Origin of the sequence: Rhodoferax sp., assembly GCF_044236835.1 — a bacterium.
In the GTDB taxonomy this organism is placed as follows: Bacteria; Pseudomonadota; Gammaproteobacteria; order Burkholderiales; family Burkholderiaceae_C; genus Allorhodoferax.
Map to the genome: position 1 here is coordinate 57,672 of NZ_JBIIGC010000003.1, position 54,776 is coordinate 112,447.

At 62.1% G+C, this 54,776-nt stretch carries 55 protein-coding genes, 1 other RNA gene and 1 pseudogene (2 of these 57 cut by a window edge); 18 read left to right on the forward strand and 39 right to left on the reverse strand.

The genetic code is table 11. The annotated features are described in order from the left end of the window. Together ACILRC_RS03250 and ACILRC_RS03255 are read left to right on the forward strand one after the other, a co-directional pair. On the forward strand, nt 1-351 hold the end of the coding sequence (locus tag ACILRC_RS03250) for an Acg family FMN-binding oxidoreductase (protein WP_395667913.1). 834 nt of this gene lie to the left of the window's left edge; only the last 351 of its 1,185 coding nucleotides appear in the window; its start codon lies off the left edge, out of view; its stop codon occupies nt 349-351. Nucleotides 352-550: 199 nt separating this feature from the next. Continuing rightward, nucleotides 551-1,594, forward strand: coding sequence for an NAD(P)H-dependent flavin oxidoreductase (locus ACILRC_RS03255; RefSeq protein ID WP_395667914.1), 1,044 nt, complete (start codon nt 551-553; stop codon nt 1,592-1,594). A 21-nt stretch (nt 1,595-1,615) separates the two neighbouring features. Here the strand turns inward: ACILRC_RS03255 and ACILRC_RS03260 are convergent, their stop codons facing one another. From ACILRC_RS03260 to ACILRC_RS03280, 5 genes are read right to left on the reverse strand one after another with little or no spacing between them, the layout of a single operon-like run. Next, entirely contained in the window at nt 1,616-2,641 is a 1,026-nt protein-coding gene (locus ACILRC_RS03260) for a pirin family protein (protein ID WP_395667915.1), read from the reverse strand. A gap of 34 nt (nt 2,642-2,675) precedes the next feature. Further along, a complete protein-coding gene (locus ACILRC_RS03265; RefSeq protein WP_395667916.1) occupies nt 2,676-3,644 on the reverse strand; it encodes a tyrosine recombinase XerC in 969 nt (322 codons plus the stop codon). Between the two features lie 5 nt (nt 3,645-3,649). Next, complete coding sequence (locus ACILRC_RS03270) at nt 3,650-4,348, reverse strand: DUF484 family protein (RefSeq protein WP_395667917.1); 699 nt, start codon at nt 4,346-4,348, stop codon at nt 3,650-3,652. Between the two features lie 5 nt (nt 4,349-4,353). Then, nucleotides 4,354-5,256 (reverse strand): diaminopimelate epimerase, encoded by a 903-nt coding sequence (gene dapF, locus ACILRC_RS03275; protein WP_395667918.1) that lies wholly within the window; start codon nt 5,254-5,256, stop codon nt 4,354-4,356. A gap of 32 nt (nt 5,257-5,288) precedes the next feature. Beyond that, on the reverse strand, nt 5,289-6,182 hold the full coding sequence (locus tag ACILRC_RS03280; RefSeq protein WP_395667919.1) for an amino acid ABC transporter substrate-binding protein: 894 nt from the start codon (nt 6,180-6,182) through the stop codon (nt 5,289-5,291). A 193-nt stretch (nt 6,183-6,375) separates the two neighbouring features. Here ACILRC_RS03280 and ACILRC_RS03285 point away from each other — a divergent pair. Together ACILRC_RS03285 and ACILRC_RS03290 are read left to right on the forward strand one after the other, a co-directional pair. Next, nucleotides 6,376-7,323, forward strand: a pseudogene (locus tag ACILRC_RS03285) (MBL fold metallo-hydrolase); the annotation flags it as partial. A gap of 119 nt (nt 7,324-7,442) precedes the next feature. Next, nucleotides 7,443-8,219, forward strand: a complete 777-nt coding sequence (locus tag ACILRC_RS03290; RefSeq protein WP_395667920.1) for an RNA pseudouridine synthase — start codon at nt 7,443-7,445, stop codon at nt 8,217-8,219. A 29-nt stretch (nt 8,220-8,248) separates the two neighbouring features. On the opposite strand, the gene ACILRC_RS03295 is transcribed toward ACILRC_RS03290, so the two are convergent. Then, nucleotides 8,249-8,677 (reverse strand): CBS domain-containing protein, encoded by a 429-nt coding sequence (locus ACILRC_RS03295; protein ID WP_395667921.1) that lies wholly within the window; start codon nt 8,675-8,677, stop codon nt 8,249-8,251. A gap of 66 nt (nt 8,678-8,743) precedes the next feature. Next, nucleotides 8,744-9,106, reverse strand: an RNA gene (rnpB, locus tag ACILRC_RS03300) — RNase P RNA component class A. Between the two features lie 133 nt (nt 9,107-9,239). Between rnpB and cysK the strand changes: the two genes are divergently transcribed. Continuing rightward, entirely contained in the window at nt 9,240-10,157 is a 918-nt protein-coding gene (gene cysK / locus ACILRC_RS03305) for a cysteine synthase A (RefSeq protein ID WP_395667922.1), read from the forward strand. An 18-nt stretch (nt 10,158-10,175) separates the two neighbouring features. Here cysK and ushA read toward each other — a convergent pair whose 3' ends face one another. Further along, nucleotides 10,176-11,810 carry a bifunctional UDP-sugar hydrolase/5'-nucleotidase UshA gene (gene ushA, locus ACILRC_RS03310; protein WP_395667923.1) on the reverse strand — a complete coding sequence of 545 codons (1,635 nt, stop codon included), beginning with the start codon at nt 11,808-11,810 and terminating at the stop codon, nt 10,176-10,178. A gap of 125 nt (nt 11,811-11,935) precedes the next feature. On the opposite strand from ushA, the gene ACILRC_RS03315 reads away from it, so the two are divergent. Beyond that, on the forward strand, nt 11,936-13,777 hold the full coding sequence (locus ACILRC_RS03315; protein ID WP_395667924.1) for an NAD(P)/FAD-dependent oxidoreductase: 1,842 nt from the start codon (nt 11,936-11,938) through the stop codon (nt 13,775-13,777). 173 nt (nt 13,778-13,950) lie between these two features. On the opposite strand, the gene htpX is transcribed toward ACILRC_RS03315, so the two are convergent. The 6 genes from htpX to ACILRC_RS03345 all read right to left on the reverse strand — a co-directional run bounded on the left by htpX (nt 13,951) and on the right by ACILRC_RS03345 (nt 19,966). Then, the gene (gene htpX / locus ACILRC_RS03320) at nt 13,951-14,826 is read right to left on the reverse strand and encodes a protease HtpX (RefSeq protein ID WP_395667925.1); all 876 of its coding nucleotides are present in this window, start codon (nt 14,824-14,826) and stop codon (nt 13,951-13,953) included. A 68-nt stretch (nt 14,827-14,894) separates the two neighbouring features. Beyond that, nucleotides 14,895-15,752 carry a DUF3025 domain-containing protein gene (locus ACILRC_RS03325; RefSeq protein ID WP_395667926.1) on the reverse strand — a complete coding sequence of 286 codons (858 nt, stop codon included), beginning with the start codon at nt 15,750-15,752 and terminating at the stop codon, nt 14,895-14,897. Continuing rightward, nucleotides 15,731-16,774 (reverse strand): dihydroorotase, encoded by a 1,044-nt coding sequence (gene pyrC / locus ACILRC_RS03330; protein ID WP_395667927.1) that lies wholly within the window; start codon nt 16,772-16,774, stop codon nt 15,731-15,733. The genes ACILRC_RS03325 and pyrC overlap by 22 nt, the downstream gene beginning before the upstream one ends. After that, nucleotides 16,771-17,736: a LysR substrate-binding domain-containing protein gene (locus ACILRC_RS03335; RefSeq protein WP_395667928.1), complete on the reverse strand. Its 966-nt coding sequence runs from the start codon at nt 17,734-17,736 to the stop codon at nt 16,771-16,773. Before ACILRC_RS03335 ends, pyrC begins: the two co-directional genes overlap by 4 nt. Before the next feature lie 42 nt (nt 17,737-17,778). Further along, nucleotides 17,779-18,054, reverse strand: a complete 276-nt coding sequence (locus ACILRC_RS03340) for a TfoX/Sxy family protein (RefSeq protein ID WP_395667929.1) — start codon at nt 18,052-18,054, stop codon at nt 17,779-17,781. Nucleotides 18,055-18,073: 19 nt separating this feature from the next. Then, nucleotides 18,074-19,966 (reverse strand): ABCB family ABC transporter ATP-binding protein/permease, encoded by a 1,893-nt coding sequence (locus ACILRC_RS03345; RefSeq protein ID WP_395667930.1) that lies wholly within the window; start codon nt 19,964-19,966, stop codon nt 18,074-18,076. A 39-nt stretch (nt 19,967-20,005) separates the two neighbouring features. On the opposite strand from ACILRC_RS03345, the gene ACILRC_RS03350 reads away from it, so the two are divergent. After that, on the forward strand, nt 20,006-20,479 hold the full coding sequence (locus tag ACILRC_RS03350) for an acyl-CoA thioesterase (protein ID WP_395667931.1): 474 nt from the start codon (nt 20,006-20,008) through the stop codon (nt 20,477-20,479). Between the two features lie 40 nt (nt 20,480-20,519). Here the strand turns inward: ACILRC_RS03350 and ACILRC_RS03355 are convergent, their stop codons facing one another. Further along, on the reverse strand, nt 20,520-20,993 hold the full coding sequence (locus tag ACILRC_RS03355) for a thioesterase family protein (protein WP_395667932.1): 474 nt from the start codon (nt 20,991-20,993) through the stop codon (nt 20,520-20,522). 7 nt (nt 20,994-21,000) lie between these two features. Further along, the gene (locus ACILRC_RS03360) at nt 21,001-21,153 is read right to left on the reverse strand and encodes a hypothetical protein (RefSeq protein WP_395667933.1); all 153 of its coding nucleotides are present in this window, start codon (nt 21,151-21,153) and stop codon (nt 21,001-21,003) included. Nucleotides 21,154-21,201: 48 nt separating this feature from the next. On the opposite strand from ACILRC_RS03360, the gene arfB reads away from it, so the two are divergent. After that, nucleotides 21,202-21,636 carry an alternative ribosome rescue aminoacyl-tRNA hydrolase ArfB gene (gene arfB, locus ACILRC_RS03365; protein WP_395667934.1) on the forward strand — a complete coding sequence of 145 codons (435 nt, stop codon included), beginning with the start codon at nt 21,202-21,204 and terminating at the stop codon, nt 21,634-21,636. A gap of 110 nt (nt 21,637-21,746) precedes the next feature. On the opposite strand, the gene ACILRC_RS03370 is transcribed toward arfB, so the two are convergent. The 12 genes from ACILRC_RS03370 to ACILRC_RS03425 form a co-directional block, all read right to left on the reverse strand. Beyond that, on the reverse strand, nt 21,747-22,319 hold the full coding sequence (locus tag ACILRC_RS03370) for a TMEM165/GDT1 family protein (protein WP_395667935.1): 573 nt from the start codon (nt 22,317-22,319) through the stop codon (nt 21,747-21,749). Between the two features lie 64 nt (nt 22,320-22,383). After that, the gene (locus ACILRC_RS03375) at nt 22,384-23,160 is read right to left on the reverse strand and encodes an enoyl-CoA hydratase (RefSeq protein WP_395667936.1); all 777 of its coding nucleotides are present in this window, start codon (nt 23,158-23,160) and stop codon (nt 22,384-22,386) included. An 11-nt stretch (nt 23,161-23,171) separates the two neighbouring features. After that, a complete protein-coding gene (locus ACILRC_RS03380; RefSeq protein ID WP_395667937.1) occupies nt 23,172-24,005 on the reverse strand; it encodes an acyl-CoA thioesterase in 834 nt (277 codons plus the stop codon). 45 nt (nt 24,006-24,050) lie between these two features. Further along, a complete protein-coding gene (locus ACILRC_RS03385; RefSeq protein WP_395667938.1) occupies nt 24,051-25,247 on the reverse strand; it encodes an acetyl-CoA C-acyltransferase in 1,197 nt (398 codons plus the stop codon). A 1-nt stretch (nt 25,248) separates the two neighbouring features. After that, a complete protein-coding gene (locus ACILRC_RS03390) occupies nt 25,249-27,675 on the reverse strand; it encodes a 3-hydroxyacyl-CoA dehydrogenase/enoyl-CoA hydratase family protein (protein WP_395667939.1) in 2,427 nt (808 codons plus the stop codon). A gap of 27 nt (nt 27,676-27,702) precedes the next feature. After that, complete coding sequence (locus ACILRC_RS03395; protein WP_395667940.1) at nt 27,703-28,143, reverse strand: DUF2147 domain-containing protein; 441 nt, start codon at nt 28,141-28,143, stop codon at nt 27,703-27,705. A gap of 46 nt (nt 28,144-28,189) precedes the next feature. Next, on the reverse strand, nt 28,190-29,986 hold the full coding sequence (locus ACILRC_RS03400; RefSeq protein WP_395667941.1) for an acyl-CoA dehydrogenase C-terminal domain-containing protein: 1,797 nt from the start codon (nt 29,984-29,986) through the stop codon (nt 28,190-28,192). A 32-nt stretch (nt 29,987-30,018) separates the two neighbouring features. After that, nucleotides 30,019-30,657 (reverse strand): TetR/AcrR family transcriptional regulator, encoded by a 639-nt coding sequence (locus ACILRC_RS03405; RefSeq protein WP_395667942.1) that lies wholly within the window; start codon nt 30,655-30,657, stop codon nt 30,019-30,021. Nucleotides 30,658-30,829: 172 nt separating this feature from the next. Beyond that, complete coding sequence (slmA, locus tag ACILRC_RS03410) at nt 30,830-31,471, reverse strand: nucleoid occlusion factor SlmA (protein ID WP_395667943.1); 642 nt, start codon at nt 31,469-31,471, stop codon at nt 30,830-30,832. A 2-nt stretch (nt 31,472-31,473) separates the two neighbouring features. Further along, nucleotides 31,474-32,391, reverse strand: a complete 918-nt coding sequence (argB, locus tag ACILRC_RS03415; protein ID WP_395667944.1) for an acetylglutamate kinase — start codon at nt 32,389-32,391, stop codon at nt 31,474-31,476. A 171-nt stretch (nt 32,392-32,562) separates the two neighbouring features. Next, on the reverse strand, nt 32,563-32,931 hold the full coding sequence (locus ACILRC_RS03420) for an H-NS family nucleoid-associated regulatory protein (RefSeq protein WP_395667945.1): 369 nt from the start codon (nt 32,929-32,931) through the stop codon (nt 32,563-32,565). Nucleotides 32,932-33,103: 172 nt separating this feature from the next. After that, on the reverse strand, nt 33,104-35,113 hold the full coding sequence (locus ACILRC_RS03425) for an SDR family oxidoreductase (protein WP_395667946.1): 2,010 nt from the start codon (nt 35,111-35,113) through the stop codon (nt 33,104-33,106). 251 nt (nt 35,114-35,364) lie between these two features. Between ACILRC_RS03425 and ACILRC_RS03430 the strand changes: the two genes are divergently transcribed. From ACILRC_RS03430 to ACILRC_RS03440, 3 genes are all read left to right on the forward strand, one after another. Further along, nucleotides 35,365-35,955 carry a phasin family protein gene (locus ACILRC_RS03430; RefSeq protein WP_395667947.1) on the forward strand — a complete coding sequence of 197 codons (591 nt, stop codon included), beginning with the start codon at nt 35,365-35,367 and terminating at the stop codon, nt 35,953-35,955. Nucleotides 35,956-36,051: 96 nt separating this feature from the next. After that, entirely contained in the window at nt 36,052-37,287 is a 1,236-nt protein-coding gene (locus ACILRC_RS03435) for a patatin-like phospholipase family protein (protein WP_395667948.1), read from the forward strand. A 2-nt stretch (nt 37,288-37,289) separates the two neighbouring features. After that, nucleotides 37,290-37,952, forward strand: a complete 663-nt coding sequence (locus ACILRC_RS03440) for a TetR/AcrR family transcriptional regulator (protein ID WP_395667949.1) — start codon at nt 37,290-37,292, stop codon at nt 37,950-37,952. 33 nt (nt 37,953-37,985) lie between these two features. On the opposite strand, the gene ACILRC_RS03445 is transcribed toward ACILRC_RS03440, so the two are convergent. Next, a complete protein-coding gene (locus tag ACILRC_RS03445; protein WP_395667950.1) occupies nt 37,986-39,506 on the reverse strand; it encodes a wax ester/triacylglycerol synthase family O-acyltransferase in 1,521 nt (506 codons plus the stop codon). 113 nt (nt 39,507-39,619) lie between these two features. Here ACILRC_RS03445 and ACILRC_RS03450 point away from each other — a divergent pair, with 113 nt between their 5' ends. Beyond that, complete coding sequence (locus ACILRC_RS03450) at nt 39,620-39,874, forward strand: acyl-CoA-binding protein (protein ID WP_395667951.1); 255 nt, start codon at nt 39,620-39,622, stop codon at nt 39,872-39,874. A gap of 30 nt (nt 39,875-39,904) precedes the next feature. Here the strand turns inward: ACILRC_RS03450 and ACILRC_RS03455 are convergent, their stop codons facing one another. After that, nucleotides 39,905-40,234 (reverse strand): polyhydroxyalkanoic acid system family protein, encoded by a 330-nt coding sequence (locus ACILRC_RS03455; RefSeq protein WP_395667952.1) that lies wholly within the window; start codon nt 40,232-40,234, stop codon nt 39,905-39,907. A gap of 20 nt (nt 40,235-40,254) precedes the next feature. On the opposite strand from ACILRC_RS03455, the gene ACILRC_RS03460 reads away from it, so the two are divergent. Next, nucleotides 40,255-40,584 (forward strand): DUF1840 domain-containing protein, encoded by a 330-nt coding sequence (locus ACILRC_RS03460; protein WP_395667953.1) that lies wholly within the window; start codon nt 40,255-40,257, stop codon nt 40,582-40,584. Between the two features lie 35 nt (nt 40,585-40,619). Here ACILRC_RS03460 and ACILRC_RS03465 read toward each other — a convergent pair whose 3' ends face one another. The 8 genes from ACILRC_RS03465 to ACILRC_RS03500 all read right to left on the reverse strand — a co-directional run bounded on the left by ACILRC_RS03465 (nt 40,620) and on the right by ACILRC_RS03500 (nt 50,157). After that, a complete protein-coding gene (locus ACILRC_RS03465; protein ID WP_395667954.1) occupies nt 40,620-41,591 on the reverse strand; it encodes a tripartite tricarboxylate transporter substrate-binding protein in 972 nt (323 codons plus the stop codon). A 123-nt stretch (nt 41,592-41,714) separates the two neighbouring features. Next, nucleotides 41,715-43,016: a phenylacetate--CoA ligase family protein gene (locus tag ACILRC_RS03470; protein ID WP_395667955.1), complete on the reverse strand. Its 1,302-nt coding sequence runs from the start codon at nt 43,014-43,016 to the stop codon at nt 41,715-41,717. Nucleotides 43,017-43,028: 12 nt separating this feature from the next. Further along, entirely contained in the window at nt 43,029-43,838 is an 810-nt protein-coding gene (locus ACILRC_RS03475; RefSeq protein ID WP_395667956.1) for an ABC transporter ATP-binding protein, read from the reverse strand. Between the two features lie 127 nt (nt 43,839-43,965). After that, nucleotides 43,966-45,300 (reverse strand): ABC transporter substrate-binding protein, encoded by a 1,335-nt coding sequence (locus tag ACILRC_RS03480; protein WP_395667957.1) that lies wholly within the window; start codon nt 45,298-45,300, stop codon nt 43,966-43,968. A 60-nt stretch (nt 45,301-45,360) separates the two neighbouring features. Next, on the reverse strand, nt 45,361-46,437 hold the full coding sequence (locus tag ACILRC_RS03485; RefSeq protein ID WP_395667958.1) for a branched-chain amino acid ABC transporter permease: 1,077 nt from the start codon (nt 46,435-46,437) through the stop codon (nt 45,361-45,363). Between the two features lie 10 nt (nt 46,438-46,447). Beyond that, nucleotides 46,448-47,377 (reverse strand): branched-chain amino acid ABC transporter permease, encoded by a 930-nt coding sequence (locus tag ACILRC_RS03490; RefSeq protein WP_395667959.1) that lies wholly within the window; start codon nt 47,375-47,377, stop codon nt 46,448-46,450. An 11-nt stretch (nt 47,378-47,388) separates the two neighbouring features. Further along, nucleotides 47,389-48,177 (reverse strand): ABC transporter ATP-binding protein, encoded by a 789-nt coding sequence (locus ACILRC_RS03495; RefSeq protein WP_395667960.1) that lies wholly within the window; start codon nt 48,175-48,177, stop codon nt 47,389-47,391. Nucleotides 48,178-48,210: 33 nt separating this feature from the next. Next, entirely contained in the window at nt 48,211-50,157 is a 1,947-nt protein-coding gene (locus tag ACILRC_RS03500) for an AMP-dependent synthetase/ligase (protein ID WP_395667961.1), read from the reverse strand. 232 nt (nt 50,158-50,389) lie between these two features. Here ACILRC_RS03500 and ACILRC_RS03505 point away from each other — a divergent pair, with 232 nt between their 5' ends. The 4 genes from ACILRC_RS03505 (at nt 50,390) to ACILRC_RS03520 (ending at nt 54,337) form a co-directional block, all read left to right on the forward strand. Beyond that, the gene (locus tag ACILRC_RS03505; protein ID WP_395667962.1) at nt 50,390-51,100 is read left to right on the forward strand and encodes a Crp/Fnr family transcriptional regulator; all 711 of its coding nucleotides are present in this window, start codon (nt 50,390-50,392) and stop codon (nt 51,098-51,100) included. Nucleotides 51,101-51,256: 156 nt separating this feature from the next. After that, the gene (locus ACILRC_RS03510) at nt 51,257-51,760 is read left to right on the forward strand and encodes a TIGR02281 family clan AA aspartic protease (RefSeq protein ID WP_395667963.1); all 504 of its coding nucleotides are present in this window, start codon (nt 51,257-51,259) and stop codon (nt 51,758-51,760) included. Nucleotides 51,761-52,051: 291 nt separating this feature from the next. Further along, nucleotides 52,052-52,987, forward strand: a complete 936-nt coding sequence (locus ACILRC_RS03515) for a pseudouridine synthase (RefSeq protein WP_395667964.1) — start codon at nt 52,052-52,054, stop codon at nt 52,985-52,987. Then, nucleotides 52,988-54,337, forward strand: coding sequence for an esterase/lipase family protein (locus ACILRC_RS03520; protein WP_395667965.1), 1,350 nt, complete (start codon nt 52,988-52,990; stop codon nt 54,335-54,337). It begins immediately after the preceding gene. Here ACILRC_RS03520 and ACILRC_RS03525 read toward each other — a convergent pair. Next, nucleotides 54,327-54,626, reverse strand: a complete 300-nt coding sequence (locus tag ACILRC_RS03525; RefSeq protein ID WP_395667966.1) for a hypothetical protein — start codon at nt 54,624-54,626, stop codon at nt 54,327-54,329. The genes ACILRC_RS03520 and ACILRC_RS03525 overlap by 11 nt on opposite strands. Before the next feature lie 107 nt (nt 54,627-54,733). On the opposite strand from ACILRC_RS03525, the gene htpG reads away from it, so the two are divergent. Further along, a protein-coding gene (htpG, locus tag ACILRC_RS03530; protein WP_395667967.1) for a molecular chaperone HtpG crosses the window boundary here: on the forward strand, nt 54,734-54,776 show its start. It continues 1,955 nt past the right edge of the window; only the first 43 of its 1,998 coding nucleotides appear in the window; it begins with the start codon at nt 54,734-54,736; its stop codon lies off the right edge, out of view.

Here is a 54,776-nt window from a genome sequence, read left to right on the forward strand (position 1 = left end):
GCCGACGCCTATGCCACCACCAGCCAGATCAGCAGTTTTGAGAACAACTTGGCCACCACACCCGGCTTTGTGTGGCTGACCAGCACAGGCAACGACCGCATCACCCAGGTGAACGCAGGCCGCGCCTACGTGCGCCTGCAACTGGCCGCCACCGCGCTGGGCCTGTCGATGCACCCGCTGTCCCAAGCATTGCAAGAGTACCCCGAGCAACGCCAGCCCTACGCCGACGCCCACGCCCTGCTCGGCGCCACGCGCCCGGCCGAGACGGTGCAAATGTGGACCCGCATCGGCTACGCGCAACCGGTGACACCGTCGCCCAGGCGGCGGTTAGGAAATTTCATTCAGGCCTGAAATGCGAGAGGAAAGTTGCGAAGCGAAATCGAGGGCGGCAGGTCGCGGGCTGCACGATGGCGATCACATGCACGCTGTGCAGCGCCAACGGTGGTCAGAGTTCAAGCGGCATGGCTGACACAAGGCGGAACGAGGCCCCAGGGCCAACTCTTTGCGCACTAGGTGGTATGGTTCCAACCGAGCCAACCGAGCCTAGCCCATGCACCCCAGCAACCCGTTCGAAACCCCGCTCCCCATCATCCAAGCGCCCATGGCCGGCGTGCAGGGCTCGGCTTTGGCGATTGCGGTAGCGCAGGCGGGGGGCTTGGGTTCCTTGCCTTGCGCCATGCTGTCGCCCGCCGCTTTAGAGGCCGAGCTGCAGGTCTTGCGGGTCCACCAGCAGGCGCGCTTCAACCTCAACTTTTTTTGCCATCTCCCAGCGCCACCCGACGCTGCGCGCGAGCAGTCCTGGGCGGCGCAGTTTGCGTCCTATTACACGCAGTGGGGCGTAGACGCTAGCGCACTGGCGAACGCGCCTGCGCGGCTGCCCTTTAACCGCACCATGGCCGACCTGGTGTGCGCGTTTGCGCCGGCGGTGGTGAGCTTTCACTTTGGCCTGCCCGCGCCTGAGTTGGTGGCCCAGGTCAAGCGCTGCGGGGCCAAGGTGCTTTCCTCGGCCACCACGGTGGAGGAGGCGCTTTGGCTGCAGGCGCACGGGGCGGATGCCATCATCGCCCAGGGTGTGGAGGCAGGCGGACACCGGGGCATCTTTTTGACCGAGGACTTGGCGTCGCAAACCGGCTTGTGGACCCTGCTGCCCCAGGTGCTGGCGGCGGTGGACGTGCCGGTGGTGGCTGCGGGTGGCATTGCCGATGCGCAGGGCGTGGCGGCAGTGCTGGCAGCGGGCGCGTGCGCAGCGCAGGTGGGCACCGCTTACCTCTTGTGCGACGAGGCCACCACCAGCGCGGTGCACCGCGCCGCCTTGCAAAGCGACGCCGCCCACCGCACTGCGCTCACCAATGTGTTCACCGGACGCCCGGCGCGCGGCATCGTGAATCGGATGGTGCGCGAGTTGGGCCCCATCAACCCCTTGGCGCCCGCCTTCCCCACAGCCGCAGCGGCCTCGCTGCCCTTGCGCCAAGCCGCCGAACGCCAGGGCAGTAGCGACTTCTCTCCCTTGTGGGCCGGGGAGGACGTATCGGGCTGTGCCGCGATTACAGCGGGGCAGATGACGCGCAGGCTGGCGGGCTTGGACAACAGCTAGGCCAGCCGCCAGCCGCCTGGCTCAGGCGTCGCGGGACTCGCGCCGCCCATCGGGATGCAGCGCAAAGCGCCCTTGCCCGCGCGGGTGCACCGGGTCGCTGGCGGGCCAGGGCCAGCCGCCAAAACCGGTGCGGCGGTAGTCGGCAAAGGCCTGCTGAATTTCTTGTTGGGTATTCATCACAAACGGGCCGTACTGCGCCACCGGCTCACCAATGGGGCGGCCTTGGAGCAGCAGCAACTCGGCTGGTTCGGCACCGTTTTCCAGTTCCACCGCCTGGTCGCCCGCCACCTCCACCACCGTCGCGCTGGGCAGGATCTGCCCGGCCAGCGTGAGTTGCGCGCCCTTGAAAAAGTACAGCTGCCGCCGCGTCTGGGCGCTCTGCGCCGCAGGCAAAGTCCAGCGCGCGCCGGGCGCCATAGCCAAGGTGAGGATGGCCAGATCGGCGCTGGGGTCGCTGGCCCAAGAGTCGGGCGGCGCGGGCAGGCAGCGCGCGCCGGTCAGGGTGCCGGCAATGCAGGCGATGTGCGTGTGCAGCCCGTTGGCGTCGGTGGCGGTTTGGCGGGGAATGTCTTCGCTCCAGAACATGGTGAAGTGCGGCGCGGCCATCTTGTTCTTGGCTGGCAGGTTGAGCCAGATTTGGAACAGCTCGGTCGGGTTGGGCGCATCGGTGTGCAGCAGCGGAAACATCTCGCAGTGCACGATGCCTTGGCCTGCGGTGAGCCACTGCACATCGCCATCACCAAAGCGCGCGGTGGCACCGGCCGAGTCGGCGTGGTCAATGCGACCCTGGCGCACGATGGTCACCGTCTCAAACCCACGGTGCGGGTGCGTCGGAAAGCCTGGCACCGTCTGTCCGTGGTACATGCTCCAACCGTCCTTGCCCGAGAAGTCCTGCCCCAGGTCGCGCCCGGCCAAGGACGCCACCGGCGCCATACGCGCATCGCCCGCCGGGTAGTTGTCGTGGTGGTGTACGCAGAACAAAAATGGATCGAGGGTCTGCCAAGGGAAGGACAGCGGCGCAACCGACACGATGGGTGACTTGGACATGGCAGGCCTCCTGGCGCTAGGGAGTTGGAACTGGCTAACTTTTGGAACCGGAGTCCGATGGCGCACGGGGCCGAGATTTGGCGCGCGGGTGGGCTGCGTCGTAGGCCTTGGCCAGATGCTGAAAATCCAGGCGGGTGTAGACCTGCGTGGTGCTGATGTTGGCGTGGCCCAGCAGCTCCTGCACCGCGCGCAAATCGCCGCTGCTTTGTAGCAGGTGGCTGGCAAACGAGTGGCGCAGCATGTGCGGATGCACCGGAGCCGCGGTGCCCGCAAGCAGGCTGCGCCTACGCAGCCGTTGCCACACCGATTGGGCAGTCAGGCGGGTGGCGTTGCGGCCACAAAAAAGCGCCAGGGTCTCGCCCTGCGCTGTGCCACCCTCGCCGCGCACTTGAAGCCAGCGCTGCAGCGCACGCAAGGCGACGCTGCCTACCGGCACGGTGCGGCGCTTGGCACCTTTGCCCAGCACATGGGCCTGCGCGGCCTGCAGATCGATCCAACCTTGGGCCGTGCTGCTGGCCTGCACATCCAGGCCCACCAGCTCGCCCACACGCAAGCCGCTGCCGTACAGCAGCTCGACGATGGCAGCATCACGCGCCTCCAGCCAGGGGTCGTCGTCGGTCACATGGTTGGCCAGGTGCACCGCATCGTCCACCGCCAGGGCTTTGGGCAAGGGCTTGGGCGCTTTGGGTGCGCGCACGTCTTGCACCGGGTTGGAGGCGACCAGGCCGGCGCGACCCAGCCAGGTGTAGAAGCCGCGCCAGCCCGACAAAATCAGTGCGATGCCGCGCCCGCTGCGTCCCGCGCTGTGCATCTGCGCCACCCAGCGTCGGATGTGCTGGTTTCTGACATTGCACAGGGCCACATGCGCTTGTGCCGCACAGGCCTGCAGCTTGTGCAGATCGAGCGCATACAACTCGACGGTGCGCGCTGCCAGCCGCTTTTCTACGCGCACATGCTCCAGGTACTGCTCAACCAGCGCGTTGTCGTCGGCGGCGACCTGCATGGCAGCTACTGCAGTCGTGCGAGCGCGGCGCTTGCCAAATGGCCGATGCGGGCCAGAAAGTCGGTGCCCATGCCGCTGGCAAAACGCTGGGGGTCACCAGAGGCCAGCACCAGCATGCCAAAGGCCGGGTTGGCCTCGCCCGCAGGCCCGTTGCGCAGAGCAATCAGCGCCAGCGAGGTGACGGCAGTCGGCTCGGGCAGCCACTGCACCGCCTCGAAGCCGGTGTTGAGGCCACAAAACGGCTCCACCAAAGCGCTGGCAAACCCCTTGGCATCATCGCTTGCGCCTTGCGCAAACGGTTGGTCGGCAAAGGCCGGGGCCACGCCCCACACCCGCAAGCCCACTTGGGGCACCGCAAACTGCGACGCGATCTCAGAAGCGATCTGCGCTGGCAGCGCCGATGGGTCGGTGCTCTTGAGCAGCGCGCTGGCCCAGCGCACGATCTTGTCTTGCAGCAGCAGGTTGTCGTTGCCGTTGCGCAGCATGTCCATCATGCGTTGCTCAAGCAGCTTGATTTTTTCGCGCAGCAACTCGGCTTGGCGCTCCTGCAGGCTTACGGCGCGGTGGCCGTGCGGGCTGCTCAGTTGCACTGCGGCCAGCAGCTCGGCGTGGCGCGCAAAGAAGTCGGGGGTGTTACCCAGGTAGTGGGCGATGTCGTCCTCGGTGATCGGGTTGGTTAGGCTTTGGTTCAGAGGATGGGTCATGGGAATCAATCCGAATACATCGATAGGCTGGGATGGTCAGGGACGTCAATTTCGCCTTGAAACACAGTGGTGGCTGGGCCGCTCATCCACACCGATGCACCCAGACCGGCCCAGGCAATGGTGAGCACTCCGCCGTGGGTGTGCACCTGCACACTGGAATCGATCAGTCCCAAGCGCATGCCCGCCACGGCAGCGGCACAGGCACCTGTCCCGCAGGCCAAAGTTTCGCCTACACCGCGCTCAAACACCCGCAAGCGGATCTGTGTGCGGCTTTGCACCTGCATGAAACCCACATTGACCCCTTGTGGAAAGCGGCCACTGGCTTGCACCAGGGCGCCCAAGCGGGCCACTTCGATGCGCTCGGTGTCGGCCACCTGAATCACTGCATGCGGATTGCCCATGGACACGGCGGCGAGCACCACCTCGGCAGCTTGGGCTGCATCCCCCGTGAGGGGCACAAGCCATTGACCCCAGTCACCCTGGGCAACTTGGTGGCGCAAGCCGGTGCCGTCAAACGGGATGTCCGAGAGCGCAAAAATCGGCACACCCATATCGACCGTGACTTGGCCGTCAGCGCCCAAGCGCGGTGCGATAACGCCCTTGCGGGTTTGCACGCGGATGGTGTCTTTGCTGGTCAGTCCGCGGTCGCGGACAAAGCGGGCAAAGCATCGTGCGCCGTTGCCGCATTGCTCGACTTCTTGGCCGTCGGCGTTGTGGATGATGTATTCGAAGTCGATGCCCTCGGCGGGCGAAGGCCGCACCGAGAGAATTTGGTCTGCGCCCACTCCAAAATGGCGGTCCCCTAAGAAGCGGTACTGGGCGGCGCTCAGACCCAAGCGACCTCGGGTTTCGTCAAGCACCACAAAGTCGTTGCCTGCGCCCTGCATTTTGGTGAACTGGATTCGCATGGCGCAATTATCGGCCCGCTTTGCCCGGCAGCTTACATTGGCACGAAATCGGTGGGATAGGCCCAATACTCGCGCAACAGGTAACTCTCGGGCAAATTCAGCACCGCGCTCTTGGGCGGAATCGGGCTGGCAAACCACTTGGCATACATGGCCTGAATCTGCTTGGAGTAAATCAACGCGCGCAATGTGCCGTCAACGACTTTTTTGAGCTCTGGATCGTTCTTTGGCATTGCGATGGCCAAGGCCTCGGTGGTCAAGAACTTCCCGATGATCTTGAGCGCTTCGGGCTTGTCGCGGCCGGCACGCAAGCCAAACAGAAGCACATCGTCCATGGCAAATGCCTCAGCCTTGCCGTTCTCGACCATCTCGACCGCTTTCTGGTGGTCTGGCGCTTCGACGATGGTGAGCCGCAGCAACCGGTCGCGGTTGGCTTGCACCAGCGCCTTGAGCGGCGTGGAGCCCGCCGTGGACACCACCGTTTTGCCTCGCAAGTCCTCCAGCCTGGTGGCCGGGTTCTCGGCGCGCACCATCAAACGCGCACCGGTGATGAAGTGGGGAATGGCAAAGGCAACTTGGGTGCGGCGCTCGGCGTTGTTGGTGGTCGAACCGCACTCCAGGTCCACCTTGCCTTGAACCACCGAGGCGATGCGGTTGACGGATGTGACCGGCACCATGGCGATCTTCATATCCTTGGCGCCGGTCTTGATGCGAATGGCCTCTGCAATGGCCAGACACAGGTCCACCGCGTAACCCACCGGCCTGCCGCTGCCGTCCAGATAAGAGAAAGGCACCGAGGCATCGCGGTAGCCGAGGTTCAGGGTGCCGCCATGGGCCACCCGCTCCAACACGGTGTCAGCGTGGGTCGGTGGCGCCGCCACCGCCAACATTGCGCACGCCACCAATGACCAACTGGTTTTTTGCTGCATACAAGACCTTTCAGTGACTGCCGCAGTGGCTGCGGCCGGGGCCCATCGTGCAGTAAGTACGTATGCCAGGCAGTGCAAAACGTACGCCGCGCACAGCTTGGTGCAGCAGGTGCAAAATCGCCGGATGGTTCGACCCTCCCAAACCCTGACCGCGCTGCGCGACGCCGACTCCGGCCCCATGCCCCCACCTACCGACTGGCAATGCGATGCGCCGGTGGCCTTGCTGAAGAATGTGCTGCGCCTGACCGCGCCCAACCCCGGCGTCATGACCGGCCCAGGCACCAACAGTTACTTGGTGGGCGGTGCCGAGACCGGCTTTGTGGTGATCGACCCCGGCCCGGCCGACGCCTTACATGTGCAGCGCCTGTGGGCCGCCGCGGTGTACCCGGATGGCCAAGGCGGCAACATCCGCGCGGTGGTGTGCACCCACTCACACCCAGACCACGCACCCGGTGCCGCCCCGCTGCAAGCCCTGTGCGCTAGCGCAGGCCACACGCCACCCATCCTCGGACTGCCGTCCGCCCCCACGGCGCGGGCTGCCAGCGTTTTCGTACCCGACCGTGCGCTACACCACGGCGAGCGTCTACTGCTGGCACCGCGAAGCGAGGTCGCAGCTTTGTCGGTTGGGGATAGCACCCGGACCGTCCACACCCTGCAAGTCGTCCACACCCCCGGCCACGCCGCGAACCACCTGTGTTTGCTGCTGCTCGAAGATGGGCTGCTGTTTTCCGGCGACCATGTGCTCAACGGCAGCACCACCGTGGTCGACCCGCCCGACGGCAACATGGCGCAGTACATCGATTCGCTCAACCTACTGCATACCCTGTGTACCGAGCTGGACGTGCAGTTCATCCTGCCCGCGCACGGGCATGTGATGGCCGATGCTCCACAGGCCATTGCAGCGCTGACCGCGCACCGCCTCAAGCGCGAAGCCAAGATCTCCGCTGTGATGCAAGCGAACCCTCAAGGCGGCCCCGACGCCTGGCTCCCGCTGGCCTACGACGATGTGCACCCGCGCATCTGGCCGGTGGCCAAACGCTCGCTGATCGCCCATGTGGAGCGCATCACTGCGCTGCAAACCGCGCCCTGCTGCGCGACGACCACCGCACCAGCGGCACGCCCAGCCGGGCGCACGCCATGACCGGCGCCAACCCCAGGGTACGCACCCTTGGTGCCCCCCGAGTCGCTCCAGCATCCCGGCCCACCCGACCTGCGCATAGGCCCCCGACCAACCCGCAAACGTCTCGACCCGCCAGCGCCATGGCCAGCAAGACGCCCGCCAGCGCCGATGCGGGTGAGCGCCTGTCCAAGCGGGTCATGCAACTCAAAGCCTGCTCGCGCGCACAGGCCGAGCAATACATCACGGATGGCTGGGTGCAGGTCGATGGGGCTGTCGTGCAAACGCCTCAGTTGCGGGTGCGGCACCAGACCGTCGTGGTCGACCCCGACGCCACACTACAAGACGCTACGCAAATTACCGTCATCCTGCACAAGCCCGCAGGCTGGCAGGACGGGGTGTATGACCAAGGCGGACTCCAGGCGAAAGACAGCCGCAGCTTGCTGACGTTGGCACACCATTGGGCGCAAGATGCATCGGGCATTCGGCCGCTCGTGCGGCACTTGGACCGATTGGACGCGCTGGTCCCGCTCGAATCTGGCGCAAGCGGTCTGTTGGTATTCACCCAAGACTGGCGCACGCGGCGCAAGCTTTCGGAAGACATGGCCTCGATGGAACATGAAGTGCTGGTGGATGTGGCGGGAGCGATACCGAACGAGGCTTTGCAAAACATCGCCCGCGCGCTCAAGAACGAGCGCAATCCTTTGCCCCTGACCAAGTTCAGTGTGAGCAGCAGCACGCCCGCGCGCAGCACTCTGCGCTTTGCCATCAAAGGTGCGCACCCGGGCTTGGCCGCGCACCTGTGCGACCGGGCAGGCTTGCAACCCCTGGCGATGCGCCGCATCCGCTTGGGGCGGGTGCTGCTGCGCGATTTGCCGCCAGGGCAGTGGCGCTACCTGTCGCCGTTAGAGAAGTTTTAGGGCCAGGCTGGCGCGAACAGCCCAGGCGTTCAGGACGCGATGTAACTTTGCAGCTGGCTGATCGTCAGCTCGTGGTCGGAGATGATGTCGTCCATGATGTCGCGAATCGAAATCATGCCAATCGGTGTGTCGCCATCCATGACCGGGAGGTGGCGAATCTTCTTTTGGCTCATCAGTGCCATGCAGTCGCGGGTCCGGGTGTGGGCGGTCACCGTCAGCACCTGGCTGGTCATGATGTCTGCCACTCGGGTGTCTTTGGAGGACCGGCCCGCGAGTGCAATCTTGCGGGTGTAGTCGCGCTCTGAAAACACGCCCACCAGCTTTCCCTTGTCCAACACCATCAGCGCACCCACGTCGTGGTCCGCGAGGACTTGCAACGCGTCAAACACGCTGCTCTGCGGACCCACGCTCCAAATCTGGTCATTGCGTTTGCTCATCAGTTCTGAGACGGTGCGCATGGTTTCTCCTCACAGTGCGGGGTTGGTCAAAGTGCTGTCAACCATAACGCAAATTCAGCTTGAAAAGTGTGAAGCTCGCCGGTACGCCGGATTCTGTGCATGCGGGTTTCCCCGCATGTGACCACCATTACTCTGGGCCGCTGGTCGCCCAAACGGCTCGATGCTACCTACCCGCACACTCCGCGGGCCGCGGTCATGGCGCTGCGGCGAACCGCCGCGCTTTGCGTGTGCCTACTTGGTATTGCTGCGCGTAGAGATTGCCCGTTTCACCCGAACTCAATCGGCTCGTCTCTGTTGCTCTGATCCTCACCTTAGGGCCTTGCGGCTTGTCGGTGGACAGCCGTTAGCTGCTACGCTGCCCTGTGCAGTCCGGACGTTCCTCCAGTGCGCTGTTTCCAGCTTTGCACCAGCGGTGGTCTGGCGAGCTCCACGGGCGCATTATCGCGGCAGGCAGCGGCCACCCGGCGCGGCCCCATATTCATATAACCCAGGCACGCAGTCGCTTGGCACAGAATGGCAAGCCCACCATCATCCTGGCACCGCCCACACCGAAGGAGTCACCATGCGCTTTGACAACGTTCTGCAGTCCATTGGCAACACCCCCCACATCCGCATCAACAAGCTGTTCGGCGGCACCCATCAGGTGTTCGTCAAGTCCGAGCGCGCCAACCCCGGCGGCTCGATCAAGGACCGTATCGCCCTGGCGATGGTGGAGGCCGCGGAGCGCAGCGGTGCGCTCCAACCCGGTGCCACCATCATCGAACCCACTTCGGGCAACACCGGTGTGGGTTTGGCGCTGGTGGCAGCGGTCAAGGGCTACAAGCTCATCTTGGTGATGCCCGACAGCATGAGCATCGAGCGGCGTCGCCTGATGCTGGCCTACGGCGCATCGTTTGATCTGACGCCGCGCGAAAAAGGCATGAAAGGCGCCATCGCCCGCGCCCAAGAACTCGCGGCCCAAACCCCCGGGGCCTGGATTCCCCAGCAGTTCGAAAACCCCGCCAACATCGACGTGCATGCACGCACCACCGCACTCGAAATCCAGAACGACTTTCCCGAGGGCATTGACGTCATCATCACCGGCGTGGGCACCGGCGGCCACTTGAGCGGCGTGGCCCAGGTGCTCAAACGCAAATGGCCCGCACTCAAGGTGTATGCGGTAGAGCCCTCAGCTTCCCCGGTGATCAGCGGTGGCGCGCCTTCGCCCCACCCCATCCAGGGCATTGGCGCTGGCTTCGTTCCCAGAAACTTGCTGGTGGACTTGCTCGACGGCGTGATCCAGGTGGACGCCGAAGCGGCACGCGAATACGGCCGCAGGAGCGCGCGCGAAGAGGGCTTGCTGGTGGGCATTTCCAGCGGCGCCACCTTGGCAGCGATTGCGCAGAAGCTACCCGAGATCGCCCCGGGTGCCACCGTGCTAGGCTTCAACTACGACACCGGCGAGCGTTACCTCTCGGTTGAAGGTTTTCTGCCCAGCTAAACGGCGCGGCGCGCTTGCTCAGTTGCGCACCACGCTGTCACCCGGCTCGTAGTCAGCAGCCTTGAGGGGGCTCTTGTTGGCGATGAACTCGCGCAGCACATCGGCGTCCGCAAAACCGGTGTCCACGTAGCTGGGCAGGCCCGTGAGTTTGGGATAACCGTCGCCGCCCGCGGCAATGAAGTTGTTGACCGCCATGCGGTAGGTTTTGCCGGGATCAATCAGCTGACCGCGCACGCGCGCCTCGGTCACATTGCCACCGGCAATGCGCAAGCGGATGCCAGCAAACTGCGCGAAGCCGCCCGAACCTGCACTCATTTTTGCCACCGCATTGAGGTACTGCAGCACCTCGGCACCGGTCAGGTCCACCACCGCGATGGTGTTGCCAAAGGGCTGCACCTTGAGCACGTCTTTGTAAGTGAGCTTGCCCGCAGGCATGGAGTCGCGCACGCCACCGGCGTTCACTACCGCGAAGTCGGCACGGGTTTTGGCCACCATCGACTCACCCACCAGCACGCCCATGACCGCCGGCTTGCTGCGAATGACTGCGCGGTCGCCCTCGAGCTTGGCGTCGGTGCTGCCGATTTCGACCAGCAGTTTTTGCTGACCAAACTCACGGTAGGGGGTGAGCAGCGCCAGCATTTCCTTGTCTTCGGCAATCGGCGCGGTGTAGTGCACCAGGGTGGTCTTGCCGTCGGCGCCCTTGACTGGCTTCTTGAGGTTGACCGGAATCAGTGCGTACTTGACCAAGGTGAAGCTGCCATTGCGGTACTCAAAATCGGCCCGCCCCACATACTTGCCCCACTCGTGCGCCTGCACGATCCATGCGCCATTTTGGCGGTCTGGGGTGCATTCGGCACCCGGAACGTAGGCGCGGTCCACCACATTGGGCGCTTTCATGCAGGCGGGGTTTTGGGTGTGGCCACCCACCACCAAATCGATGCCCTTGACAGCGCGCGCCATCTCTACGTCGCCCTCGGACTGGGTGCCGCGGTTACCGTTTTCAAAATGGCCCATGTGGGTGGCGGCAATCACCACGTCGGCTTTGGCGCGCAGTTCGGGCACCAGTTTGGCGGCTTCGCCAATAGGGTTGCGAAACTCGATATCGCGAATGTTGTCAGGGTGCACCATTTTCTTGGTGTCTTCGGTGGTCAGCCCCATCACTGCGACCCGCACGCCGCCGAGGTTGAACATCTTGTAGGGGTCGAACATGCGCTGGCCCTGGCGGTAAATGTTGGCCGAGAGCATCGGGAAGGTGGCCAGATCGCGCTGCATTTTGAGCACGATGGGGCTCTTGTCGAACTCGTGGTTTCCCACCGCCATCGCGTCGTAGCCCAGCAGGTTCATGGCCCGAAAGTCGGGGACCGCATCTTGCAAGTCCGACTCCGGCACGCCGGTGTTTACATCGCCACCGTCAAGCAACAAGCTGTAGCCACCTTGGGCGGCCACTTCGGCGCGGATCGACTGCACCAAAGTGCGCCGGGCCGCCATACCGTATTCGCCGTCGTTGTTTTGCCAAAAGCGCCCGTGGTGGTCGTTGGTGTGCAAGATGGTGATGCGGTAGGTGGTGTCTTTGGCGGGGCCGGCCACGGGCACGCTGCTGCATGCGGCGAGCAGCGCGGCAAGCGCGAGCACTGAAAACTTGGTGAACTGCATGGTGGGATCGGGTTGGTAGTTGGGGGTGACCCATGTTAATCACTGGCGCACGCCGCGCGCCGTCCACGGTGGCGACAAGGGGCGCCCTTTATCATCGCCCGTTGCTTGATTGCCACGAGCCCACCGTGATTCGCCTCTCCGAACTCAAACTCCCACTCTCTGCCCTACCGGTGGACGCGCGGCGCGCTGCCGATGCACCGTCCGAAACCGAGGCGGACCGCGCACCCGCACCTCACCCGCTGGCCGAACTCACCCGGCTGGCGGCCATCGCCTTGAGCGTCAAACCAGCGCAGATCGAACAACTGCAGGTGTTCAAGCGTAGCTTTGATGCGCGCAAGGCCGATCTGGTGGTGGTGTACATCGCAGACATCACGCTGCCCACAGCCCTGGAAGCGCAACTGCTGCGCCAACACGCGGGCAACCCGCACATCAGCGCCAGCCCCGATATGGCATATCGGCTCTGCGCGCAGGCACCAACGCAGCTGGCGCAGCGTCCGGTGGTGGTGGGTTTTGGCCCCTGCGGCATGTTTGCCGCGCTGCTGTTGGCGCAAATGGGCTTCAAGCCCATCGTGCTTGAACGCGGCCGCACGGTGCGCGAGCGCACCAAGGACACCTGGGGTCTGTGGCGCAAAAAACGGCTGGATCCGCACAGCAATGTGCAGTTTGGCGAGGGCGGTGCGGGCACGTTTTCAGACGGCAAGCTGTGGAGCCAAATCCGAGACCCACGCTTTTTGGGCCGCAAGGTGATGCAGGAGTTTGTGCAGGCGGGTGCGCCGGCGGAGATTTTGTACGAGGCCCATCCACACATCGGCACCTTCAAGCTAGTCAAGGTGGTGGAAAACCTACGCGCCCAAATCATTGCGCTGGGTGGTGAAGTGCGGTTCGAGCAGCGTCTGGTCGATGTGATGCTGCAACCGCACGCCGACCAAGCGGACCAGCACCAACTCGTGGGCCTGCAGGTGCACGACTTGCAAAGCGACCGTACCTACAACCTGGATGCCCAGCATGTGGTCATGGCGCTGGGCCACAGCGCACGCGACACCTTCGCCATGCTGTTCGACCGGGGTGTGGCGATGCGGTCCAAGCCGTTTTCGGTGGGCTTTCGCATCGAGCACCCGCAAAGCGTGATCGACCGCGCCCGCTGGGGCCGCCATACCGGGCACCCGGCCTTGGGCGCAGCGGACTACAAGCTCGTGCACCACGCTAGTAACGGCCGTGCCGTGTACAGCTTTTGCATGTGCCCCGGCGGCACCGTGGTGGCAGCTACCAGCGAACCGGGTCGGGTGGTGACCAACGGAATGAGCCAGTACTCGCGCAACGAGCGCAATGCCAACGCGGGCATCGTGGTCGGTGTGGGTCCAGAGGACTACCCGGACGACGAAGCCAGCTTTGTGTTCGCCTTTGGCGAGCAGGACGGCCGACGCTACGCTGCCCAAGCCCACGAGCTGCGCAATGCGCCGGTGCAGGCCGGTGGCGATCTTGCACAACAGGTGCACCCGCTGGCTGGCGTGGTGCTGCAGCGTGCGCTGGAAAGCGCTGCCTTCACCTTGGGCGGGGGCAGCTACGAGGCGCCCGCCCAATTGGTAGGCGACTATCTGAAGCGGCGTGCATCCGATGCTCTGGGCAGCGTACTGCCTTCCTACAAACCCGGCGTACGCCTGTGCGATCTGAGCGCCAGCCTGCCAGGCTACGCGATCGAGGCGATCCGGGAGGCATTGCCCGTGTTTGCAAAAAAGATCAAAGGTTTTGACATGGCCGATGCAGTGCTCACCGGGGTGGAAACACGAACCTCTTCACCACTAAAAATGCCACGTGGCGAGGACCTGCAAAGCACCAATGTGCGCGGCCTGTACCCGGCCGGCGAAGGCGCGTCCTATGCGGGGGGCATTTTGTCGGCGGGAGTCGATGGCATCCGGGTCGCAGAGGCGCTGGCGCGTGCGATGCTGTCCGACGGCAACAAGGTGTAACGCACCGCAACCCAGGAGGTGTTGTCCTTTGGGGCCAAACGTGTCAGTCCTTGGCATCTGAGTTGCCGCAGGTGCACACAAAAAGTACCGCCTGAGAAAGCAGAACCGACCGCTTCCAAAAAGTAAAGGGCCACTGCGCGATGGTGCGCGCAGCGGCCCTCAACTCCAGCGGATTAGATCTGCGCGTTCTGCAACGCAGCGATGCGCTTCTCGATCGGCGGGTGGGTGCTAAACCACTGGCCAATGCCACCGGTAATGCCCATCGCGGCCACGGTTTTGGGTAACTCGCCTGGCGTCATCCCACCCAGGCGGGCCAAGGCATTGACCATGGGCTGCTTGCGACCCATGAGCTGCGCGGCGCCCGCGTCAGCACGGTATTCACGCTGGCGAGAGAACCAGGCGACCACCAAGGCCGCAGCAAAGCCCAGCACGATGTCGAGCACGATGGTGGTGACCCAGTAGCCAATACCGGGGCCGCTGCTGGAGTTGTCGTTTCTGCGCAGGAAGCTGTCCACGGCGTAACCAATCAGGCGGCTCAAGAACACCACGAAGGTGTTCATCACACCTTGAATCAACGTCATCGTGACCATGTCGCCATTGGCAATGTGCGCTACTTCGTGGCCGATGACGGCTTCTACCTCTTCGCGGGTCATGCCTTGGAGCAAACCCGTGCTCACTGCAACCAAGGCCGAATTTTTGAAAGCGCCGGTAGCAAACGCGTTGGGCGCGCCTTCGAAAACGCCCACCTCCGGCATGCCGATGCCGGCCCGGTCAGCGTAGCGGCGCACCGTCTCCACAATCCAGGCCTCGTCAGCGTTTCGCGGCTGATCGATGATGCGCACACCCGAAGTCCACTTGGCCATGGGCTTGCTGATCAGCAGGGAAATGATGGCGCCGCCAAATCCCATGATGAGCGCAAAGCCCAGCAGCGCGCCCAGGTCCAGGCCATTGGCGGTGAGAAAGCGGTTGACCCCCAACAGGCTGGCCACCACACCCAGCACGGCGACCACCATCACGTTGGTCAAGACAAACAAGAGTATGCGTTTCATGGTTTCCTTCGATAAGCGCGCCGACACTGGCGGCAATGGCGGGCATGTTAGGGCGGCCCCTGGCGTTTTCAAGCGTTTTCGCGGCAATGCCCCGGGGAATGTACGGAAATGCCAGCGCCTGCAGCCGACCGGGGTGGCCGAAACACACTGGTATCGGCATAAAAGCCGGGGTCGGTATTGGCCGGCCACCAGGTCGGAACCCCCAGCACCGGCAGGTGCGCCATAGGCCCCACCGCTTGCAGGTCTGCATCCAGGGCGCCAGCCAGCCAACGGTCGATATCGGTCAGGTCGGGGCTGTCGGTATGCACGCGCAACACATGGGCGGTGATGGCTTTGCGCGGCGCCACCAGTTTTTCCAACAAGGCGTGACCAAACAAGACGATCTGGCTCTGCGCCCACAAAGCCCGGTGGGTCACAAACACCGCCTGCCAATCCTTGGCCAACAGCGCGTTCCACAGGACGTCGGGTGTTTGCAGCAGCGCGGCGTTCTCGTCGATCACCGTCAAGGCGTCGCGGGTGGGGCCGCGCACCGGCTGGACGCCCGTGCGCGCGATCTGCTGTGCTTGCAAGGCGTTGAGACGCAACTTGGTGTGGGGAAAGCGCATCCAGCACAGACCGTTGAAAAAGTCGTGCAAGCCGTCGCGGGTGGGCACCTGGCTGGTCTCGAAAATGAACTGCTCATAAGCCACCCCGGGTGGCAACTGCGATTGCGCAACGAACACCTTAGGCGCGAGCGGCTCCCCTCGCCCCTGCCCTTGCTGGAGTTTGTGCTGGTGCGTGAACCCATGCTCGGTGTTGAACGCGTTAAGGGCCTGGACGCAGCTCTGGCCGGCGCGAATGCGCTGCGCAACCGGCTCGCCCAAGGCGCGCCAAGGCGCAAGCCAGGGAGCGCTCCAGTCGAGGTCTAGACCGTCACCAGCCGCCATGCCAGGGGCTCGCCGCCGGCCAAGGGTTTGAGTTGCGCCTGGCCAAAGGGGTAGCTCTCGGGGGGCGTCCAAGTTTCGCGGCGTAAGGTGATGCGGCCGGTGTTACGCGGCAGGCCGTAAAAGTCGGGGCCGAAAAAGCTGGCAAAGCCTTCGAGCTGGTCTAGCGCGCCAGCCGCATCGAAGGCCTGGGCGTACAGCTCCATGGCGGCATGCGCGGTGTAGCAACCAGCGCAGCCCGAAGCGTGTTCCTTGAGGTGCGCGGGGTGGGGCGCGCTGTCGGTCCCCAGGAAAAAGCGGCCCGATCCACCGGTGGCGGCCTCTACCAGCGCCAAGCGGTGGGTTTCGCGCTTGAGCACCGGCAGGCAGTAATAGTGGGGACGAATTCCGCCGGTAAAGATGGCGTTGCGGTTGTAGAGCAGGTGGTGCGCAGTGACGGTGGCTGCGGTGAAGCGGTCGGCCTGCGCCACATACTGCGCGGCCTCGCGGGTGGTGATGTGCTCGAACACGATCTTGAGTTCGGGAAAATCGCGCCGCAGTGGAATGAGCTGCGTGTCGATGAACACCGCCTCGCGGTCAAACAAGTCGATGTCGCTGGAGGTCACCTCGCCGTGCACCAGCAGCAGCATGCCCGCCTTTTGCATGGCCTCCAGGGTTTGGTAGGTCTTGCGCAAATCAGTCACACCGGCGTCGCTGTGGGTGGTGGCACCAGCTGGGTACAGCTTGGCCGCCACCACACCGGCTTGGGCGGCGCGGCCAATTTCCTCGGGCGGCAAAGTGTCGGTGAGGTAGAGCGTCATCAACGGCTCAAAGTCCACGCCCAGCGGCACCGCTGCACAGATGCGCTCGCGGTAGGCCAGCGCCTGCGCGGCGGTGGTCACCGGCGGCTTGAGGTTGGGCATGATGATGGCGCGGGCAAACTGGGCGGCCGTGTGCGGCACCACGGTGCGCAAGGCCTCGCCATCACGCACATGCAGGTGCCAGTCATCAGGCCGGGTAAGGGTCACGGTGGTGGTGGCAGTCATCTGTCGGCCTTGGCAGCGGGTTTGTGGTTTAGCAGGTGCGCCCACAGCGCCTGCGCAGCGCTTTTGGCAGGCTTGGCGCCGCTGCGGTGGGCTTCCTTGCCCAGCGGCTTCTCGCGGTAGGCGCGAATTTCCAGCTTGGCTTGCAAAGGCGCCATGCCCGGCCCCACGGCACTAACCAACTTGCGGGCACGCAGTTCCTTGCGAATGGCGCTTTGGGGCAAGAAGGCAATGCCGTGGCCCTCAAGCGCCATGGCCTTGAGTCCCTCGGCCATGTCGGTCTCGTACACCCGGTCCAAGTGCATGGCAGCGCCGGATTCCTTCAGCAGCGTCTCCACCACCAGCCCCAGGTAGGCGCCTGGCGCATACCCCAGGTAAGGTAGCGGTGCGTCCTGGCGGCTGGGCAGCACAAACAGCGGCGCGCCATGCTCGTTGGCCAGCGCGTACGGCGCCACGGTCTCTTCGCCCAGGCTGACCATTTCGTAGCGGTCGCTGTCGAGCTGGAAGGGCTGCGAGTCGTGGTGGTAGGCAATCAGCAGGTCGCAGCTTCCCTCGACCAAACGCATCACCGCATCGTGCACATTGAGTGCAATCAGGCGGCTCTTGATGGTGCCAAAACTCTCGCGCAGGCTACTAACCCAGGCCGGAAAGAAGGTGAACGCCAGCGTGTGCGGCACCGCAAACTCGATCACGTCCTGCCCGGCCGACGCGTGGCCGCGCAGCATGGCGCGGGTGCTTTGCAAAGCCTGCAGCACCTCAAGCGATTGGCCGTACAGCGTCTCGCCCGCCGGCGTCAGTCGCGTGGGATAGGAGCTGCGGTCCACCAAGTCGGCACCTGCCCAAGCCTCCAGGGACTGGATGCGCCGTGAAAACGCGGGTTGGGTGACATGGCGCAATTGCGCCGAGCGGCTGAAACTGCGGGTTTCAGCCAGGGACACGAAGTCTTCAAGCCATTTGGTTTCCATCGTCGAATTATCCGCCCGTGGATTGCGTCTGCGCAGCGCCCCTCAGGCTTTGCGGTGCTCTCCATCCGCGTGCGCTTGGCACTGTTCCAGGGCCAGCAGCAAGCTGGTGCGGTGATCGCGCGCGACCTCTTGCCAGGGCAAACCGGTGAGTGCGCCCTCCAGCGCCCACAGCAAGTTGAGGCTGGCTGTGGGATGGGTTTGCAGCACCCGCACATAGGCGGCGACCGCACCTATCTTGCGCAACTGCGCCTCGCTGTGAATGCCACTGCGCGAGATCATCTCCTGCGACTTGGGGCCGAGGTTGGGCAATGCGACCATGGTCTGGGTTCGTGCGTGCTCAGGGCGCCGCGGCTTGCTGCGGAGACGGCATGGCGAGTTCGCTGCTTTGCTGCATCGCCCACATCCGGGAATAGCGCCCGCCTTGGGCCTGAAGTTGCGCGTGGGTGCCGCGCTCGATGATGCGTCCGGCGTCCATCACCAGGATTTCGTGGGCGTCCACCACCGTGGACAAACGGTGGGCAATTACCAAGGTGGTCTTGTTGTGCGCCACGCTTTGCAACTCGGCTTGGATGGCACGCTCGTTGGCGGAGTCCAGCGCCGAAGTCGCCTCGTCAAAAATCAACACCGGCGGATTCTTGAGTAGGGTGCGGGCGATGGCCACGCGCTGCTTTTCGCCGCCAGAGAGTTTGAGGCCGCGCTCGCCCACCATGGTGTCGTAGCCCTTGGGCGCTGCGCTGATGAAGTCATGGATGTGCGCCGCCTTGGCTGCCGCCTCCACCACCGCGCGACTGCACCCGGGCTGGCCGTAGGCGATGTTGTATTCCACCGTGTCGTTGAACAGCACGGTGTCTTGCGGAACGATGCCAATGGCCTGGCGCACCGAGGCTTGCGTGACCTGCTGGATGTCCTGACCAGCGATCAGAATGCGGCCCTGCTGCACGTCGTAAAAGCGAAACAGCAGCCGCGCCAGCGTCGACTTGCCCGAGCCCGAAGGTCCGACCACCGCCACCGTTTTGCCTGCCGGAATTTCGAAACTGATGTCGTACAAGATGGTGCGCGCAGGCTTGTCTTGGGCCGCGCCTGCGCTGCCTGCCGGGTCGTAGGCAAAGGTGACATGATCAAAGCGTACGCTCACCTCGCCGGGGCGCAGTTGCAGTGGCTGGGCACCCGGCGCATCGGCAATCTCACGCTCGCGCTCCAACAGGGTGAACATCTTTTCCAAGTCGGTCAGACTTTGCTTGATCTCGCGGTAAATCACACCCAAAAAATTCAGCGGAATGTAGAGCTGGATCATGAAGGCGTTGACCATCACCAAATCGCCCAAGGTCATGCGACCCTCCACCACACCTTGCGTGGCGCGCCACAGCATGGCAACCAGCGCCACGGCAATGATGAGCTGCTGGCCGGTGTTAAGAATGCTCAGTGTGGTCTGGCTCTTGACCGCCGCGCGGCGATAGCGCTCCAGGTTTTCGTCGTAGCGCCGGGTCTCGAATTCTTCGTTGTTGAAGTACTTGACGGTCTCATAGTTGAGCAGCGAGTCGATGGCGCGGCTGTTGGCGTTGGAGTCCAGCTCGTTCATCTTCTTGCGAAACTGGGTGCGCCACTCGGTCACGGTGATGGTGAACACGATGTACACCGCCAGCGCGATGATCGTGATGATGGCAAACCACACATCAAACTTCACTGCCAACAAGCCCAGCACCAGCGTGACTTCGATCAGCGTGGGGATGATGCTGTAAAGCGAGTAACTGATGAGCGAGTGCACGCCGCGGGTGCCGCGCTCTATGTCGCGCGTCATGCCGCCGGTTTGGCGCTCCAGGTGGAAACGCAGGCTCATCGCGTGCAGGTGGCGAAACACCTGCAGCGAGATGCTGCGCGCAGCACCCTCGGTGGCTTTGGCAAACACCAGCTCGCGCAACTCGGTGAACAGCGAGGTGCACAGACGCAAAGCACCGTAGCCCAGCAACAAGGCTGCTGGCACCACCAACAACGCCGCCGGATCGCCGGGCTTCAAGGTCATGGCATCGACCAAGTTTTTCAGTAGCAAGGGCACACCCACATTGGCCACCTTGGCACCCACCATGAAGGCCAGCGCCGCGATCACCCGCCACTTGTAGGTCCACAGATAGGGAAACAAACGGCCCAACGTGGCCCAGTCGGACTGGGGCGCGGCAGTGGGGCTGCTGGCTGCAGGGCTGGGGGTGAGGGTGGCGGAGTGACCGGGGTGCATGGGCGACAATCGATGTTTGCGAACCCTAGGATTGTGCCCATGTCCACCCCTTCCAACGCCGCCCCGGTGTCCGGCACACCACGCACTGATAGCACGCAGTCCGCGCCTACCGCGCGCGCGGCGCCAGCCCCGGTACAGCTGCCCACCGACCAAGAGTTGGTGCTCAAAGTTATTCCCATGCCGGCTGACTGCAACGCCAATGGCGACATCTTTGGCGGCTGGGTGATGGCGCAGGTGGACTTGGCCGGATCGGTGGTGCCCGCGCGCTACACCAAGGGGCGCATGGCCACGGTGGCGGTCAAGGAGTTCATCTTCAAGCAGCCGGTGCGGGTGGGGGACATCCTGAGCTTTTTTTCCAAGGTCAGCCACATCGGGCGCACCTCCATCACCGTGGAGGTGGAGGTGTATGCCGAGCGCTACCAGACCCAAGGGCAGTACGCCAAAGTGACCCAGGCCACGCTGACCTACGTGGCCATTGACGAGCAAGGCAGGCCGCGGGAAATACCCAAGTGAAGCGGCCCCTGCCCGTCGGAGACGGAAAAGGGGCAGTGCGCTACGAGACGATGTAGGCCGCCGAGCCGGTAGAGAGCAGTTTGCCGTCGGCCGCCAAAAACTCCATGCGGGTCGAGGCCACCCGCGAGCCCAAGCGCATCACCTCGGCGCGCAAGCCGAAGTGCTCGCCGATGCCCGGGCGCAGGTAGTCGACGCGCAAATCGATGGTGCCGAGCTTGGCAAAACGCTGCAGCCTCGATTCGATGCTCTCATGGCGGTGGCGCGCGCCGATGGCGGCCATCACAGCCAGGCCGCCCATGGCGTCGAGCCCGGCACTGATGACGCCACCGTGGATGCGGTTGTAGCTGTAGTGGCCCACCAGTTCGTTGCGCATCTCTATGCTGGCGCGGACCTCGTGGGCTTGGATGGAAGTGATCTTCAAGCCCAGTGTGCGGTTGAAGACAATGCCTTCCTCAAAAATGCGGGTCAGGCTCTGCAGGAACTCCGGTTCCAAAGGCAGGGACTCAGAAACCATCCCCTGCTTACTTGTTTTTGAGCTTGCCGCGGGGAATCACCACCGTGGTCACCACCGGGCGCACCGCTTCGCCCACGCCACTTCCCAGCGGCTTGGCCGGCGTGCTGTCCTTTTTGGGCTTCTTGGCTTCCTTGTTGGACTTTTGCTGACCTTTGGCCATGGTGCGCTCCGCGGTGGTTGGTGGGAGCGTGCAGTTTAATACGGGCCCATGAGTGACGACCCACGCACCCACGCTGCACCTGCTGCGCTGCGCATCCGAGAAGACGAGGTGGAGCTGCGCGCCATCCGCGCGCAAGGTGCGGGTGGTCAAAACGTCAACAAAGTCTCCAGTGCGATCCACCTGCGCTTTGACATCCCGGCATCGAGCTTGCCCGACGCAGTCAAGGAGCGCCTGCTGGCTTTGCGCGACAGCCGCATCACCCAAGACGGCGTGTTGGTGATCAAGGCCCAGCAGCACCGCACCCAGGACATGAACCGCATGGATGCCTTGCTGCGCCTGCATGCACTGGTTGACAGCGTAGCCACACCACCACGGGTGCGCCGAGCCACGCAGCCCAGTTTTGGCGCACGCCAACGCAGGCGTGACGGGAAAAGTCAGCGCTCTGAAGTGAAAGCCGGGCGCAGCAAAGTGCGGCCTGATTGATTGCAAGCCAGGGGCACCTGCGCATAGGACTGGCGCATCTGCCGCTGCCGATGTGGCTGCGGCTGCCGCCGATGCAGGCCGTGAAGCAACTTGGGATTGGCGCTGTACCGCTAGAACAGCGAGCCCACGTTGAGCAGTGCCAGCACGCCCATCACTGCAAACATGGCAGCGGCGATGCCGTGCACCAGCTTCATCGGGATCTTGTTGGCAAAGCGGTCACCCACAAATACTGCGGGTACGTCGGCGATCAACATGCCCAAGGTGGTTCCAATCACCACCAGCACCGGGCTGGCGTAGTGCGCGGCCATGGCCACGGTGGCGATCTGGGTTTTGTCGCCCATCTCGGCCAGAAAGAAAGTGACCAGCGTGGCGCCAAACACACCGAGCTTGTGGGCCACTTGGGTTTCTTCTTCTTCGATCTTGTCGGGGATCAGAGTCCACACTGCCATGCCCAGAAAAGACAGGCCCAAGACCCAGCGCAACACATCGGCGGACACGACAGAGGTGATCCACGCACCCAGTGCACCGGCCAGCGCGTGGTTGACCACGGTGGCGCACAGAATGCCCAAGATGATGGGCACCGGCTTTTTGAAGCGCGCCGCCAGAATGAAAGCGAGCAGCTGGGTTTTGTCGCCGATCTCGGCCAGGGCCACCACACCGGTGGAAATGAACAGGGCTTCCATGCAAGGTCCCAACGCAAAGGGACGCCATCATGCCAGCCCGCCCCGCGCGGTTCTGTGCGCTAGGTCAGAGTTTGCTGAAATCGGGCTTGCGTTTTTCCATGAAGGCGGTGAACGCCTCCCGCGCGGCGGGCTCGCGCAGCATGCGGCCAAAGCTGGTGGCCTCCTCCATCATGCGCGCTTGCACGGCGGGCGTTTGGCCGAGCTTCATCAAGCGCTTGGTTTCCACCAGCGAGGACAGTGGCTTGGCCGCCAGCTTGGCAGCCAGCGCCTGAGCCGCTGCATTGGCCTCGGTGGGCGGAACAATGCGGTTGACCAAACCGACCTCCAGTGCGGCCTCGGCCATGAAGGGCTCGCCCAGCAGCAAGGCCTCGGCGGCGCGGTGGTAGCCCATCATCTGCGGCGCAATCAGGCTGCTGGCCGCCTCGGGACACAGGCCCAGGTTGACAAAGGGCATGGAGAACGCCGCGTTGTCGCCAGCCACCACCAAGTCGCAGTGGAACAGCAAGGTGGTGCCCACGCCCACCGCCGGGCCGCAGACCGCTGCCACCAGCGGTTTGGGAAAGGCGGCAATCTCGCGCAAAAACCGAAACACCGGCGCGTCCGCGGTGGCGGCACCACCTTTTAGAAAGTCGCCGATGTCGTTGCCTGCGCTAAAGACCGTCACATGGCCCTGGATGACCACAGTGCGCACGGATGGATCGGCGGCAGCGCTGGCCAGCGCATCGGCGCAGACGCCGTACATCGCCTGGGTGAAAGAGTTTTTCTTGTCGACCCGGTTGAGGGTGATGGTCATGACCGCATCGGTGGTGTCGATCAGGATGTCTTGGGTGTCATTTGGCATGGGGCGTCTCCTTAAATCTTGTAGTAAACCAGTTGGTGTGTAGTGGCCAGCAGGGTGCCGGCTTCGTTCCAGAGTTGCGCGGTCTGATCGGCATGGCCGTTGCGGTAAGCCTGGGCGCGCGCTTGGCACAGCACAAAGCCGTCGCCCGTCTCGGACAGGTCCTGCACATCGGCATGGAAGTACACCGACATGGACACCGTGCCTGCGGCGACCATCTCGGCGCGGCGCAGCCACACGCGGGGAAAAAACACATCGGCCAACGCCGAGAGTGCGGCGTAGTCCAGCGCGCGCTCTGGCACCAGACGCGCCCAGAGCTGTGTCAAGCTGGCCTGCTCGGGCGCCACGTCGCGCACCGCGCCGTCCCAGCGGGTGGGCGGTGCGCCACAGACCATGCGGGTGTCGTAACGGCCCAGCCACTCCAGTTCCTTGGGCGGCTGCGCGCGCGCGATCTGCGACGCTGGCACGACCTGGGGCATGGGGTGGTCGCAGGCGTTGAACGTGGGGCGGCGCAGCACGGTGACCGCAGTGCCAGTGAGCACGGTGGCAGATGTTCCGTCGGCCTGCACTTGCTCGCACTCGATGAGCCAGTGCTGGCTGGAGCGGTTGGTGCGGACTATGCGCAACAGCAGACGAAATGGCCCGGGCGCAAAGCCCGCCAGGTAGTTAACAGTGAGCGCCGCCGGCTGGCCCAGCACCATGGGGTGCTGGGCTATACCCGCAACCACCGTGGCTGCCGTGATGCCACCAAACGGCCCCACCATGTTCCACCACGCCGGGTGGGTTTGTCCGCCAAGCCCGCCGTTGGCGTCGCTTTGCAGCGCAACCGCCTGGTCAAAAACGTGCATCGGTGTGGCGCAGGACGTTGACATCACAGGCGGGGCGTAGCGCAATCACACCCGTTCGAAGATGCCGGCAGCGCCCTGCCCTGCGCCCACGCACATGGTGACCATGGCGTGCTTGAGCTGGTGGCGGTGCAGGGCGTGGATAGCAGTGGCCGCGCGAATGGCGCCGGTCGCGCCCAGCGGGTGGCCCAGCGCAATGGCACCGCCCATGGGGTTGACCTTGGACATGTCCAGCCCCAGGGTGTTGATCACTGCGAGCGACTGCGCGGCAAATGCCTCGTTGAGCTCGAACCAGTCGATGTCTTGCTGCTGCAGGCCTGCGTAGCGCAGCGCCGCCGGTATTGCCTCGATCGGACCAATGCCCATGATGTGCGGTGGCACGCCCTTGCTGGCAAAGCTCACAAAACGCGCCAGCGGCGTCAGGCCAAACTGTTGAACCGCCTTCTGACTGGCCAGCACCAGCGCGCCCGCGCCGTCCGAGGTTTGCGAGCTGTTGCCGGCTGTTACCGAACCGCGTGCAGCGAACACCGTCTTGAGTTTGGCCAGGCCTTCGATCGAGGTGTCTGCGCGCGCGCCTTCATCAAGACTGACGGTACGGCGCTTCTCGACCACTTCGCCGGTCTCCAGGTTGGCGCTACGGTCAACTATGTCAATGGGCGTGATCTCAGCAGCAAAGTCGCCGCGGGCCTGGGCGGCCAACGCGCGCTTGTGCGACTCCACCGCAAACTGGTCTTGCGCCTCGCGGCTGACCTTCCACTGGTTGGCCACCTTTTCAGCGGTGAGGCCCATGCCGTACGCAATGCCAATGTTCTCGTCATGAATGAAGATGTCCGGTGAGAGCGAGGGCGTGTTGCCCATCATCGGGACCATGCTCATGCTTTCTACACCGGCGGCGATCATCACATCGGCCTCGCCCACGCGGATGCGGTCGGCCGCCATTTGGATGGCCGAGAGGCCCGAGGCACAGAAGCGGTTGACCGTGATGCCCCCCACGCTGTGCGGCAAGCCAGCCAGCACCGCGCCCATGCGCGCGATGTTGAGCCCCTGCTGGCCCTCGGGAATGGCGCAGCCGCAAATCAAATCTTCAATGGCCGCTGGGTCCAGGCTGGGCACCTGGGCAAGGGCCGACTTGAGCACCTGCACCAGCAAATCGTCGGGCCGGGTGTTGCGGAAAAATCCACGGTGCGAACGCCCGATGGGCGTGCGGGTGGCGGCAACAATGTAGGCGTCTTGCACTTGTTTCATATCAGTTCCTCACGGGCTTGCCAGTGGACATCATTCCCATGATGCGCTCCTGCGTCTTGGGGTGGTTGAGCAGCGCGCCAAAGGCCTTGCGCTCCAGCGTCATGAGGTAGTCCTCGTTGACCAAGGTGCCCGCATCAACATCGCCGCCGCAGACCACTTCGGCGATCAGGCTGGCGATGTGGAAGTCGTGCGCGCTAATGAAGCCGCCGTCGCGCATATTGACCAGCGAGCCCTTGAAGGTGGCAATCCCGCTGCGCCCGGCCACCGGGAACAGGCGCTTGTGTGGCGCGCGGTAGCCCGAGGCATGCATCGCTTTGGCTTCATTCAAAGCCACAAACAAGAGTTCGTCCTTGTGGGCCACCACCACGTCGCTCTCCAGCAAATAGCCCAGCTTGCGTGATTCGAGTGCGCTCGTACCCACTTTGGCCATGGCGGCAGCGGTGAAGCCCTCGGTTAAAAACGGCAGCAGGTCTTTGCCGGTGGATGCAGCCGCGTTTTCCGCTGCGCGGCGGGCGATGTAGGTCAGGCCACCGGCGCCGGGCACCAGGCCCACGCCGACTTCGACCAAGCCGATGTAGCTCTCCATCGCCGCAACCCGCTTGCTGGAATACACCGCCAGCTCGCAGCCACCGCCCAGGGCCAGGCCGCGTACGGCGGAGACCACCGGCACGTTGGAGTAGCGCAGGGCCAGCATAGCGGCTTGCATCTCGGCCTCGGCGCCCTCAATCGCCTTGACACCACCGAGCATGAAGGCCGGCAGCATGGCCTGCAAATCGGCGCCGGCGGAGAACATGTCGTCGGGCGACCAGATCACCAAGCCTTGGTAGTTTTGCTCGGCCAGGGCCTGCGCCTGCACCAGACCTTCGACCACCGCTGGGCTGATGGCATGCATTTTGGACTTGATGCTCGCAATCAGCACCTCGCCATCGAGCGTCCACAGCCGAATGGCATCGTCTTCGTGCAACGTGGTGCCCGCCGTCTGGGCGCGCGGCGCACTAGAGCCCAAAACGCTTTCGGGAAAATGCTGGCGCGCGTACACCGGCAGGCTGCGCACCGGCACAAAGGCGCCGGTGCTGGGGTTGAAACTGCCCTCGGTCTGGTGCACGCCGCCGCGCTCGGCCACGGGGCCTTGGAACACCCAGTCGGGCAGCGGTTCGCTGCACAGCGCCTTGCCGGCATCGATGTCCTCTTGCACCATGCGGGCCACGTCCAACCAGCCCGCTTCTTGCCACAACTCAAACGGCCCTTGTTGCATGCCAAAGCCCCAGCGCATGCAGAAGTCCACATCGCGCGCGTTGTCGGCAATGGCTACCAGATGGATGGCGGCATAGTGGAACGCGTTGCGCAAAATCGCCCACAGGAACTGGCCCTGAGCGCCTTCGCTGTTGCGCAAGAGCTTGAGCCGCTCGGCGGCGGGCTTCTTGAGCATACGGGCATAGACCTCGTCGGCCTTGGCGCCGCCACTCACATACTCTTTGGTGGCCGCATCGAAACGCAGCACATCGCGTCCGACCTTTTTGAAAAAACCCGCTTTGGATTTTTGCCCCAGGTGACCCATCTCCAGCAGGGTCTTGAGAACTTCGGGTGTGGCGAAGCTAGGGTGGAACGGATCGAACTTGCCAGGGCCGTCGGCGGGGTTGGCGCTGAGCGTGTCCTGCAAGGTCTTGATGACATGGGCCATGGTGTCCAGACCCACCACGTCGGCGGTGCGGAAGGTGCCCGAGCTGGCACGGCCCAGCTTCTTGCCGGTGAGGTCGTCCACCACGTCGAAGGTGAGTCCGAAGTTCTGCGCCTCTTGCATGGTGGCCAGCATGCCGGCGATGCCAACGCGGTTGGCGATGAAGTTGGGCGAGTCTTTGGCCCGCACCACACCCTTGCCCAAGGTGGTGGTAACAAAGGTTTCCAGGTAGTCGAGGATGTGCGGCTCGGTGCTGGGTGTGTTGATCAGCTCGACCAGCGCCATGTAGCGCGGCGGGTTGAAGAAGTGGATGCCGCAGAACCGGGGGCGCAGCGCCTCTGGCAACGCCTCGCTCAAGGCGGTGATGGACAGGCCGGAGGTGTTGCTGGCCAAGATGGCATGCGGCGCGATGAACGGGGCGATCTTGGCGTACAAGTCGCGCTTCCAGTCCATGCGCTCGGCGATCGCCTCGATCACCAGGTCGCATTCGGCAAGCCGTGCCAAATGTTCCTCGTAGTTGGCCGGCTCGATCAGCGCGGCGTGTTCGGCCACGCCCAGGGGCGCGGGCTTGAGCTTCTTCAAGCCCTCCACCGCACGCAGGACGATCCCGTTTTTGGCGCTGCCAGCGGCGTTGTCCGGCAAATCAAACAAGAGCACCGGCACCTTGACGTTCACCAGATGCGCTGCGATTTGCGCACCCATGACGCCCGCGCCCAAGACGGCGACTTTTCGGACATTGAAACGGGACATAGTTCTTCCTAGGGAGCAACAGGCGGTTTACTGAACGCGGATCCAGGTTTGCGTGCGTCCCAGCATGGGGGTGCCGATGAAGCCGCGCACTTCGAGCTTTTTGCCACCATCGATGGGCGTCATGCGCAGGCTGTACTCTTTGCCGTTCTCCGGGTCGAGGATCTTGCCGCCTTCCCACACATCCTTACCGTCGGCCTTTTTGCCACCACGGATGATTTCCATACCGATCTTGGGCTTGTCCTTGCGGTCGTCGGTGCATTTGACGCAATTGGGTTCCGGATTGGGCTCGGCACTCAAAGAACGCTCCACTACGCCCGAGAGGGTGCCGCTGGCGCTGGAGATCTTGATCTCGGCCTTGGGCTTTCCGGTGCCGTCATCGATGCTGTTCCAAGTACCCTCGGGCGTCATTTGCGCCATGGCGCTCGCAGCGACGAAGGACAGGGCCAGGGTGGTCAGGGTGCGTTTCATAGGGCTCTCCAGTGGTGTGGGTTGAAGACAGGTGGGACAAAAATGGTCAGGCCAGCGCAGCGTCGGTGTCCATCAGCACCTTGGATCCGGTGCGGGCGGTGCGCATGAGCGTCGTAGTCTCGGGGAACAGCTTGGCAAAGTAAAAGCGAGCGGTTTGCACCTTGGCCTGGTAGAACGGATCGGTGTTGCCGGCGGTGATTTCGCGCAGCGCCACCTGCGCCATGCAGGCCCAAAAGTAGCCGAACACCAAATGGCCAGCCACCCGCAGGTAGTCGACGGCGGCAGCGCCCACTTCGTCGGGGTTTTGGAAACCCTTGAAACCGATCTCCGTGGTGAACTTGGTCATCTGGTCGCCCAACACTGCAATCGGGGTGATGAACTCGGCCATCTTTTCGTTGACGCCTTCTTCGTCCACCAGCTTGGCAATGAGTTTGCCAAACTTGCGCAGCGTGGCGCCGTTGTTGGAGAGCACTTTGCGGCCCAGCAGGTCGAGCGACTGGATGGTGTTGGTGCCTTCGTAAATCATGTTGATGCGCGCATCGCGCACGAACTGCTCCATGCCCCATTCCTTGATGAAGCCGTGGCCACCAAATACCTGCAGGCAGCTTGAAGTCGCGGTCCAACCGTTGTCGGTGATGAACGCTTTGACGATGGGCGTAAGCAAGGCCAGCATCTCGGCGGCGTCCTTACGGACTTGCTCGTCGGGGTGGTTGATCTCTTTTTCCAGCAGCATGGAGCAGTACGTTGCCAGGGCTCGGCCGCCTTCGGCATAGGCCTTGGCCGTGAGCAGCATCTTGCGCACATCGGGGTGCACGATGATGGGGTCAGCAGCTTTGTCCTTGGCCTTGGTACCCGAGAGCGAGCGCATCTGGATGCGGTCTTTGGCGTAGGCCAGCGCGTTTTGGTAAGCGACTTCGGTCAGCCCCAAGGACTGGTTGCCCACGCCCAGGCGGGCTGCATTCATCATGACGAACATGCCTTGCATTCCCTTGTTGGGTTGGCCCACCATGGTGCCAATGGCGCCATCAAGCACCATTTGCGCGGTCGCATTGCCGTGGATGCCCATCTTGTGTTCCAGACCGCCGCAATAGATGCCGTTGCGCTCGCCCAGCGTGCCGTCGGCGTTCACATGGAACTTAGGCACGATGAACAGGCTCACGCCCTTGATGCCGGGTGGCGCATCGGTCAGCCGGGCCAGCACCAAGTGGATGATGTTGCCTGCCATATCGTGCTCACCGGCGCTGATGAAGATTTTGTTGCCGGTGATTCGGTAAGTGCCGTCTGGCAGCGCTTCGGCCTTGGTGCGCATCAGCCCCAGGTCGGTGCCGCAGTGTGGCTCGGTCAGACACATGGTGCCGGTCCATTCGCCGCTGGTCATTTTGGGCAGGTAAGTGGCTTTTTGCGCGTCGGTGCCGTGGGTATGCAGCGCGGCGTAGGCACCGTGGGTCAGCCCGGGGTACATCGTCCAGGCTTGGTTAGCGCTGTTGAGCATTTCGTAAAACATCTGGTTGACTACCAGCGGCAAACCCTGTCCGCCGTATTCGGGGTCGCAGGCCAATGCAGCCCATCCTCCCTGCACATATTGCGCGTAAGCCTCTTTGAAGCCCTTCGGCGTGGTCACGCTGTGAGTGGCTGTGTCGATGCTGCAACCCTGGGTGTCACCGCTGATGTTGAGGGGGAACAGAACCTCGGCGGCAAACTTGCCGCCCTCTTCAAGCACTGCATTAATCGTGTCGGAATCGACATCGGCGTGCTTGGGCATGGCGCGCAGATCCTCGGTCACGCGCAGCAATTCGTGCATTACAAACTGCATGTCGCGCAGGGGCGGGTTGTAGACGGGCATGACAAAGCTCCTTAGAAGTTAAAACGGTAGAACTAGCGCGAAAGCGCAGGATGGGCTGCGCCGACAGCATGGCGGGCCAAAATGCTCTCGAAGGTCTGGAGCGCCCGCGCGATTGATCCCGGCGTTTTGAGAAATCGAGCCTCATAGTGCACTGCCAAAATCAGGCCGTGGATTTCGAAGGCCATTTGTTCTTCATCGGCGTGCGGCGACAGATGGCCGCACTGACGCGCCAGTACCAGCGAGCGATTCAATGCGGCCAGCCAGGTCTGCACCGAGTGGGCCAGGGCGTCGCGTACCGGGCCAGGACGATCGTCAAACTCGACCGCGCCGCTGATGAAAATGCAACCTGACTGGATCTCTTCGGCCACGCGCCGCATCCAGTTGGCAAACAGTGCCCGCACTCGGGGCAGGCCCCTAGGCTCTTGCAATGCGGGGTAGAAAACCTCTAGCTCAAAGCGGTTGAAATACTCCCGCACCACCGAGATCTGCAACTCTTCGCGAGAACCAAAATGGGCGAAAACGCCCGACTTGCTCATCTGCGTAACCTCGGCCAGTGCGCCAATGCTCAAACCCTCCAGACCAATTTGGGTCGCCAAACGCAGGGCCGCCTCGACAATCGAATTCTTGGTCTGCTGGCCTTTCTGCAATGCCCGTTCAGACGCCGCGCGCAAGGGCGCGGTGCTTGGACGTGTGCGGGATAGGGAGGCAATCGACACAGTTGGATGCAGCAAAATAGAACGATCGTGCTATTTTGCATGACTTCGGCCTGGGCTGGTCAACGGCTTGGGAAACTAGACGCACAAACCTAGGAAATCCTAGGGTATTCCCTAGGCAGAGCCACCCTTAAGCCTGGATACGCAGAATCAATGCCAAGCTAGCGTCGAGCTGGTCGGACGCACGCTGCCTGAACCCAGAGCGTACGTAGCGCTGCAAACGCCCCACCAAAAATGCGTTGAGTACCGCGGCGCGCACGCCTGCATCGGGCACCGCGTCCTCGCGCATGCACTGCTTGAGGGCGGCTTCCACCTTGTCGAAGAACTGGTTCATGCGCTGCTGCAGCCGATCACTCTCAAACACCAACGCATCACCAACCATGACGCGGGCCATACCGGGGTTTTTTTCCGCAAACTGCACCAGCATGGTCACGATGGCCGAGGCTTGGCGCAGGCCACGCGATGCCTCTGGGTCCTCGCGCGAAACGATGTGGTTGATGAGGGTGAAGACCGACTGCTCAATGAACTCCAGCAGCCCCTCAAACATCTGGGCCTTGCTGGCAAAGTGCCGGTACAGCGCCGCCTCGCTAACGTCCAAACGCGCGGCCAAGGCCGCTGTGGTGATTCGCTCCTGGGCTGGCTGCTCCAGCATGCTGGCGAGCATTTGCAAAATCTGCACCCGACGCTCGCCTGGCTTGGGCCGCTTGCGGCCCGCCAGGGCGCCAGCATTGGAGGGAACATCGGTGGCGGTTTGTGAAAGCTGCGCCGGCATGGTCAGTGCGAGCGAATCATGGTGCCAAAAGCCTGGTCGGTCAGAATTTCCAGCAGTAGCACATGCGGCACACGGCCGTCCACAATGTGAACCGCATGCACGCCGCTCTTGGCCGCATCCAGCGCGCCAGCAATCTTGGGCAGCATGCCGCCAGAGATGGTGCCGTCGGCAAACAAGGCATCGATTTGCCGGGAACTGAGGTCAGTAAGCAAGTTGCCGCTCTTGTCGAGCACGCCGCTGATGTTGGTGAGCATGAGCAGCTTTTCGGCCTTTAGCACCGTGGCCAGTTTGGCCGCCACCACGTCGGCGTTGATGTTGTAGCTTTCGTTGTTTTCACCAAAACCGATCGGGCTGATGACGGGAATAAATGCGTCGTCTTGCAGGGCCTGGACCACCGCCGGGTCCACACTTTGGATGTCGCCGACCTGACCCACATCGTGCTCAATCGATGGGTCGATTTGATCCAACATCTTGAGCTTTTGCGCACGGATCATTGCGCCGTCGCGCCCGGTCAGGCCCACGGCCTTTCCGCCGGCCTGGTTGATGAGTCCCACAATGTCTTGCTGAACCTCGCCACCCAGCACCCACTCGACCACCTCCATGGTCTCGGCGTCGGTGACGCGCATGCCCTGGATGAACTCGCCCTTCTTGCCCAAGCGCTTGAGTGCGCTCTCAATTTGTGGGCCGCCACCGTGCACCACCACCGGCTTGATGCCCACGAGCTTGAGCAAGACCACGTCCTCGGCAAAAGCCTTCTGCAAGGCTGGATCGGTCATCGCGTTGCCGCCGTACTTGATGACCATAGTCTTGCCGTGAAACTTGCGGATATACGGCAAAGCTTGGGCCAGAATCTGCGCCTTGTCACTTGGCGCGATGGGGGTGCTGGCAACACTGTGGACATACGCAGAAGATTCAGACATGGCGGCTAACCCGGTGGGGCAAAAGTATCGCGAGGGACGAGAACATGGCGCCTACTTTACATCCCGGCCCGAACCGACAACCGAGCACTCGCGCCCTGGACGTAAGACAGCCATCTGCGCCGGTGACGGGCTGCACCGTGACGTGGAACACGCCTGCAGCCCGTGAGCGAGCTAGTTGCTGGCAATCAAGAACGCTTCCTTCGACTGGCCTTGCGCTACCAGGCTGACCAGCCACTTGGGGGTCAGACCACGCCCGGACCAGGTTTCCCCATTGGGACCGCGGTACTTTGCAGCAACCTGGGCACCTGCCTTTTTGGCGGCCTTTGGCAGCTTTGCAGATTTGGCTGGGGCATTGCGACTGCGGGAACCCTTGCCGGACTTGGCCGGCTTGGCGGTTTGCAGGTGCTTGACGGTAATGCCAAAGGCCTGCATTTTTGCGAGTATCTCGTGCACCGTTGCGTTGAACTCTTTTGCCTTGATCTCGTTAGCTTGTTTTTGCAGTTTTTCAATTTGGGACTGCAGATCGATCAGGTTGCTCATGGTGATATTCCAACAAGTTAAATGCTAATTCGGTGCCTATCAAAGCTGGCTAAGCCAGCGCCGACAGGCCCCCCGTGCGAATGACGCGGATGCATTATCTACCGGTATGACCAAAATATGTCCACACAAAGGGGGTTTTTCAGGGATTTCCAGTTCCTCTGAACCGATGGGCTTAGAAGTGAATTCCACGCATCATCTGCTGCATCGCCATCGCCTCGGGCGATAACTGTTGCTTGGGGGCCTTTTCACCGGGCTGCAGGCCTTTGGCCGCGCTGGAATCCGGAAACATGCGAAAACTGGTATTCATCGCAATCTGGGCCACCCGGGGAACCAGTGCGTGCAGAACTTGGCCGGTGATTCCAAGCCGCGTTGCGATTCGCACTGGCTTAAAGATGCAGGCCTGCGCCACCATATCTGCCGCCTCTTCGGGCGAGAGCGTGGGCACGTTCTTATAGATATTGGTAGGCGCAATCATGGGAGTTCGCACCAGGGGCATATTGATGGTGGTAAACGAAATGCCTTGATCGGCAAACTCGCTCGAAGCACAGCGCGTCCACGCGTCGAGCGCCGCCTTGCTGGCGACGTACGCACTGAAGCGCGGCGCGTTGGTCAGCACGCCAATCGAGCTGATGTTGACCACATGGCCTTTACGCTTGGTCACCATGCCAGGCAGCAAGCCCATGGTGACGCGCAAGCAACCAAAATAGTTGAGCTGCATGGTGCGTTCAAAATCATGGAAACGGTCGTAGCTGGATTCAATTGCACGACGTATAGACCGCCCCGCGTTGTTGATCAAAAAGTCCACGCCACCATGCTCGCGGACCACTTCCCCGATGAAGCGATCGCAATCGACCATGTCGGCAATGTCAACGGTATGAGCGACAAAGCGGTAACCGTTCTTATGGGCTTGCTTGCAGGCGTCTTCGAGCTTGTCGGCATCGCGGCCACAAATCAGGGTGACTGCACCGGCCTCGGCGAACTTGTGGGCCGCCGCCAACCCGATCCCCGAGGAGCCCCCAGTTACCAAGACCACCTTGCCGGCCACTGCCCCGCGCAGAGAGCGGTCGATGTGGAGGTCGGGATCCAGGTGACGCTCCCAGTAATCCCACAGGCGCCACGCATAGTCCTTCAAGTTGGGGCATTCCACGCCACTGCCCTTGAGCATGGTTTGCGCTTGGCGGCAATCAAAGCGCGTGGGGTAATTCACAAAGGTGAACATGTCTTCAGGCAAGCCAAGGTCCTTCATGACCGCATTGCGCACACGGCGCACCGGTGCCAGTGCCATCAAGCCCTTGGTCACGCTGCGCGGTATAAAACCGAGCAAGGCCGCGTTGATGAACAAATTCATCTTTGGCGCATGGGCTGCTTTGCTGAAGATATCGAGCACATCGCCAACCCGGTAACCTTGCGGATCGACCAAGTGGTAACACTGTTTTGCGATACCTGTTTTGTGGCTGATGGTGTCGAGCGCGTCCACCACAAAGTCCACCGGCACAATGTTGATGCGCCCACCTTCTAGTCCAATCGTGGGCATCCACGGCGGCAGCAACTGGCGCATGCGCTGAATAAGTTTGAAGAAGTAATACGGCCCATCGATTTTGTCCATCTCACCGGTGCGGCTGTCGCCGACCACCATGGCAGGACGGTAAACCGACCACGGCACCTTGCACTCCGTACGAACAATCTTTTCACTTTCGTGCTTGGTTTTGAAATAGGGGTGGTCGTAGTTTTCGGCCTCCTCAAACATATCCTCCCGAAACACGCCCTCGTACAAACCCGCAGCGGCAATACTGGAGACATGGTGGAAATGCTTGGCATCGATCGCCTTGGCAAACTCGACCGCATTGCGGGTGCCTTCTGTGTTGACCTGTGTCTGGCTTTCTTCGTCTGCGCCGAGGTCGTAGATGGCGGCTAGGTGGTAGCAGTGATCAATTTGGCCCTTGAGTTGTTTAAGGGCTTCGCCGGATATACCGAGCTTTTTGTCCACGAGGTTGCCATACACGGGCTGCGCGCGGGCAGCGCTCTTGGCATCGTTCAAACCCCAATACTCACGTAAATCTGCGACTTTGGCCTCGCTCTCTGGGCGCAACAAGAAATGCACCGTCGCGCCTTTGCGCTCAAGCAACTTCTTTACCAAACGTTTTCCAATAAAGCCAGTGGCACCCGTCACAAAATACTGCATACAGAATCCTCCAAGGTTGCGAGCATTTTCTCTGACTTGGCAATCACAGTCGTTCAGCGTAAACCCGAACGCAAATTGCGAGTGCAGGTGGCAACCGCATGCCGTAGCCCTAAGCTGAGGGTGCACGCTAATGTGGCGCCGCTGCTCACTGAAGCGCCGCCGCAACAGGCTTGGAGTTAGAAGCGTCTCTCTACTGCAAAGCTGTTCGCACGCTTACATTGCGGCATCGTTAACACCCCCATGGAGTCTTTATGGTGAAAAAACTGCAGAAAAAGTCCGCTCCCGCGAGCGCTGACATGCCCAGCTCGGTCAAGGACTCGGCCCAGCAAATCTGGCAAGCAGGCTTGGCCGCGTTCGCGCGAGCACAGGCCGAAGGCAACAAAGCCTTCGAATCGCTGGTCAGTGAAGGGATTGGCATTCAACGCAAAACCCAAAGCGCCGCCGAAGAAAAGATCGCCCAGGCAACCCAGAAGGTGTCCAGCATGGCGACAGACATCTCCAGCAAGGCGTCTGGCCAATGGGACAAGCTGGAGACCATTTTTGAAGAGCGCGTAGCCAAGGCCTTGAACAAGCTGGGCGTGCCCTCGGCGAAGGATGTTCAAGTCTTGATCGCACAGATCGATGCACTCAACCAAGCGGTTCAAAAGCTCTCTCCAGCCACGACCAAAACCACCCCCTCTGCCGCCAAGCCCACTGCCACCAAGCCCACTGCCACCAAGCCCACTGCCACCAAGTCTGCCGCAGCCAAGGCACCCGCCGCCAAGAAGGCTGTGGCTAAGAAAGCGGCTGCACGCAAGGCCAGCAGCAAACCAGCGCCAGCCAGCGCCGCCCGTGCCAGTTGAATGCGCACAGGGTCCGCATGAGAAGGCGCCTTGGCGCCTTTTTCATTGCTGCATAGCAGCACCAACGCACTGCGGCCAAGCCTACACTGTGGCGCCATGAAAGCCCACGCACGACCCAAGATTGCACTGGCCGTCGCTGGTGGCGGCCCCTTGGGTGCCATCTACGAAGTCGGTGCCATGTGCGCGCTCGAAGAGTCGCTGCTGGGCATCGATTTCAACCGACTGGACCACTATGTGGGCGTGTCTGCCGGCGGGTTCATCGCGGCGGCCCTGGCCAACGGCATCAAGCCGCGCGCACTGTGCGCGTCCTTCATCGAAAACTCACCCACCGATGTGGACGCTTTCGACCCTTCGTGGCTCATGCAGCCGGCCTACCTGGAGTACCTGCAGCGCAGCGCCAAGCTGCCCTGGCTGCTGGGTTCAGCGCTATGGCAGTTGGCGCTCGGCCAGAAAACTGCGCTCAATGCACTGGAGCATTTGGCTGGCGCCATGCCCACTGGGCTGTTCAGCAACCACTACATCGATGTGCACCTCGGTCGGCTGTTTGAAGGTGCCGGTCGTACCAACGATTTTCGCCAGCTCAAGACCCAACTCACGCTGGTGGCCACCCACCTCGACAGCGCCCGGGCAGCGCCGTTTGGGCGGCCAGGCTGGGACCATGTTCCCATTTCCAAAGCGGTGCAGGCCAGCGCCGCGTTGCCGGGCATGTTCCCGCCGGTCGAGATTGACGGTGAGCTGTATGTGGACGGCGCGTTAATCAAGACCATGCATGCCTCGGTAGCCTTAGACGATGGTGTGGATTTGCTGCTGTGCCTCAACCCGCTGGTGCCGTTCCACGCCACCGGCAGCCGGCGTGGCAGCATTCCAAAGATCGCCGAGGGTGGCTTGCCGGCGGTGTTGAGCCAAACGTTCCGCTCCATGATCCATTCCCGCATGGAGCTCGGCATGAAGCATTACGAACATGCTTACCCGGGCACCGATATCGTGCTGTTCGAGCCCGACCACCACGACCCTGCGCTGTACCTGGCCAACACCTTTAGCTACGCCCAGCGGCGCCAGCTTGCAGAACACGCATACCAGCAGACCCGCCAACTGCTGCGTAAGGACGCGGAGCACTTGGTACCCAAGTTTGCACGCCACGGCGTCACGCTCAACTACGCCGCGCTGCTTGATGTGCAGCGGCACCTGATCGACGACGCCACTGTGGGCGCAACGCGCGATTCCGAGCGCAATGACTTGCAGCCCGCTCGGGCGGTCGACACGCTGCACGACACCCTCAAGCACTTGTCGACTTGGGTGGACACACCTGCACAACGTGGCTTGGGTACCTGAACATGGCAGAGAAGAAGGCACCACGGCGCACCGCCGAACGGATTCTCGAAGTTAGCCTTGCGCTCTTCAACCGCTTTGGTGAACCCAATGTATCTACCACCCTCATCTCTGCGGAGATGCGCATCAGCCCGGGCAACCTGTACTACCACTACCCCGCCAAAGACGAGCTGATCAACGCCTTGTTCAACCGCTACGAGAACGCACTCCATGTGCTGCTCAACGCCAGCGACAACGTCCGCGATGTGGAAGATGCTTGGTTCTTTCTTCACTCCCTTTTTGAGTTGATTTGGCAGTACCGTTTTCTGTACCGCGACCTCAACGACTTGCTGAGCAAAAACCGAAGGCTGGAGACGCACTTTCAATCGGTGCTACATCACAAAACCCGCTCGGTGAAGGCCATGCTCGACAGCATGCACCGCTGCGGTGCTGTGCGCATCGACGCACGGGAGGTAGAACCCACTGCCACCAGCATGGTGGTGGTGCTGACCTACTGGCTCAGCTTTGAGTATGTGGGCAACCCGCGCAAGGCGCTGGAGCCCGAAAGCGCGCAAGGCGCGATGCTGCGTGGCGCCCACCATGTGTTGAACCTGCTGGTGCCCTACCTGGCAGCACAGCAGCGCGAACACTTGCTCGGTCTCGTGGCCGCCTACAGCAAAGCGCCCTGAACGCAGCGGAAGGGCCACCTGCAGGCTTGCGGCTCAGGCCTCAGGCTCGCCCCAAGGCAACATCAAGGCCATCCAGGTCAGCTTCTCGAACTCGGGGGCAAACAAGTCAATGATGTGCTGTGGCTGCGGGCACAGCGTGGTGTCTGCCACGATGCCAAACTGCACGCCACCGCCGTAACTCAGAATCGACACGCCCAGACCCACCGAGCCACTTTGCGGTACCCAAAACAGCGTCTCTTCAATCGTCGATCCACACAGCTTTTGTTTGACGTTGGAGCCAGGCACATTGGTCATCACGGCAGTGGTCTTTTTAGAAAAAAGCCCCAACATCGCGTCCTGCGCTGGCTTGATGAGCAGTCCTGCTACCGCCAGCAAACCGAATGTAAGCAAGGGCTGCGTACTGCCCTTGAGGCTGCGCATGCGATGGCGTACTTCGTAAACCCGCTCAACCGGGTTGTCCAATCCGATCGGCAAGGTCAGCGGCGCCAGCCCGAAGTGGTTGCCCAGCTTGTAGGCATGCTCCAGCGGCCGCAAGTTCACTGGCACCATTGCCCGGATGTTTTTGCCCTGCACCGTGTCCCCATGAGCCCGCAGGTACCCACCGATGGCGCCTGCGACGCAGCCCAACAACACATCGTTAACGGAGCAATTCAAGGCGCGCCCAACCGCCTTGACATCAGCCAGAGGCAGCGGTTTGCACCACGCCACCCTCTTGTGTATGCCCGGAACACCTTTGAGGGCCGTGGGCGAATCGTCTTCCATCAGGGCCAGCGCCGCCAGATCGGTCACCACCTGGTAGGCCAGCTTGGCCACATCCACCGATCCGGCCAGGCCCGATTCAACACTTTTTTGCGGCGCCATCAAGGCGCCCAGCGATCGCACCGCACTGTCGCCCGCCTTGTCCATCGCCGACACCGCCAACTGGGTTAGGGGCTTGAGCAGATGGTCGATCAACCACTCTTGGGGGCCTTCGGCTAGCTCGTTGGTGCGGTGCCGTTGGGGTGGTGGCGCACCGCCATCTACCAAAGACTGCATGACCGAAATCAGGGCAATACCGTCGGCGATGCAGTGGTGGATGCGCACCATCAGTGCGCTACCGCCTTGGTAGTTTTCAACCAGGTGGAACTGCCACAGCGGACGTGACCGGTCCAGGGGCTGCATGCACAGCTCAGCCAATCGCTCCTGCAAGGCGTCCTGCTGCTTCGCCGCCTCGGCTTGCGGCAAGGCGGTGGGCACCAGGTGGTGCGCCATGTCGAAGTTCTCGTCACTCACCCAGGTAGCACCGGCGGCATCTTCCACGGCGCGTTGCACAAATCGGGGGTACTTGAGCAAGCGCTCTTCCAAGCGCTGTGCCAAGTCGGCATAGGCCACGCCGGGCCGGATCACCCACACGCCCAAAATCATCATCAAGTTGCTGGACGAGTCCATGCGCAACCAGGCGGTATCGACCTTGCTCATGCGCTCGCCGTGCAGACCCAGCGTGCCGGTCACCGCACGTATCACTTGCTTTTGCGCTGTGCGCGTGGCCGACTGCGGCCGGATGCGGGTCACCATAAGATCAGATCTCCCATCTGCCGCACAAGGCAGATTTGAAAACGATTGTGCAATCAAATCGCAACGTAAGATACGGGCAAAACCCCACCCTGCCACCCTGAACTGGAAACACCATGCCGGACCTGAAAGCACAATTTGAAGACGCTGTTGCCAACTCCAAATCGCTCAGCGAACGACCAGACAACAGCACCCTGCTCAAAATCTACGCGCTCTACAAACAAGCCACCGTGGGGGACAACACGGAAAAGAAACCAGGCTTTTCTGACATGGTGGGGCGTGCCAAGTGGGAAGCCTGGGCTGGCTTCAAAGGCACCGAGCAGACGGCCGCCATGGAGCAGTACATCGCTTTGATTGAGTCGCTTCGCTAACCCTCCTGCCAACACGGCGAGAACGCGCGCTCAGCCTGCGGCTTTTTTGCGTGCGGGTTTGTTTGCTGCGCTGGGCGCAAGCAAGGCATCGAGGTTTTTCACGATCTCTTGCTCAATTTTTTCCTTGAACGCACCCAGCAAGAAGCCCAAGGTTGCGTTGAGTTCAAACCGGTCCTTGGTGACATCGAGCGTGCCACTGACGCCGGTGCGTTCGAAGCGCACAATGTCGTGGGCCTTGCCTTCTTCGTAGGTGCAAGCCATGCCGAACTCACCCTCCACCTGTTCAGCCCAAGAAAACGCCAGCTTGCGCGCTGCGGCCATGCCCAATGCATGTTCGCGGACTATGTGAAGATTTGCCATCCAACCCTCCTTGCAACACCATGTACAAATTCAAATCGCCTGCAACGGCGGATCTCATCATGCTTGAGCCCAACGGCCGTCAACTCGTTGCGCTGATGGGAAAAGACTACGGCGACAACAGCACCCAAGGAATTTTGCTCCCAGAAGAGATGCCAGCCGCGATACACGCCATACGCTTGGCGATTGTGCAAGATGAGAAGCTGCGGGCCCAGCGCATTCGCGAGGCCCTGGCTGTGGGCGCACCGGCTCCGGTATTCGAAGGGGTGTCACTCAAACAGCGCGCACTCCCCATGATTGCCATGCTAGAACGCTGCCACCTTGCACAAAAAGAAATGGTCTGGGGCAATTAGAGAGCCCCAGACCACCCAAAAATCCAACCCGTGAATTAATCCGCGTATTCGCCAGCGGCCTTGATGATCGGGCCCCACTTGGCGATTTCAGCGGCCACAAACTTCTTGTGCTCCGCAGGCTCCACACGCCTGTCAGTCACTACCAAGGCACCCAAGGCCTCTTGCTTCTTGACGAACTCGGGGTCTTTCAATGCCGCCTTCAATGCGGTGTTAAGCGCAGCCGTTACATCGGCTGGGGTGCCCTTGGGGGCGTACAGGCCGTGCCAAATGGTGACTTCAAATCCCTTCATGCCCGACTCCTGCAACGTGGGCAGGTCCTTCAGGGCCGGGGTTGTCAGGCGCTTGGCGGTGGTGACCGCATAACCGGTGATCTTCTTGCCCTCGATCTGCTGGCTGGTGTTGGTGGACTGGTCGCACATCAGATCGATCTGCCCGCCCATCAAGTCGGTCATGGCTGGACCGGTGCCTTTGTAGGGTACGGTGGTCATGTCAATCTTCATGGCCGACTGAAACAGCAAACCGCACAAGTGAGAAGCAGCGCCCAGACCCGCGTTACCCAGGTTGATCTTGCCCTTGTTTTGACCGAGCCAAGTTGTTAGTTCGGTGAAGTTCTTGGCGGGCAACGTGGGACGGCCGACCAAGGTCATGGGCACATCATTGACCATGCCCAAGTACTCAAAGTCGCTTTCCACTTTGAAGGGTAGGGTGCGGTACAGCGCTGGCATAGTGGACATGCCGATGTGGTTGAGCAGCAAGGTGTAGCCATCGGGGGCTGCCTTGGCCACCTTGTTGGTGCCGATGGAACTGCCGGCGCCCGCCACGTTTTCTATGATGATGGTTGCGCCGTTGAGCGGCTTGCGCAGCGCCTCGCCGAGGTCACGCGCCACACGGTCCGTCGGGCCGCCTGCGGCAAACGGCACCACGATCGTGACTGGCTTGGACGGGAAGCTCTGCGCATGTGCGAACAGGGACGTAACAGCGACGGCAACGGCAAGCAGTTTTTTCATATGTAATCCGTGTGGAAGGTTAAAGCGAGCAGTCTAGCGCGAAGCCACCCCTGTGCCATCCCGATTTCTACTTAGGAACACCGCACCTCAAAGCCTTTTTTGGCTGAGGCTTTTTGGGTGGTCTCACCGGTAGCTACGGGCATCCTCAATAACCTTGCCGTCGTTGGGCAAGCTGCCGGATTGCACGATCGCCACATCGCCACGCAGCTTGGTGACATCACGAATGGCCTCGCCAATGCGCGCCGCCAGCGCCGCGCCAGAAACCACGGCAGGCGTTGAAGTCTCCACTTGCAATGTCATGACATCGTTGGCCATTTCGCCACTGACCACCAAGCGCGCACGCAACACTTCGGGGAAGCGCTTCACGATGGCATCGACCTGCTTGGCATGCACAAACATGCCACGGATCTTGGTGGTCTGGTCAGCCCGGCCCATCCAACCTTTGATGCGTGTGTTGGTGCGCCCGCTCGGGCACTGCCCCGGAAGAATGGCCGACAAGTCGCCCGTGCCAAACCGCACCAGCGGGTAATCCCGATTGAGCGTAGTCACCACCACCTCACCCACCTCGCCGAGCGCAACCGGGTCGCCGGTGCCGGGGCGCACGATTTCCACTAGCACACCCTCGTCAAGCACCAAGCCCTCTCGCGCCGGGGTTTCGTAAGCGATCAGCCCCAAGTCTGCCGTGGCATAGCACTGGTAGCCCCGTACACCCCGGGCAAGGAACCAGTCGCGCAAGGACGGCGGGTACGCCTCGCCACCAAACATGGCTTTGGTGACCGAGGGCAGCGCCACACCCATTTCCTCGGCCTTTTCCAGGATGATTTTCAAAAAACTCGGAGTGCCGATATAGCCTGCCGGTTGTAGTTCGCGCATGGCTTGCACTTGCTGCTCGGTTTGCCCGGTTCCGCCTGGGAAAACGGTGCAGCCTAGCGCATGGGCGCCGGTTTCCATCATCGAGCCTGCAGGGACGAAGTGGTAGCTAAAGCAGTTGTGGATTAGCTCACCGCTGCGAAACCCGGCAGCAAAAATCGCACGCGCCATGCGCCAATAGTCTTTAGCCGTGCCTTCGGGTTCATAAATCGGGCCAGGGCTAGCAAACACGCGGGGCATGGAGGCGCCATAGCCGATGGCACTAAAGCCCCCAAACACATTGCCCGGCATGGTTTCGTGTCCAAGGGTCGCCACATTGGTTGCATTGGTCCGCGCGGCCTGTTGCAAGTCTTGCAACTCGGACTTGCGGATGACCGGCAACTGCGCCAGCGCAGCGCGGCTGGTGACGGCGCTGGCGTCAACCTGGGCCAACAATGCAGCAAAAGCCATCGACGACTTTTTGGCATGAGCAATTTGTGAAGGCAGCGCAGCCAGCAACGCGGTCTCGCGTGCTTCGGGACTACGGGTCTCCAACGTATCGAAGGTTTCACTCATCACACAACTCTCCTATGCCAACCAACGCTTGCGACGCTTGTAGCTCTTGACGTCTTTGAAACTCTTGCGCTCGCCGCCGCCCATGCCTAGGTAAAACTCTTTGACGTCCTCGTTGCTGCGCAAGTCGGCAGCGGCACCGTCCATCACCACCCGGCCAGACTCCATGATGTAGCCGTAGTCGGCGTATTTGAGGGCCATGTTGGTGTTCTGCTCTGCAAGCAAAAAAGTGACCTTCTCTTTGGTATTGAGGTCTTTGACGATCTCGAACACCTCTTCCACGATTTGCGGTGCCAGTCCCATCGAAGGCTCGTCGAGCAGCACCATGCTAGGGTTGGCCATGAGCGCGCGGCCAATGGCGCACATCTGCTGCTCACCGCCGGAGGTGTAGGCCGCCTGGCTGGTGCGGCGGGTTTTGAGGCGTGGAAAGTAGGTGTACACCTTCTCCAAACTGGCCGCCACCTCGGCCTTGTTCTTGCGCGTGTAACCGCCGGTGAGCAGGTTCTCTTCAATCGTCAGGTGGGCAAAGCAGTGGCGGCCTTCCATGACCTGCACCACGCCGCGCTGCACCAGGTCGGCGGGGGACAAGTTTTCGATACGCTCACCGCGCAGTTCGATCGAGCCTTTAGTGACCGCGCCGCGCTCACCGGCCAACAGATTGGAAACCGCACGCAAGGTGGTGGTCTTGCCCGCACCGTTGCCCCCCAAAATCGCCACGATGCCACCCTGAGGCACCTGCAGCGACACGCCCTTGAGCACCAAGATGACGTGGTTGTAAATGACCTCGATGCCATTGACGTTGAGAACGATGTTGGATTCACTCATAGCCCAGTTTCCATAGAGACCAAGTCAAAGAACCGCAACGCGAGTCTTTGATTTGGCCGGCGGAGCACCTGCACTCCAGCCGCCCAAAAAAAACCGCAGTCCAGCAAGACCGGACTGCAGGGTGTGCTTAGCTTTGGCAATCCGCCGGGGTGCGACGGCTGAGCTTCTTCTCGCTGGCATATTTCTCAGCAGAGGCTTTGACCAATGGACGGATGATTTGATCGTCGGCCTGCAACCAATCAGAGGCCCAAACGAACTTCTTTCCGTCCCAGGTGTGAACCCGTGTCCAAGCCGATCCCATGTGATCGACGCAGCTCGTAGAAACCGGGCGCATTACATTTTTGAAGCCCAAAGCATCGAGCTTGGCCTGCGTCAAATTGAGGTTTTCGTAGCCCCAACGCGCTTGCTCACCCGTCATCACTTTGCCCTTGCCAAACCGTTCTTGGGCAGCCCGCACGCCTTCGGTTGCCAACATCGCACCCACCACTCCGCGCATGTAGAGCACATCACCCACTTCTTCCTTGGGGCCTGTGCCCTGGCCTTTCGCATGGACTTTTTCCAGAATCTCTTTGACTACCGCGGAATCCTTCTCGGAACCGTGCTGCATCATCACCGCGCTATAGCCCTTGGCATTCTCACCAACGTCTTTCAAATCCGGCTCTGCGCCAGACCACCACGTTCCAAACATCTTCTCGCGGGGATAACCCGTCGCAACTGCCTCTTTGATGGCGGTGGGGGTCATCACACCCCAGGTTTGCATGACTACGAAATCGGGTCTTTGCTGGCGAACTTGGAGCCAGATCGCCTTTTGCTCCACACCGGGCGCTGGCACTGGCAGGAGTTGCAGCGAAAAGTCATGGGTTGCCGCGCGCTCTTGCATGATGGGCAGGAGTTCTTTTCCAAATGCACTGTCGTGGTAGACGACAGCAATCTTCTTGCCTTTGAGCTTGTCCCAACCGCCTTCCTTTTTGGCGATGTGCTGCAAAACCGTATCGCCAGCCACCCAGTAGTGCCCAATCAGCGGAAAGTTCCACTTGAACACGCCACCATCGGCGGAATCACTGCGCCCGTATCCCGAAGTAATCATCGGAATCTTGTCAGCGGGGATTTTTTCGGTGAGTGCAAACGTAATGCCGGTGGAAAGGGGCTGAAACACCGTCGCTCCGCCGTGTTTTCCCTTGAGGCGCTCATAGCACTCGACCCCTCGGTCCGTGGCGTACGCGGTCTCACATTCCTCGACCAGCGTCTTGACGCCATTGATCCCGCCGCGCGCATTGACCAGCTTCATATAGTCGTTGTGGCCATTGGCCCAAGGGGTTGCGTTGGGAGCTACCGGACCGGTCCGCCCAGACAAAACCGGGAAAAACTGTTCTTTCGCCTGCGCAAAGGCTGCACCAGAAATCAGCGCCGAAGAACCGGCGACAACCAAGGCCGTTGCGATAGCTATGTTGCGAAACTTCATTTGTCTCTCCTGTGAATAAATGTTGAAGTACGAGGGAACGCGGGAAAACTGGAAGTCACATCAATGCGGGAATGGCCAAAGCCTCATCTTTTGCTTGCCGATCGCCCACAGCTTTGCCAGACCGTGCGGCTCGACGATCAGGAACCACACAATCAAGCCACCAAACACCATGAGCTCAGCGTGTGCGATACCCGCAGTTGAAATTTCAAAACCGAACGGCGCCGCAAGTACGGGCAGCGACAGGTTCAAAATGATTGGCAAAACCACGATGAAGGCGGCACCAAAAAAGCTGCCCATGATGGAGCCCAGGCCACCGATGATCACCATGAACAGCAGGCGGAACGACAAGTCCACGTTAAAGGCCGCTGTCTCCCAGGATCCGAGGTAAACAAAGCCCCACAGCGCACCCGCCACACCCACGATGAAAGAGCTCACCGCGAAGGCGCTCAGCTTGGCATACATGGGGCGAATGCCAATCACCGCAGCAGCAACGTCCATGTCGCGAATAGCCATCCATTCGCGACCCACTGCGCTGCGCACCAAGTTTTTTGCCAAGAGCGCAATCCCCACCAGGACCGAGAGGCAGAACAGGTACTTCGACATAGGAGTGTCAATTGGAAACCCAAGAATCTGGAGGTTAGACACTGCCACGGAGCCCGAGGTCGAGTTGTTCGTAAACCAAGAAATACGCAAAAACATCCAGTCCGAAAAGAACTGCGCCGCCAGGGTTGCAACCGCAAGGTACAAGCCCTTCACACGCAGACTCGGCAGGCCAAACAGAATGCCGAAGAATGTTGCGCACAGTCCGCCCATCAATAGCGAAGCCAACAAGGGCATACCCTCCACCCGCACATGGAAGTTGTAAGCCGCATAGGCGCCAACCGCCATGAATGCACCTGACCCCAGGGAAATTTGACCGCAGTAGCCCACCAAGATATTCACCCCGATCGCTGCCAAGGACAAGATCAGGAAGGGAATCAGAATGGCGCGAAACATATAGTCGCTGGCCAGACTTGGCACCAACACAAACGCTCCAATCAACAGAAGCAGCATGGCGACGCGGTCTTGGGCAATCGGAAGGATTTGCTGGTCTGCCCGGTACGTCGTTTTGAACTGACCGTTTTCCCTGTAAAACATGTTCTATTCCTCAAACACGGTCAATGATCTTTTCGCCAAACAGGCCCTGCGGACGGATCAGCAAGAATCCCAAGGCCAGTACATAAGCGAACCAGATCTCGATCCCGCCGCCCACAAAGGGCCCTAGGTACACCTCGGAGAGCTTCTCGCCCACGCCAATAATCAGGCCGCCTACGATGGCGCCAGGCACCGAGGTTAGGCCGCCCAAAATCACCACCGGCAAAGCCCGCAGCGCTACCGTCGTCAGCGAAAACTGCACGCCTAGCTTGCTGCCCCAAATCATCCCGGCCACCAGCGCGACCACACCGGCCACACACCACACGATGACCCAAATCCGGTTCAGAGGAATGCCAATGCTTTGCGCTGCTTGGTGGTCATCGGCCACCGCGCGCAGCGCCCGCCCAGTCGAGGTCTTCTGGAAGAAAACACTCAGCAGGGCAACCAGTGCAGCGGCGATCAGAGCGGCATAAAAATCTTCTTGATTAACTAACAGGCCGCCTTCAAACGTGTCTTGCAGAATCATTACTGGCTCTTTGGGCATGCCAATATCGATCTTGTAGGCACTGCTACCAAACAGGGACTGCCCCAGACCTTCCATGAAGTAGGCGATGCCCAGAGTCGCCATCAGCAAGGTAGCCCCTTCTTGGTTGACCAAATGGCGTAGCACCAAGCGCTCAATCACCAAAGCCACCACAAACATGATTGCGCCTGCGCCCACAAATGCGATCACGTTGGCAGCAATCGGGTCGGTGATGCCCAAGTAGATCGGTATCCACTCGGCAAACCGCGCCATCGCCAAGGCCGCAAACAGCACCATGGCGCCCTGTGCAAAATTGAACACACCCGAGGCCTTGAAAATCAACACAAAGCCCAGCGCCACCAGCGAATACAACATGCCGGCCATCAGGCCGCCCAGCAGTGTTTCCAGAAAAAAAGCCATGGTCTGAATTCCTAATGTGAAGTGCCAAGGTAGGCGCTGATCACGTCTGGGTTGCTGCGCACTGCTTCAGGGGTGCCATCGCCGATTTTTTTTCCGTAGTCCAGCACCACCACCCGGTCCGAGATGTCCATCACCACGCCCATGTCGTGCTCAATGAGAACCACCGTGGTGCCGAACTCGTCGTTCACGTCCAGTACAAAGCGGCACATGTCTTGTTTTTCTTCGACGTTCATACCGGCCATCGGTTCGTCCAGCAGCAACACCTGCGGCTCCATGGCCAATGCGCGGCCCAAGTCGACGCGCTTTTGCAAGCCATAGGGCAATTGGCCCACCGGCGTCTTGCGGTAGGCCTGGATTTCCAAGAAATCGATGATGCGCTCCACCGCCTCGCGGTGCCGGATTTCTTCGCGCTCGGCCGGGCCGATGCGCAGTGCTTGCAAGAGGATGTTGCTTTTGATCTTGAGGTTGCGTCCGGACATGATGTTGTCGAGCACGCTCATGCCTTTGAACAAGGCCAGGTTCTGGAAGGTGCGCCCGATGCCCATGCTGGCCACCTGGTGACTGTCCATGTGGCTGAAGGTCTGGCCACGAAAGGTGATGCTGCCCTGCTGCGGGCGGTAGACGCCATTGATGCAGTTAAGCATGGAGCTTTTGCCTGCGCCGTTGGGGCCGATGATGGCGCGTATCTCGTGTTCGCGCACATCGAACGAGATGTCGGTCAGCGCATTGACGCCGCCAAACTTGAGCGAAATGTTGTGGACATCCAGGATGACGTCGCCGATGGTTTTCTGGGTCGCCATGGTGTGTTGCGCTGTGGTTGCTACGGTGCCGGATTACGCCGCTGCTTGGACGGGTGCGAAGGTCTTCGCGTCTTCGATCTTCAGGGTGGCGCTGACGCTGCCGGTGCGGCCATCTTCGAACTTGACCTGCGTCTCGATGTACTGGCTGCTTGCGCCGTTGTAGAGCGCGTCCACCAGCACCTGGTACTTCTCGGCGATGAAGCCGCGACGCACCTTGTTGGTCCGGGTCAGTTCGCCGTCGTCGGCGTCCAGCTCCTTGTGCAGCACCAAAAAGCGGCTGACCTGGCTACCCGCCAGCAGCGCGTCGGCGCTGAGGTCGGCGTTGACCTTCTCCACACACTCTTTGATGAGTTGATAGACCTGCGGCTTTTGCGCCAAGTCGGTATAGCCGGCGTAAGGCAGGTTGCGCCGCTCGGCCCAGTTGCCCACCGCGTCGAAGTCGATATTGACCATCACGCACACCTTCTCGCGGCCGTCGCCATAGGCCACGGCTTCCTTGATGTGCTGGAAAAACTTGAGCTTGTTCTCCACGTACTTGGGCGCAAACAGGGCGCCATCAAAACCTCCGCCTTGGATGCGGCCCACATCTTTCACCCGGTCGATGATCTTGAGGTGTCCGTGCGCGTCAATGAAGCCCGCGTCGCTGGTGTGGTACCAGCCATCGTCGGTCAGCACCTCGGCGGTGGCAACGGGGTTCTTGTAGTACTCCTTGAGCAAGCCCGGCGACTTGACCAGGATCTCGCCGTTGTCGGCCACCTTGATCTCCACCCCCGCGCAGGGCACGCCTACGGTGTCGGCACGGGCCTCGTGGTCGGGCTGCAGGCACACAAACACCGCCGTCTCGGTGGAGCCGTACAGCTGCTTGAGGTTGACGCCGATGGCACGGTAAAAGGTAAACAGGTCCGGCCCAATGGCCTCACCCGCGGTGTAGGCCACCCGCACCCGGCTCAGCCCCAAGTTGTTGCGCAACGGGCCGTAGACCATGAAGTTGCCCAGCGCGTACAGCACGCGGTCCACGGTGCCCACGGCCTTGCCGTCCATCAACGCAGGCCCCACCCGTTGGGCCAGGCGCATGAAGGCATGGAACAGCTTGCGCTTGGGCGCGCCAGCGTCTTCCATGCGGATCATCACGCTGGTCAGCAAGCCTTCAAACACTCTGGGCGGCGCAAAGTAATACGTCGGCCCAATCTCCTTGAGGTCGATGGTGACGGTGGCCGCCGACTCCGGGCAGTTCACCACGTAGCCGCAGGCCAACCACTGCGCGTAGCTGAAGATGTTTTGCCCAATCCAGGCGGGTGGCAGGTAGGCCAGCACCTCTTCGCTGTGGGTAAGCTTGTCAAAGTCAGCACCGGCACGGGCACGGTTCAATAGCGAATCGTGGGTGTGCACCACACCTTTGGGGTTGCCGGTGGTGCCCGAAGTAAAGAACATGGCGGCCACATCGGTGTGGGCGATCTTCTCCACCTCGGCTTTGAAAAAGCCCGGGTGGAGGCCGGCAAAAGCCTGGCCCGCCGCAAGCAACTCGTCTACCGACGCCAAGCCGGGCTCATCGTAGTTGCGCAGGCCGCGCGGGTCGTCAAAGTAGATGTGGGCCAGGCTCGGGCATTGCGCGCGCACCTCCAGCAGCTTATCCACCTGCTCCTGGTCCTCAGCAAAGGCAAATGCCACCTCGGCATTGTTGATGGGGAACACGCACTCCGCCCCCGCTGCGTCCTGGTACAGCGGAATCGGCACGGCACCCAAGGACTGCGCCGCAAGCATCGTGGCGTACAACCGGGGCCGATTGGCACCGACCACCACCATATGGTCGCCCCGGCGCAAACCGGCTTGGTGCAAGCCGCAGGCGAGGTGCTCCACCAAGGTGGCCAAGGCGCCCCAGGACAGCGATTGCCAGATGCCGTATTCCTTCTCGCGCATGGCCGGCGCCGCGGGCCGCTCTTGCGCGTGCGTCAACAAAAGCTGTGGAAACGTGGTGTGCATGCCTGTGCCCATCGGTGTTGTCTGGTCCTTGCGCTTGCGCTCTGGTGGGCGCTGCGGGTTACGTCCTGGTGCGCTGGGCAGTGTGTGCTTAGCGCCTGTTGCAAGCAATTATTCGGCGATCATTGACGTCAGGTTGTCATTCGGACGACAATTCAGGCCAATCTCCCTAGGTGTTTTCCCTTCGCTGCGCCGCCGCATCACCACCGCGCCTTGTCGCCAAGCCGCCCTACCCATGGCCACTGAAAATCCGCTGCACCAACGCCGCCGTCCTCTGGCCGAGCCTGAGCTGGCCGGCATCCCGTGGCTGCATTTGCTGCTGCCGCCAGAGCGCGAACGCGCGGTGGACGACCTGCGCATCACCGAGGTTGCGCCGGGCGAATTCATCTGCCGCGTGGGCCGGCCAGTGACCTACTGGTTTGGGGTGGTCGATGGGTTGTTGAAAATGAGCACCGACAACGCCGAAGGCCAAACCATGACCTTCACTGGCGTACCGCCAGGCGGCTGGTTTGGCGAGGGCACCGCGCTCAAGCGCGAGGCCTACCGCTACAACATCCAGGCCCTGCGCACCAGCCGGGTGGCGGGCCTGCATGTGGACGCCTTTCATTGGCTGCTGGACCACTCGATTGGCTTCAACCGCTTTGTGATGAACCAGCTCAATGAACGCTTGGGCCAGTTCATCGCCGCCCGCGAAATCGACCGCCTCACCAACCCCGACATCCGGGTGGCGCGAAGCCTGGCCGCTTTGTTCAACCCGGTGCTCTACCCCGGCGTAGGCGAGGTGCTGCGCATCACCCAACAGGAGCTGGCCTACCTGGTGGGTCTGAGCCGACAACGGGTTAACGAGGCGCTGGCGTCCCTCGCTGCCCAGGGTTCCATCCGCATCGAGTACGGCGGCCTGCGGGTGCTTGATTTGGCCGCGCTGCGCTCTACGTTTGCCCCCTGACACCACCGCCACTACCATGCAAGGGCAACTCTTTACCTAGCACGCTGGGACAACTTGCCCGCCACATCCACATATCGAATGAGCACAGAAAGCGCCAACCACCCACCGCCTCGAAGCAAGCAGCCCTGCCGTTGCAGGGCACACTCCCAGCGGCACATGGCGGGAGCGCTACGCATCGCACCGGGGCAGGCCGGCGTGATGCAGATGCTGGTGTTCTGGTGCGCGGTCATGGGCGTGTTGTATGTGGCGATGACGTACTACCTACAACCACAGAAGCCGCAGGTACGGGCCAACGGCGATGTGGTGGTAGCGCGTGCGCCCGATGGGCATTTCTACCTGCCCGGCGAAATCAACGGCCACGCGCTGACGTTCCTGGTGGACACCGGTGCGAGTGTGGTGAGTGTGTCCGAGGCTTTTGCCGAGCAGGCGGGCCTGCAGGGCGGCACGCCCACCACCTTTCGCACCGCCAACGGCGACCGCGCTGGCCGGATCGTGCAGGGGGTGACGGTGCGGGCTGGCGCAGTGGAAGTGACCTCGGTCGAGGTGGGCGTGGGTCTGCTTGGCGGCGCGAAGGACGACGCGCTGCTGGGTCAATCCTTTTTGTCGAAGTTCGATGTATCCATCAGCAAAGATCGAATGGTGTTGCACCCACGGCCCTGAGCGCGCCGTACTGCGCGCGCGCCCTGCAGCAAAGCCTCTTTGAACCCCGCGCCGACTCGCGGCCCCGCAATGCGCTAGCGCCTCAGCGCAGCCCGCGCGGCACAGCGACAATGCCAAACAAGTGAGCGCCACACAGCACACCAAGCCGCAATCCCAACCATAAGCTGCCCGCCCTGCATGACCCAAGCCAAACCGCCCCCCACCTTCCGGCGCGCCGCGCCGCCAAGCCCAAGCTCTAGCACGCGACCAAGTGCCTCGGCTGCGGGCAAGCCTGTGTCCGCCCGCGCACCCATGCCCGCGGGCCAGACCAACACCGCCGCGTTCGGTCCCAACGGCACGGTGCGGCTCAACAAGCTGATGGCCGAACGCGGCATGGCTTCGCGGCGCGAAGCTGACGCGTGGATCGACCAAGGCTGGGTCAAGGTCAACGGCAGGTTTGCTGAGATGGGCATGCAGGTGGCACCGGACGCCAAGATTGAAGTTGACAAAGAGGCCAAGGGCCAACAGGCCAAGCAGGTGACGGTGCTCATCAACAAGCCTCTGGGCATCGTCAGCGGCCAGGCAGAAGATGGCCACGCTCCCGCCATCACGCTGGTGCAGCCGCACAACCGTTGGCCCGAGGACAACGCCCGCTTTTTCTTTCACCCCAGCCAGCTCAAAAGCTTGGTGCCTGCGGGACGTTTGGACATTGACTCCACCGGCCTGCTGGTGCTGACCCAAGACGGCCGGGTGGCGCGCCAACTCATTGGCGAAGACGCGGTCATCGAAAAGGAATACCTGGTGCGCGTGGCCTACACCGGCGTGGCCAATGCGGCGGCCGCCCACAGTGCGGCGGCGACCCACCCGGCGCTGGCCACCTCCAAGAGCGCACACCAACCCGGTGCTACCCACGCGGTGCCCGGCAAGCCGAAGCAACTCATACGGCTCGATGACGACGACCCGGTGACCAGCGACGTGCAGTCGGTGTTTCCCTCCGAGAAGCTGCAGCTACTGCGCCACGGACTGAGTCTGGACGGCCAGCCACTCAAGCACGCCAAGGTGGAGTGGCAAAACCCCGAACAACTGCGCTTTGTGCTGCACGAGGGCAAGAAGCGCCAGATCCGCCGCATGTGCGAACTGGTCGGCCTCAAAGTTGTGGGTCTCAAACGGGTGCGCATCGGCAAGGTGATGCTGGGCAACCTGCCCGTGGGCCAGTGGCGCTACCTGGCGCCGCACGAAAGGTTCTGAATGGCCCCAACTGCCAAGAGCCGCTGGCCTAGGCTTCGAGCAAGCGACGCACTCGGCCTCGCCCAACTGGCCACGCAGGCCACCAGCGGCGCAACCGCCGTGGCCGAAGAACTCACACATGCCATCTGGCGCACCATGGGCTTGGCAGGCACGCACCCAGAGGGCAAGAACCGGGGCATCACCGGCCTGGTATTCGAGGCCATCCACCGCACCACCGCCCTGGCGGGCCACAGCGCCGACCTGCTGCTGCGCACCCTGCTGCCGCTGCTGCAGACCGCCGACGCCAATCCACCCGACTCTTACCCGCGCGAGGCGGTGCTGGCTGCCCTGAATGGCGTGCTCGGCGACCGGTTGGAACGCAGCGGCAACCCGCTGGCAACCCCCATGCAAATCCGCTGCCATGGCGAGGTTCTGGATTGCACCCCCACGGCCCCGGCGCAGCCGCTGCCAGTGGCAGGCGCCACCGGCAAGGTTCTGCTGCTGGTGCATGGCCTGTGCATGAATGATCTGCAGTGGGATAGCCAGAGCGAAGGGCCCCATGGGCCTTGCCACAACCACGGCAAGGCGCTGGCCGCCGCGCTGGGGTACACGCCGGTGTTCCTGCGCTACAACACCGGGCTGCACATTTCCACCAACGGCCACCTGCTATCGAAGCAGTTAGAACATCTTGCAGCGCATTGGCCGGTGCCGCTCACCGAGATCAGTGTGGTGGCCCACAGCATGGGTGGCTTGGTGGTGCGCAGTGCGCTGCACAGCGCCCAAACGCAGCAGCCTGGCGAAAACCTGGGCGGCGCGCCAACCCAAGCCCATGGCGGTGCACAAGCTGCCATGGACTGGCCGCAACGGCTGCGCAGCGTGGTTTTCTTGGGCACGCCACACACGGGTGCACCCCTGGAACACGCTGGTGGCTGGGTGGATGCACTGCTGGGCAGCACGCGCTACTCCAAGCCGTTTGCAAGGCTCACCCAAGTGCGCAGCGCAGGCATCAACGACTTGCGCCACGGCCACCTGCGCGATGCCGACTGGGCCGACTCCGACCAGCACCGCAAAGTACATAGCCAGCGCCGGGAGCCGCTGCCCTTACCACCCGGTATTGGCTTTTATGCGGTAGCTGCCACCGTATCGAGCGCAGGCACGGGTGCCTCGGCCCGGCTCGTGGGCGACGGCCTGGTGCCCTTGTCCAGCGCGTTGGGCCAGTGCGTGCGGGCTGCAGACTCTTTGGTTTTTGGCCAAGGCGCACAGTGGGTCGTGCGCGGCACCAACCACATGGAGCTGCTTCGCAGTCGCCGGGTCACGCGCAAACTGCGCGCCTGGTTGGCGGCAGGGTCTGCAGCAGCGGCTAGCGCTTAGGCGCGGGCGGAGGAGATTCGAACAAAGGCGCGGGCTCGGTATCGTCAAAGTCCGACGAGGGCTTGGCGCCTGGCGCAGGCTTTGCTGCCGCCGCGCTGGCGTTGTGGGCCTTTACCGTGTCTTGCCACAGGCCCCAGGCGGTGTCCGAATCGCTCTCCACCGCATCGGGAACCGGCAGGGGATCCAAAGAATAATCGGGCTCTTGCGCTGTGGAGCGCTGCGCAGCCGTATCTCTTGGTTTGCTCGGACGGGTGACCATCTCCCGATTTTGCATGATTTCGTGGCGCATTCTTGGGCCTTGAAACCCAAGCGCCCGCCACCAACTAAGGGCTTCGCCCTGCGTGGCAGCACCGCTGCAAACCGAGCTTCATTTTTTGTTCACCCTTTCAACACCCTATGAGCAAGCAAACACTTTCTTTCCAAGCCGAAGTCGCACAAC

What these genes read in the sequence shown, in the direction of transcription:
- ACILRC_RS03255 (WP_395667914.1), top strand. Translation starts at nt 551, where the DNA reads ATGCACCCCAGCAACCCGTTCGAAACCCCGCTCCCCATCATCCAAGCG.
- ACILRC_RS03260 (WP_395667915.1), bottom strand. Translation starts at nt 2,641, where the DNA reads ATGTCCAAGTCACCCATCGTGTCGGTTGCGCCGCTGTCCTTCCCTTGG.
- ACILRC_RS03265 (WP_395667916.1), bottom strand. Translation starts at nt 3,644, where the DNA reads ATGCAGGTCGCCGCCGACGACAACGCGCTGGTTGAGCAGTACCTGGAG.
- ACILRC_RS03270 (WP_395667917.1), bottom strand. Translation starts at nt 4,348, where the DNA reads ATGACCCATCCTCTGAACCAAAGCCTAACCAACCCGATCACCGAGGAC.
- dapF (WP_395667918.1), bottom strand. Translation starts at nt 5,256, where the DNA reads ATGCGAATCCAGTTCACCAAAATGCAGGGCGCAGGCAACGACTTTGTG.
- ACILRC_RS03280 (WP_395667919.1), bottom strand. Translation starts at nt 6,182, where the DNA reads ATGCAGCAAAAAACCAGTTGGTCATTGGTGGCGTGCGCAATGTTGGCG.
- ACILRC_RS03290 (WP_395667920.1), top strand. Translation starts at nt 7,443, where the DNA reads ATGGCCAGCAAGACGCCCGCCAGCGCCGATGCGGGTGAGCGCCTGTCC.
- ACILRC_RS03295 (WP_395667921.1), bottom strand. Translation starts at nt 8,677, where the DNA reads ATGCGCACCGTCTCAGAACTGATGAGCAAACGCAATGACCAGATTTGG.
- cysK (WP_395667922.1), top strand. Translation starts at nt 9,240, where the DNA reads ATGCGCTTTGACAACGTTCTGCAGTCCATTGGCAACACCCCCCACATC.
- ushA (WP_395667923.1), bottom strand. Translation starts at nt 11,810, where the DNA reads ATGCAGTTCACCAAGTTTTCAGTGCTCGCGCTTGCCGCGCTGCTCGCC.
- htpX (WP_395667925.1), bottom strand. Translation starts at nt 14,826, where the DNA reads ATGAAACGCATACTCTTGTTTGTCTTGACCAACGTGATGGTGGTCGCC.
- ACILRC_RS03325 (WP_395667926.1), bottom strand. Translation starts at nt 15,752, where the DNA reads ATGGCGGCTGGTGACGGTCTAGACCTCGACTGGAGCGCTCCCTGGCTT.
- pyrC (WP_395667927.1), bottom strand. Translation starts at nt 16,774, where the DNA reads ATGACTGCCACCACCACCGTGACCCTTACCCGGCCTGATGACTGGCAC.
- ACILRC_RS03335 (WP_395667928.1), bottom strand. Translation starts at nt 17,736, where the DNA reads ATGGAAACCAAATGGCTTGAAGACTTCGTGTCCCTGGCTGAAACCCGC.
- ACILRC_RS03340 (WP_395667929.1), bottom strand. Translation starts at nt 18,054, where the DNA reads ATGGTCGCATTGCCCAACCTCGGCCCCAAGTCGCAGGAGATGATCTCG.
- ACILRC_RS03345 (WP_395667930.1), bottom strand. Translation starts at nt 19,966, where the DNA reads ATGCACCCCGGTCACTCCGCCACCCTCACCCCCAGCCCTGCAGCCAGC.
- ACILRC_RS03350 (WP_395667931.1), top strand. Translation starts at nt 20,006, where the DNA reads ATGTCCACCCCTTCCAACGCCGCCCCGGTGTCCGGCACACCACGCACT.
- ACILRC_RS03355 (WP_395667932.1), bottom strand. Translation starts at nt 20,993, where the DNA reads ATGGTTTCTGAGTCCCTGCCTTTGGAACCGGAGTTCCTGCAGAGCCTG.
- ACILRC_RS03360 (WP_395667933.1), bottom strand. Translation starts at nt 21,153, where the DNA reads ATGGCCAAAGGTCAGCAAAAGTCCAACAAGGAAGCCAAGAAGCCCAAA.
- arfB (WP_395667934.1), top strand. Translation starts at nt 21,202, where the DNA reads ATGAGTGACGACCCACGCACCCACGCTGCACCTGCTGCGCTGCGCATC.
- ACILRC_RS03370 (WP_395667935.1), bottom strand. Translation starts at nt 22,319, where the DNA reads ATGGAAGCCCTGTTCATTTCCACCGGTGTGGTGGCCCTGGCCGAGATC.
- ACILRC_RS03375 (WP_395667936.1), bottom strand. Translation starts at nt 23,160, where the DNA reads ATGCCAAATGACACCCAAGACATCCTGATCGACACCACCGATGCGGTC.
- ACILRC_RS03380 (WP_395667937.1), bottom strand. Translation starts at nt 24,005, where the DNA reads ATGCACGTTTTTGACCAGGCGGTTGCGCTGCAAAGCGACGCCAACGGC.
- ACILRC_RS03385 (WP_395667938.1), bottom strand. Translation starts at nt 25,247, where the DNA reads ATGAAACAAGTGCAAGACGCCTACATTGTTGCCGCCACCCGCACGCCC.
- ACILRC_RS03390 (WP_395667939.1), bottom strand. Translation starts at nt 27,675, where the DNA reads ATGTCCCGTTTCAATGTCCGAAAAGTCGCCGTCTTGGGCGCGGGCGTC.
- ACILRC_RS03395 (WP_395667940.1), bottom strand. Translation starts at nt 28,143, where the DNA reads ATGAAACGCACCCTGACCACCCTGGCCCTGTCCTTCGTCGCTGCGAGC.
- ACILRC_RS03400 (WP_395667941.1), bottom strand. Translation starts at nt 29,986, where the DNA reads ATGCCCGTCTACAACCCGCCCCTGCGCGACATGCAGTTTGTAATGCAC.
- slmA (WP_395667943.1), bottom strand. Translation starts at nt 31,471, where the DNA reads ATGCCGGCGCAGCTTTCACAAACCGCCACCGATGTTCCCTCCAATGCT.
- argB (WP_395667944.1), bottom strand. Translation starts at nt 32,391, where the DNA reads ATGTCTGAATCTTCTGCGTATGTCCACAGTGTTGCCAGCACCCCCATC.
- ACILRC_RS03420 (WP_395667945.1), bottom strand. Translation starts at nt 32,931, where the DNA reads ATGAGCAACCTGATCGATCTGCAGTCCCAAATTGAAAAACTGCAAAAA.
- ACILRC_RS03425 (WP_395667946.1), bottom strand. Translation starts at nt 35,113, where the DNA reads ATGCAGTATTTTGTGACGGGTGCCACTGGCTTTATTGGAAAACGTTTG.
- ACILRC_RS03430 (WP_395667947.1), top strand. Translation starts at nt 35,365, where the DNA reads ATGGTGAAAAAACTGCAGAAAAAGTCCGCTCCCGCGAGCGCTGACATG.
- ACILRC_RS03435 (WP_395667948.1), top strand. Translation starts at nt 36,052, where the DNA reads ATGAAAGCCCACGCACGACCCAAGATTGCACTGGCCGTCGCTGGTGGC.
- ACILRC_RS03440 (WP_395667949.1), top strand. Translation starts at nt 37,290, where the DNA reads ATGGCAGAGAAGAAGGCACCACGGCGCACCGCCGAACGGATTCTCGAA.
- ACILRC_RS03445 (WP_395667950.1), bottom strand. Translation starts at nt 39,506, where the DNA reads ATGGTGACCCGCATCCGGCCGCAGTCGGCCACGCGCACAGCGCAAAAG.
- ACILRC_RS03450 (WP_395667951.1), top strand. Translation starts at nt 39,620, where the DNA reads ATGCCGGACCTGAAAGCACAATTTGAAGACGCTGTTGCCAACTCCAAA.
- ACILRC_RS03455 (WP_395667952.1), bottom strand. Translation starts at nt 40,234, where the DNA reads ATGGCAAATCTTCACATAGTCCGCGAACATGCATTGGGCATGGCCGCA.
- ACILRC_RS03460 (WP_395667953.1), top strand. Translation starts at nt 40,255, where the DNA reads ATGTACAAATTCAAATCGCCTGCAACGGCGGATCTCATCATGCTTGAG.
- ACILRC_RS03465 (WP_395667954.1), bottom strand. Translation starts at nt 41,591, where the DNA reads ATGAAAAAACTGCTTGCCGTTGCCGTCGCTGTTACGTCCCTGTTCGCA.
- ACILRC_RS03470 (WP_395667955.1), bottom strand. Translation starts at nt 43,016, where the DNA reads ATGAGTGAAACCTTCGATACGTTGGAGACCCGTAGTCCCGAAGCACGC.
- ACILRC_RS03475 (WP_395667956.1), bottom strand. Translation starts at nt 43,838, where the DNA reads ATGAGTGAATCCAACATCGTTCTCAACGTCAATGGCATCGAGGTCATT.
- ACILRC_RS03480 (WP_395667957.1), bottom strand. Translation starts at nt 45,300, where the DNA reads ATGAAGTTTCGCAACATAGCTATCGCAACGGCCTTGGTTGTCGCCGGT.
- ACILRC_RS03485 (WP_395667958.1), bottom strand. Translation starts at nt 46,437, where the DNA reads ATGTTTTACAGGGAAAACGGTCAGTTCAAAACGACGTACCGGGCAGAC.
- ACILRC_RS03490 (WP_395667959.1), bottom strand. Translation starts at nt 47,377, where the DNA reads ATGGCTTTTTTTCTGGAAACACTGCTGGGCGGCCTGATGGCCGGCATG.
- ACILRC_RS03495 (WP_395667960.1), bottom strand. Translation starts at nt 48,177, where the DNA reads ATGGCGACCCAGAAAACCATCGGCGACGTCATCCTGGATGTCCACAAC.
- ACILRC_RS03500 (WP_395667961.1), bottom strand. Translation starts at nt 50,157, where the DNA reads ATGCACACCACGTTTCCACAGCTTTTGTTGACGCACGCGCAAGAGCGG.
- ACILRC_RS03505 (WP_395667962.1), top strand. Translation starts at nt 50,390, where the DNA reads ATGGCCACTGAAAATCCGCTGCACCAACGCCGCCGTCCTCTGGCCGAG.
- ACILRC_RS03510 (WP_395667963.1), top strand. Translation starts at nt 51,257, where the DNA reads ATGGCGGGAGCGCTACGCATCGCACCGGGGCAGGCCGGCGTGATGCAG.
- ACILRC_RS03515 (WP_395667964.1), top strand. Translation starts at nt 52,052, where the DNA reads ATGCCCGCGGGCCAGACCAACACCGCCGCGTTCGGTCCCAACGGCACG.
- ACILRC_RS03520 (WP_395667965.1), top strand. Translation starts at nt 52,988, where the DNA reads ATGGCCCCAACTGCCAAGAGCCGCTGGCCTAGGCTTCGAGCAAGCGAC.
- ACILRC_RS03525 (WP_395667966.1), bottom strand. Translation starts at nt 54,626, where the DNA reads ATGCGCCACGAAATCATGCAAAATCGGGAGATGGTCACCCGTCCGAGC.